Annotated in this window: 54 protein-coding genes; 22 read left to right on the top strand and 32 right to left on the bottom strand. The window is 63.6% G+C overall.

The window, feature by feature from the left end; genetic code table 11:
- Window positions 1–80: 80 nt before the first annotated feature.
- The 4 genes from CK498_RS15895 to CK498_RS15880 all read right to left on the bottom strand — a co-directional run bounded on the left by CK498_RS15895 (window position 81) and on the right by CK498_RS15880 (window position 3645).
- Window positions 81–1232 carry an IS91 family transposase gene (locus CK498_RS15895; protein ID WP_095621841.1) on the bottom strand — a complete coding sequence of 384 codons (1152 nt, stop codon included), beginning with the start codon at window positions 1230–1232 and terminating at the stop codon, window positions 81–83.
- Window positions 1225–2082, bottom strand: a complete 858-nt coding sequence (locus tag CK498_RS15890) for a tyrosine-type recombinase/integrase (RefSeq protein ID WP_095621840.1) — start codon at window positions 2080–2082, stop codon at window positions 1225–1227. Before CK498_RS15890 ends, CK498_RS15895 begins: the two co-directional genes overlap by 8 nt.
- Window positions 2083–2352: 270 nt before the next feature.
- A complete protein-coding gene (locus CK498_RS15885) occupies window positions 2353–2775 on the bottom strand; it encodes a fosfomycin resistance glutathione transferase (RefSeq protein ID WP_095621839.1) in 423 nt (140 codons plus the stop codon).
- Window positions 2776–3075: 300 nt separating this feature from the next.
- Window positions 3076–3645: a bactofilin family protein gene (locus CK498_RS15880; protein WP_095621838.1), complete on the bottom strand. Its 570-nt coding sequence runs from the start codon at window positions 3643–3645 to the stop codon at window positions 3076–3078.
- Window positions 3646–3821: 176 nt separating this feature from the next.
- On the opposite strand from CK498_RS15880, the gene CK498_RS15875 reads away from it, so the two are divergent.
- The gene (locus CK498_RS15875) at window positions 3822–4385 is read left to right on the top strand and encodes a bactofilin family protein (RefSeq protein WP_095621837.1); all 564 of its coding nucleotides are present in this window, start codon (window positions 3822–3824) and stop codon (window positions 4383–4385) included.
- Between the two features lie 73 nt (window positions 4386–4458).
- Here the strand turns inward: CK498_RS15875 and trpC are convergent, their stop codons facing one another.
- From trpC to CK498_RS15860, 3 genes are read right to left on the bottom strand one after another with little or no spacing between them, the layout of a single operon-like run.
- Entirely contained in the window at window positions 4459–5265 is an 807-nt protein-coding gene (trpC, locus tag CK498_RS15870; protein ID WP_095621836.1) for an indole-3-glycerol phosphate synthase TrpC, read from the bottom strand.
- Window positions 5266–5301: 36 nt separating this feature from the next.
- A complete protein-coding gene (gene trpD / locus CK498_RS15865) occupies window positions 5302–6321 on the bottom strand; it encodes an anthranilate phosphoribosyltransferase (protein ID WP_095621835.1) in 1020 nt (339 codons plus the stop codon).
- 13 nt (window positions 6322–6334) lie between these two features.
- On the bottom strand, window positions 6335–6928 hold the full coding sequence (locus tag CK498_RS15860) for an anthranilate synthase component II (protein ID WP_095621834.1): 594 nt from the start codon (window positions 6926–6928) through the stop codon (window positions 6335–6337).
- 401 nt (window positions 6929–7329) lie between these two features.
- Between CK498_RS15860 and CK498_RS15855 the strand changes: the two genes are divergently transcribed.
- Together CK498_RS15855 and CK498_RS15850 are read left to right on the top strand one after the other, a co-directional pair.
- Entirely contained in the window at window positions 7330–8088 is a 759-nt protein-coding gene (locus CK498_RS15855) for a type IV toxin-antitoxin system AbiEi family antitoxin domain-containing protein (protein WP_095621833.1), read from the top strand.
- Complete coding sequence (locus tag CK498_RS15850) at window positions 8081–9013, top strand: nucleotidyl transferase AbiEii/AbiGii toxin family protein (protein WP_095621832.1); 933 nt, start codon at window positions 8081–8083, stop codon at window positions 9011–9013. The genes CK498_RS15855 and CK498_RS15850 overlap by 8 nt, the downstream gene beginning before the upstream one ends.
- A gap of 43 nt (window positions 9014–9056) precedes the next feature.
- Here CK498_RS15850 and CK498_RS15845 read toward each other — a convergent pair whose 3' ends face one another.
- The 10 genes from CK498_RS15845 to CK498_RS15800 all read right to left on the bottom strand — a co-directional run bounded on the left by CK498_RS15845 (window position 9057) and on the right by CK498_RS15800 (window position 23617).
- On the bottom strand, window positions 9057–10124 hold the full coding sequence (locus CK498_RS15845; protein ID WP_095621831.1) for a hypothetical protein: 1068 nt from the start codon (window positions 10122–10124) through the stop codon (window positions 9057–9059).
- 123 nt (window positions 10125–10247) lie between these two features.
- The gene (locus tag CK498_RS15840) at window positions 10248–11240 is read right to left on the bottom strand and encodes a DUF6708 domain-containing protein (protein ID WP_095621830.1); all 993 of its coding nucleotides are present in this window, start codon (window positions 11238–11240) and stop codon (window positions 10248–10250) included.
- A gap of 168 nt (window positions 11241–11408) precedes the next feature.
- Complete coding sequence (locus tag CK498_RS15835) at window positions 11409–12404, bottom strand: hypothetical protein (RefSeq protein ID WP_095621829.1); 996 nt, start codon at window positions 12402–12404, stop codon at window positions 11409–11411.
- 248 nt (window positions 12405–12652) lie between these two features.
- A complete protein-coding gene (locus tag CK498_RS15830) occupies window positions 12653–13645 on the bottom strand; it encodes a hypothetical protein (RefSeq protein WP_095621828.1) in 993 nt (330 codons plus the stop codon).
- Window positions 13635–17180 (bottom strand): hypothetical protein, encoded by a 3546-nt coding sequence (locus CK498_RS26605; protein WP_229359109.1) that lies wholly within the window; start codon window positions 17178–17180, stop codon window positions 13635–13637. The genes CK498_RS15830 and CK498_RS26605 overlap by 11 nt, the downstream gene beginning before the upstream one ends.
- Window positions 17177–17983, bottom strand: a complete 807-nt coding sequence (locus tag CK498_RS15820) for a DUF4123 domain-containing protein (RefSeq protein WP_095621827.1) — start codon at window positions 17981–17983, stop codon at window positions 17177–17179. Before CK498_RS15820 ends, CK498_RS26605 begins: the two co-directional genes overlap by 4 nt.
- A complete protein-coding gene (locus tag CK498_RS15815) occupies window positions 17980–20124 on the bottom strand; it encodes a type VI secretion system Vgr family protein (protein WP_095621826.1) in 2145 nt (714 codons plus the stop codon). The genes CK498_RS15820 and CK498_RS15815 overlap by 4 nt, the downstream gene beginning before the upstream one ends.
- A gap of 229 nt (window positions 20125–20353) precedes the next feature.
- On the bottom strand, window positions 20354–20872 hold the full coding sequence (locus tag CK498_RS15810; protein ID WP_095621825.1) for an Hcp family type VI secretion system effector: 519 nt from the start codon (window positions 20870–20872) through the stop codon (window positions 20354–20356).
- A gap of 322 nt (window positions 20873–21194) precedes the next feature.
- On the bottom strand, window positions 21195–22691 hold the full coding sequence (gene trpE, locus CK498_RS15805) for an anthranilate synthase component I (RefSeq protein ID WP_176475828.1): 1497 nt from the start codon (window positions 22689–22691) through the stop codon (window positions 21195–21197).
- A 260-nt stretch (window positions 22692–22951) separates the two neighbouring features.
- Window positions 22952–23617: a phosphoglycolate phosphatase gene (locus CK498_RS15800; protein WP_095621823.1), complete on the bottom strand. Its 666-nt coding sequence runs from the start codon at window positions 23615–23617 to the stop codon at window positions 22952–22954.
- 236 nt (window positions 23618–23853) lie between these two features.
- Here CK498_RS15800 and CK498_RS15795 point away from each other — a divergent pair, with 236 nt between their 5' ends.
- Window positions 23854–25152, top strand: a complete 1299-nt coding sequence (locus CK498_RS15795) for an NAD(P)/FAD-dependent oxidoreductase (protein WP_095621822.1) — start codon at window positions 23854–23856, stop codon at window positions 25150–25152.
- A gap of 58 nt (window positions 25153–25210) precedes the next feature.
- Here CK498_RS15795 and CK498_RS15790 read toward each other — a convergent pair whose 3' ends face one another.
- The 3 genes from CK498_RS15790 to rpe are packed head-to-tail and all read right to left on the bottom strand — an operon-like array spanning window position 25211 to window position 27107.
- Complete coding sequence (locus tag CK498_RS15790; RefSeq protein ID WP_095621821.1) at window positions 25211–26068, bottom strand: mechanosensitive ion channel family protein; 858 nt, start codon at window positions 26066–26068, stop codon at window positions 25211–25213.
- Between the two features lie 33 nt (window positions 26069–26101).
- Window positions 26102–26419: a GIY-YIG nuclease family protein gene (locus tag CK498_RS15785; protein WP_229359108.1), complete on the bottom strand. Its 318-nt coding sequence runs from the start codon at window positions 26417–26419 to the stop codon at window positions 26102–26104.
- Window positions 26412–27107 carry a ribulose-phosphate 3-epimerase gene (gene rpe, locus CK498_RS15780; protein WP_095621819.1) on the bottom strand — a complete coding sequence of 232 codons (696 nt, stop codon included), beginning with the start codon at window positions 27105–27107 and terminating at the stop codon, window positions 26412–26414. The genes CK498_RS15785 and rpe overlap by 8 nt, the downstream gene beginning before the upstream one ends.
- Window positions 27108–27190: 83 nt before the next feature.
- Here rpe and CK498_RS15775 point away from each other — a divergent pair, with 83 nt between their 5' ends.
- The 11 genes from CK498_RS15775 to CK498_RS15725 all read left to right on the top strand — a co-directional run bounded on the left by CK498_RS15775 (window position 27191) and on the right by CK498_RS15725 (window position 37494).
- Window positions 27191–28393 (top strand): MFS transporter, encoded by a 1203-nt coding sequence (locus tag CK498_RS15775; protein ID WP_095621818.1) that lies wholly within the window; start codon window positions 27191–27193, stop codon window positions 28391–28393.
- A gap of 112 nt (window positions 28394–28505) precedes the next feature.
- Entirely contained in the window at window positions 28506–29528 is a 1023-nt protein-coding gene (cysP, locus tag CK498_RS15770; protein ID WP_095621817.1) for a thiosulfate ABC transporter substrate-binding protein CysP, read from the top strand.
- On the top strand, window positions 29525–30382 hold the full coding sequence (cysT, locus tag CK498_RS15765) for a sulfate ABC transporter permease subunit CysT (RefSeq protein WP_095621816.1): 858 nt from the start codon (window positions 29525–29527) through the stop codon (window positions 30380–30382). Before cysP ends, cysT begins: the two co-directional genes overlap by 4 nt.
- The gene (cysW, locus tag CK498_RS15760) at window positions 30382–31203 is read left to right on the top strand and encodes a sulfate ABC transporter permease subunit CysW (protein ID WP_095621815.1); all 822 of its coding nucleotides are present in this window, start codon (window positions 30382–30384) and stop codon (window positions 31201–31203) included. The genes cysT and cysW overlap by 1 nt, the downstream gene beginning before the upstream one ends.
- 1 nt (window position 31204) lies before the next feature.
- Window positions 31205–32296 (top strand): sulfate/molybdate ABC transporter ATP-binding protein, encoded by a 1092-nt coding sequence (locus tag CK498_RS15755; protein ID WP_095621814.1) that lies wholly within the window; start codon window positions 31205–31207, stop codon window positions 32294–32296.
- A gap of 272 nt (window positions 32297–32568) precedes the next feature.
- Window positions 32569–32811 (top strand): hypothetical protein, encoded by a 243-nt coding sequence (locus CK498_RS15750; RefSeq protein WP_095621813.1) that lies wholly within the window; start codon window positions 32569–32571, stop codon window positions 32809–32811.
- 38 nt (window positions 32812–32849) lie between these two features.
- Window positions 32850–33551: a response regulator transcription factor gene (locus CK498_RS15745; protein ID WP_095621812.1), complete on the top strand. Its 702-nt coding sequence runs from the start codon at window positions 32850–32852 to the stop codon at window positions 33549–33551.
- 3 nt (window positions 33552–33554) lie between these two features.
- The gene (locus tag CK498_RS15740) at window positions 33555–35060 is read left to right on the top strand and encodes a HAMP domain-containing sensor histidine kinase (RefSeq protein ID WP_095621811.1); all 1506 of its coding nucleotides are present in this window, start codon (window positions 33555–33557) and stop codon (window positions 35058–35060) included.
- Window positions 35061–35165: 105 nt separating this feature from the next.
- Window positions 35166–36182: a protein-methionine-sulfoxide reductase catalytic subunit MsrP gene (gene msrP, locus CK498_RS15735; RefSeq protein WP_095621810.1), complete on the top strand. Its 1017-nt coding sequence runs from the start codon at window positions 35166–35168 to the stop codon at window positions 36180–36182.
- Entirely contained in the window at window positions 36182–36829 is a 648-nt protein-coding gene (gene msrQ / locus CK498_RS15730; RefSeq protein WP_095621809.1) for a protein-methionine-sulfoxide reductase heme-binding subunit MsrQ, read from the top strand. Before msrP ends, msrQ begins: the two co-directional genes overlap by 1 nt.
- 77 nt (window positions 36830–36906) lie before the next feature.
- Complete coding sequence (locus CK498_RS15725) at window positions 36907–37494, top strand: YajG family lipoprotein (protein ID WP_095621808.1); 588 nt, start codon at window positions 36907–36909, stop codon at window positions 37492–37494.
- Between the two features lie 341 nt (window positions 37495–37835).
- Here CK498_RS15725 and CK498_RS15720 read toward each other — a convergent pair whose 3' ends face one another.
- The 3 genes from CK498_RS15720 to CK498_RS15710 form a co-directional block, all read right to left on the bottom strand.
- A complete protein-coding gene (locus tag CK498_RS15720; RefSeq protein ID WP_229359107.1) occupies window positions 37836–38489 on the bottom strand; it encodes a thiopurine S-methyltransferase in 654 nt (217 codons plus the stop codon).
- Window positions 38490–38499: 10 nt separating this feature from the next.
- Window positions 38500–39123, bottom strand: coding sequence for a TIGR04211 family SH3 domain-containing protein (locus CK498_RS15715; protein WP_095621807.1), 624 nt, complete (start codon window positions 39121–39123; stop codon window positions 38500–38502).
- Between the two features lie 202 nt (window positions 39124–39325).
- The gene (locus tag CK498_RS15710; RefSeq protein ID WP_095621806.1) at window positions 39326–39655 is read right to left on the bottom strand and encodes a DUF1820 family protein; all 330 of its coding nucleotides are present in this window, start codon (window positions 39653–39655) and stop codon (window positions 39326–39328) included.
- Between the two features lie 229 nt (window positions 39656–39884).
- Between CK498_RS15710 and miaB the strand changes: the two genes are divergently transcribed.
- The 5 genes from miaB (at window position 39885) to lnt (ending at window position 45337) form a co-directional block, all read left to right on the top strand.
- On the top strand, window positions 39885–41231 hold the full coding sequence (gene miaB, locus CK498_RS15705; protein ID WP_095622210.1) for a tRNA (N6-isopentenyl adenosine(37)-C2)-methylthiotransferase MiaB: 1347 nt from the start codon (window positions 39885–39887) through the stop codon (window positions 41229–41231).
- A 113-nt stretch (window positions 41232–41344) separates the two neighbouring features.
- Window positions 41345–42427 (top strand): PhoH family protein, encoded by a 1083-nt coding sequence (locus tag CK498_RS15700; RefSeq protein ID WP_095621805.1) that lies wholly within the window; start codon window positions 41345–41347, stop codon window positions 42425–42427.
- Window positions 42424–42939, top strand: a complete 516-nt coding sequence (gene ybeY, locus CK498_RS15695) for an rRNA maturation RNase YbeY (protein WP_095621804.1) — start codon at window positions 42424–42426, stop codon at window positions 42937–42939. The genes CK498_RS15700 and ybeY overlap by 4 nt, the downstream gene beginning before the upstream one ends.
- A complete protein-coding gene (locus CK498_RS15690) occupies window positions 42936–43820 on the top strand; it encodes an HlyC/CorC family transporter (protein ID WP_095621803.1) in 885 nt (294 codons plus the stop codon). The genes ybeY and CK498_RS15690 overlap by 4 nt, the downstream gene beginning before the upstream one ends.
- Window positions 43821–43846: 26 nt before the next feature.
- Window positions 43847–45337 (top strand): apolipoprotein N-acyltransferase, encoded by a 1491-nt coding sequence (gene lnt / locus CK498_RS15685; RefSeq protein ID WP_095621802.1) that lies wholly within the window; start codon window positions 43847–43849, stop codon window positions 45335–45337.
- Window positions 45338–45413: 76 nt separating this feature from the next.
- On the opposite strand, the gene phaC is transcribed toward lnt, so the two are convergent.
- The 5 genes from phaC to prmB all read right to left on the bottom strand — a co-directional run bounded on the left by phaC (window position 45414) and on the right by prmB (window position 50457).
- The gene (gene phaC / locus CK498_RS15680) at window positions 45414–47252 is read right to left on the bottom strand and encodes a class I poly(R)-hydroxyalkanoic acid synthase (RefSeq protein WP_095621801.1); all 1839 of its coding nucleotides are present in this window, start codon (window positions 47250–47252) and stop codon (window positions 45414–45416) included.
- Window positions 47253–47343: 91 nt separating this feature from the next.
- A complete protein-coding gene (locus CK498_RS15675; protein ID WP_095622209.1) occupies window positions 47344–47760 on the bottom strand; it encodes a phasin family protein in 417 nt (138 codons plus the stop codon).
- Window positions 47761–47896: 136 nt separating this feature from the next.
- On the bottom strand, window positions 47897–48280 hold the full coding sequence (locus CK498_RS15670) for a hypothetical protein (RefSeq protein WP_095621800.1): 384 nt from the start codon (window positions 48278–48280) through the stop codon (window positions 47897–47899).
- 109 nt (window positions 48281–48389) lie between these two features.
- Window positions 48390–49475 carry a chorismate synthase gene (gene aroC / locus CK498_RS15665; RefSeq protein WP_095621799.1) on the bottom strand — a complete coding sequence of 362 codons (1086 nt, stop codon included), beginning with the start codon at window positions 49473–49475 and terminating at the stop codon, window positions 48390–48392.
- A 28-nt stretch (window positions 49476–49503) separates the two neighbouring features.
- Window positions 49504–50457 carry a 50S ribosomal protein L3 N(5)-glutamine methyltransferase gene (gene prmB / locus CK498_RS15660; protein ID WP_229359106.1) on the bottom strand — a complete coding sequence of 318 codons (954 nt, stop codon included), beginning with the start codon at window positions 50455–50457 and terminating at the stop codon, window positions 49504–49506.
- Window positions 50458–50611: 154 nt separating this feature from the next.
- On the opposite strand from prmB, the gene CK498_RS15655 reads away from it, so the two are divergent.
- Entirely contained in the window at window positions 50612–51205 is a 594-nt protein-coding gene (locus CK498_RS15655) for a Smr/MutS family protein (RefSeq protein ID WP_095621797.1), read from the top strand.
- A gap of 1 nt (window position 51206) precedes the next feature.
- On the opposite strand, the gene CK498_RS15650 is transcribed toward CK498_RS15655, so the two are convergent.
- The 3 genes from CK498_RS15650 to CK498_RS15640 are packed head-to-tail and all read right to left on the bottom strand — an operon-like array spanning window position 51207 to window position 53977.
- Complete coding sequence (locus CK498_RS15650) at window positions 51207–52268, bottom strand: patatin-like phospholipase family protein (protein ID WP_095621796.1); 1062 nt, start codon at window positions 52266–52268, stop codon at window positions 51207–51209.
- A 16-nt stretch (window positions 52269–52284) separates the two neighbouring features.
- Window positions 52285–53163: an alpha/beta fold hydrolase gene (locus CK498_RS15645; RefSeq protein WP_095621795.1), complete on the bottom strand. Its 879-nt coding sequence runs from the start codon at window positions 53161–53163 to the stop codon at window positions 52285–52287.
- Window positions 53156–53977, bottom strand: a complete 822-nt coding sequence (locus CK498_RS15640; RefSeq protein ID WP_095621794.1) for an alpha/beta fold hydrolase — start codon at window positions 53975–53977, stop codon at window positions 53156–53158. The genes CK498_RS15645 and CK498_RS15640 overlap by 8 nt, the downstream gene beginning before the upstream one ends.
- Before the next feature lie 248 nt (window positions 53978–54225).
- Here CK498_RS15640 and CK498_RS15635 point away from each other — a divergent pair, with 248 nt between their 5' ends.
- Window positions 54226–55173, top strand: a complete 948-nt coding sequence (locus tag CK498_RS15635) for an AEC family transporter (RefSeq protein ID WP_095621793.1) — start codon at window positions 54226–54228, stop codon at window positions 55171–55173.
- 102 nt (window positions 55174–55275) lie between these two features.
- On the opposite strand, the gene CK498_RS15630 is transcribed toward CK498_RS15635, so the two are convergent.
- Window positions 55276–56222 (bottom strand): aldehyde dehydrogenase family protein (locus CK498_RS15630; RefSeq protein ID WP_141246962.1); only part of this gene is annotated, 947 nt, incomplete at its 5' end.

The following is a 56222-nucleotide window of genomic DNA, read 5'->3' as shown; positions in this document are numbered from 1 at the left end:
GAGTGCCGCCACGGCCCACTAGCGGGCCGGATCGTCGAGTCCATTGTCTGGCCCGACGCCGTGGTGTGTCTGGCGTTATCTCATGCTCGATAGCGTTGCCCCCTGTGGTTGGGTGGTCGACCGAGGGGCGGCCGCTGAGGCGTAAGGGCCCCGGTGACGCGCAGTGTCGGTCGCCGGCAGTGCGGGCAGGTGTAGGCTGAATCCTTGTCGTTGGCGGCCATGTCGGTATCCGGTGCCGTCTCCGCCACCATCAGCGCTTGGCGGATCTGGGCCAGGCGTCGTCGCCGGCAGCGATTGGCCAGAAAGCCGTAGTGACGGACCCGCATCAGCCCCTTGGGCAGGACGTGGAGCAGGAAGCGGCGCACGAACTCTTCGCCATCGAGGACGAGCCGTTTGTGTCGGTCACGGTCGCGGTAGTCCTTGTAGCGTAGGGTGACCTGGTGGTCGTTCACGGCGAGGATGCGGGCGTTGCTGATGGCGATCTGGCGCGTGTAGCGCGCCAGGTAGCGGACCACGGCGTGGGTGTGCTCGAGACAATCCTTGCTGTAGACCACCCATTCGGTGGCCATCAAGGTATTGAGCTGTTGATCAACGTCACCGGGTCGGGTGACTCGGTGGAGCTCGCCAGCAGTGGCCGCCCGGCGCAGGGCGCTAACCATGTGACCACGAAAGTGGCGCGACAGCGCCCTCACTGGGAACAGGTAGTGGCTACGCGCACCATGCCAGCGGCCATCGTCGCCCAACGCACCGCCGGGAACCAGGCAGTGCAGGTGCACATGCTGGCTCAGATTCTGGCCCCAGGTGTGGAGCACGGCGCTCATGCCCATCTCGCCGCCAAGGCGTTTGGGATCGCGACCGAAGGTGCGCAGCGTCTGCCAGGCGCTCTGGAACAGCAGCCGGTGGATCACCTCGGGATGCAGCTGAACCCAGCCGTTGAGGCTGTGGGGCAGCGTGAACACGACATGGTAATAGCGCACCGGCAGGATATTCGCTTGCTGACGCTCGGCCCACTGGTGCATGGCACGGCCCTGGCACTGCGGGCAGTGGCGATCGCGACAGCCGAAGTAGTGCGGCTGGGTGTGGTCGCAATCCGTACATTGCAGGATCATGCCGCCCATCGCCTCGGTACGACAGGCCAGCAGGTGGTGGCATACCCGGCGGCGCTGACGATCGAGGCCGGCCAGGTCAAGAAAGCGCGACAGGGCCTGTTGGAGGGTGGCGGTCTTAGCCATGGCCCACCTCCAGGGACGCGACCAGGTCGATAGGCGCATGACCAGCCCCCTGCTGGCCCGGCAGCCAGTGCATGTAGCGCATCGTCGACTGGACGCTGCGATGGCCTAGCAGCCGCTGCAGCTGATGCACCGGCAGCCCCTGTTCCAGCACATGCGTGGCGTAGGCATGGCGCAGGCTGTGGATGCCTCCAATGCGCTCGACACCGGCCAGCCGCTTGGCCTTGCTAAAGGCTCTCTGTGGCGCACTCAAATGCAGCGCACGATCCGGGAACAGGGCACTCGGAAACAACCAGGTCCGCGGTCGATAGACTCGCCAGTAATCGCGCAAGCGATCGATCAGGGTCGCCGTGAGCAGCACCATGCGGTCCTTCGCGCCTTTGCCCTGCGCGACACGCAGCTGGCCGCGCTGGCTGTCGATGTCGCTGACCCGCAGGTGGCAGACCTCGCTCACGCGCAGTCCGCAGCCATAGCACAGTTCGAGCATCATGCGATGCTTGGGGTTGTGGCACGCGGCCAGGATCCGCCTCACCTCGTCGCGCGTCAGCAGTTCTGGAATCCGCTGCGGTGTCTTCGGCACCACCAGCGATACCTCCACCGACGGCCAGTGCAACACGTGCAGGTACAGGAAACGCACGCCGTATAGGTAGACGCGGCAGCTGGCGGCGGACAAACCGCGCTCCTGAACCAGGTGGTGGAAGAAGTGCTGCAAGTCATCGGTGCTCAACGTGTCAGGCGAGCGATGGAAGTAGCACGCCAGGTCGGTGATCACCATCAGGTAGGTCGTGTGGGTACGTTGTGCAAAGCCACGCTGACGCATGGCCTCGATCATCTTCTGTCGTAAGGCAGTCATCGTCATCACTCCTGTTCTCTGACCCACGTGGGTCAAGGAACAGTGTGGTGCGATGGGGCGAAAGACAGGATGCGACGACAGCTACCGCGAAGCGGTTTAGTTCAACAGGTATTGGATAGCACGCTCGTTCATTATCTTGAACGAGCTGGCGCGTTCAACAATCTTATCTAGCCTACCGCGTTTCCCCTAACCCATTGATATCTCATGAGGCTAAGAATAATTAGGCGATCTATGCAGAATTCGCGAGCGCGCTGCATTTGCCGGTTTCAATCATCCTTGCTGTTGAACAAACCACTCCAGCCCGTCGTAGGGACGTTCCCTGAGTGCCGCCAGGCGGCTATTAAGGTCGCCGGAGTGGATTTCCAGCTTGTGCCCATCTGGGTCGAGGAAGTAGAGGGAGTCCCCTTCGCTGCTGTTGTGCTTCCAGATAGTGGCGTTGCTGGCACGGATGGCGTCTGCTGTGTCGTTGAAGGCTTGGCTTGGTACGGAAAAGGCCAGGTGGGTGTAATCGGGATGGGGAGCGTTGCGTGCGTCGGCATCCAGCGATAGGCAGATCCAGTCGTCGCCGGCTTGTAGATAGGCGCCGCGCTGCCATTTCGCCAGGGGGGTGAGGCCAAGCACCTCGGTATAGAAGGCGAATGAGCGCTCAAGGTCGCTGACGGCCAAGGTGACGTGGTTAATGCCGGTGATCAATGCCATCTCCCTAGCGGTGGTTAATCGTTAGCCACGCTACCGCCCCGAGACTGCATATCATGTTGATGCGGTAGTCCCGTGCGTACTGCTTGTTTTATCCAGCCGTCTTAGCGACCTTAGGTTTTCATACTAGGCGGGATGCTCCTTGCCAGCAAAACGGATCAGGCGCCACTTATCAACGCAGTTCGTGGCTTTGCATTGGGTTAGTGATGAGTAAGTAATGGCTTACTTGCACGGAAACGGGCAGCCTAGGCTGCCCGTTGTCGGTGGTGATAGTGGCGATGTAGCCGTTTGGTTGGCTCAGGTATTCTCTTCGCGCTGCGTTTCCGCTTCGGCGGATTCGTCGGCGTCGTCATCGTCGATTGCGGGCTCGGCGTCGTGCTGGGCGTAAGGCTGGGGCGCCGGCGTGCTGACGCTGCCGCCGAAGGCGGAGCGCAGGACGTCGTTCTCGGCATCCATATCGATGTTGCCCTGGAAGACGGCGCCGTCCTCGAGCACCAGGCAGGGGGTGATGATGGTGCCGGAGATCTGCGCGGTGTGGTGAACGGTGATCTTGTGCGAGGCGATCAGGCGCCCTTCAACGCTGCCAGCCACGTGCAGCGTCTGTGCGACGATATCGCCCTCTACGCGGCCATCGTTGCCGATGCTGACGGTGTTGCGCTTGAACTCCACCGTGCCGACTACCTGGCCGTCGATGATCAGCTCCTCCTCGCCGACGACGCTGCCTTCGATGCTGGTATGGGCGCCGATGGTGGCCGGGCGCCCGTTACCGCTGCGCGGCTCGTCCCTGCTTGGGGCAGTGTATGACGAAGCGGGAGGCGACACCGTATGGTCGGCAGGAACACTGGTGGGCTTGTGCTTGCTGAACATAGGGAAAGGCTCCGGGTAGCGTAAGGGGGAACGGTGCGATACTAGGAGTATTGCCGCGTCGGAGTAAGATCAAAGGCAAGAGTAGCCAATGAAAACGGCCGTTAGTCGTGTTTTCTGCCTCTCGCGCGAGCCGCCTATACTGACGCTGGGCATCTCACTTCTATCAAGGGGCGGCTATGGGGGGCGGAGACGCGTTATTCATCGCGGGCGTAGTGGCGCTCATCCTGATCATGCTGGATGGCAAGCGACGTATGCGCAAGCGTGCCGTGGCCAACCAGGCCCCTGCCCTGCACGCTTCCCCCCAGCATCAACTCGCCTCGCCACGTGAGCCTGCCACGCCGTCGCTCCAGGCCGAGCAGCCTGCCAAGGTTAGCTTGCCGACGGTGCCCCTGGTGGCGCCCACCCAGCGCTTGTCGGCGCCCGACGGCAGCCTGATCGGCGAGACCCTACACATTGCAGGCAAGGTGCGCTCCCGGCAGCCGTTGGTGATCCACGGTACCATCGAAGGCGACGTCGAGGCGCCGGATCAGCCTGTCACCATCACCGAGACGGGGGGCGTCTCCCGCCGCATCGAGGCACGGCTGATCAGCGTTGCCGGTCGCGTCGAGGGCCTGCTGGTGGCTACCGATCAGGCCATCCTGCTCCCTAGTGCACGGGTCCGCGGCAGCATCGAGGCGAAGCGCATGAAATGCGCAGAAGGCGCCTGGCTAACGGCCAAGGTTCGCGTAACGTCGCGCTAGGCGCGCCTTCCTCCCAAACGCACAACGGGCAGCCCAGGCTGCCCGTTGTTGTTGCTGCTGATTGGCTTCCGGTTTAGAAAAACAGCCGCCGCAGGGCTTCGCCGGGGTCCTCTTCACGCATGAAGGCTTCACCGACCAGGAAGCCGTGCACGTCGTGCTCGCGCATGCGCAGTACGTCGTCGTGGGTGTGGATACCGGACTCGGTGACCACGGTAACCCCCTCGGGGATGTGGCTGAGCAGCTCGAAGGTGGTTTCCAGGCGGGTGTCGAAGGTGTGCAGGTCGCGGTTGTTGATGCCCACCAGCGAGAGCTCAAGGCGCAGGGCGCGCTCGAGTTCGCGCTGGTCGTGCACTTCCACCAGGACGTCCATGCCCAGCCCTTCGGCCTGCTGGTAGAGGTCGAGCATGCGCGCGTCGTCCAGCGCGGCGACGATCAGCAGGATGCAGTCGGCGCCGATGGCGCGGGCTTCGCTGACCTGGTAGCCGTGGGTGATGAAGTCCTTGCGGATCACCGGCAGGTCGCAGGCTTCGCGGGCTTCGATCAGGAAGTCTTCGTGGCCCTGGAAGAAGTCGGCGTCGGTGAGCACCGAGAGGCAGGCGGCGCCGCCGGCCTGGTAGCTCGTAGCGATCTCGCCGGGGCGGAAGTCTTCACGCATCACACCCTTGGAGGGCGAGGCCTTCTTGATCTCGGCGATCACCGCCGGGTCGCCAGCCTCGATGCGTTCGTCCAGCGCTTTCACGAAGCCGCGCGGCGCGCTCTGCTGGCGCGCCAGGGCCAGCAGGTCGGTCTCGGTCACCGCCAGGCTGCGCTCGTGTACCTCTTCGTCCTTGCGCGCCAGTATCTGCGCCAGGATGGTGGGCATTCCCTGTGTGCTTGTCATCTTGCTGTATCCCCGTGGCAGCGGTTCGAGGTGCCGTCAGTCGGCAAACACCCGGGTGAAGTCGGCCAGTTCTTTCATCTTTTCCCGCGGCAGCCCGGAGGCCTGGGCGTCCTGGGCCATGGCTACCCCTTCCTTGAGGGTATCGGCAATCCCGGAAACGTAAAGGGCGGCGCCGGCATTGAGGGCGACGATATCCGCTGCGGGGCCGTCGCCGGCCAGGGCCTCGTGCACCAGCCGCAGGCTGTCTTCGGCGGTAACCACCTTGAGCGGCGTCAGCGCCTGGCGCTCGATGCCGAAGTCTTCGGGGGCGATGGTGTACTCGACGATCTCGCCCTCCTTAAGCTCGGCGACCCGGGTCGGCGCGGCCAGCGAGATCTCGTCGAGGCCATCCTCGGCGTGGACCACCATCACATGGCGGCTGCCCAGGCGCTTGAGCACCTCGGCCATCAGCCGCACCAGGCTGGGGTCGTAGACGCCGAGCAGCTGGTTGGGGGCACCGGCCGGGTTGGTCAGCGGGCCGAGGATGTTGAACAGGGTACGCACGCCCATCTCGCGGCGCGGGCCGATGGCGTGGCGCATGGCCTGGTGGTGCATCGGCGCGAACATAAAGCCGACCCCGACCTGGTCGATGCAGCGCGCCACCTGCTCGGCGTCGAGCTCGATCTTGATGCCGGCCACGGCGAACAGGTCGGCGCTGCCGGAGGAGGAGGAAACGCTGCGGTTGCCGTGCTTGGCGACGTGGGCGCCGCCCGCCGCCGCGACGAAACTCGACGCAGTGGAGACGTTGAACAGGTTGGCGCCGTCGCCGCCGGTGCCGACGATGTCGACGACGTTCTCGCCGTGCACGCTCACCGGGGTCATCAGCTCGCGCATCACCTGGGCGGCGGCGCTGATCTCTTCGGCGCTCTCGCCCTTCATCGAGAGCGCGATCAGGAAGCCGCCGATCTGGGCGTCGGTGGCCTCGCCGGTCATGATGGTGCGCATTACCGCGTGGGTCTGGTCGAACGTCAGGCTCTGGCCGCGCATCACGGCGTCGATGGCCTCTCGCATCTGCATGGGGCGGTCTCCGTTAGGCGCGACGTGAAAGAAAGTTCTGCAGGAGCTCGTGCCCCTGGCGCGTCAGGATCGACTCGGGGTGGAACTGCACCCCTTCGATGTCCAGTGTCTTGTGGCGCAGGCCCATGATCAAGCCGGGGGTGACGTCGCTGTCATCCACCCAGGCGGTCACTTCGAGGCACTCGGGCAGGGTCTCGGCGGCCACTACCAGGGAATGATAGCGGGTTACCTCCAGCGGGTCCTCGAGGCCGGCGAATACGCCATGGCCGCCGTGGCGCACCCTGGAGGTCTTGCCGTGCATCACCTGGGGCGCGCGCACTACCTCGCCGCCGTAGACCTGGCCGATGGCCTGGTGGCCCAGGCAGATGCCGAGGATCGGCAGCTTGCCGGCGAAGTGCTCGATGGCGGCCATCGAGATGCCCGCCTCGTTGGGCGTGCAGGGGCCGGGAGAGACCACCAGGTGGCTCGGCGCCAGCGCCTCGATCTCCTCGAGGGTGATGGCGTCGTTGCGGTAGGTGTGCACCTCGGCCCCCAGCTCGGCCAGGTACTGCACGACGTTGTAGGTGAAGCTGTCGTAATTATCGATCATTAGCACGGACGTGGCCATGACTCTGTATTCCCTATGGTGTGTACTGTCGCTAATCGGCGCCGTTACCCAGTGCTCTCAGGGACTGCGCCAGCCGTGCAGGGAGTCAGCAGACACAAAAATGCCGCCCTGACGGCGGCATTTTTCACTCGTCAGCGTGCCGCCCCTGATCAGGAGCGCCACCACTGGCGAATACGGCGTGTCGGTTGAAATCGGATCATCACAGAATCATGCCGCCGAGGGGCGCCGGGTGTCAATGCTGGGGGGCGTGGCCAGTAATCTGGCATGTCTTGCTGGGCAAAGCCGGCCTTCGGGACCGCGCTTGATTAGATTTGCACACCAAATTCAATCATAAGGCTAATTTCCATGCATTTCTCTGTCTCTGCGTAGCGCATGATTAGTTTCTGCACTATATTTAAACCATGAGTGGAAATACTAGACATCAGGTAATCAAGCGCTTGTTGACGGAGCTCCCCCGTGGGGCGCCGTTCGACCTCGCCATGCTCGAATCCTTCGGCGTGTCGCCCCAGTTGGCCGCCCGCTACGCGGAGAGCGGCTGGCTGGTGCGCCTCGCGCATGGCATCTATGCCTTCCCGAATGACGACTTCGACGTCAGCGGGGCCCTGCAATTCCTGCAGGAGAGGGTCGCCGGCCTGCATGTGGGGGGCAAGAGCGCTTTGGCGATGCAGGGGGTGCGACACAACCTGGCCTCCCGGGAGACCCTGGTGCTCTGGGGTGACGCCCGCTTTACACTGCCTGCCTGGTTCACCAAGCGATTCCCGGCACGGTACGTCAACGCCAGGCTGTTCGATTGGCCCGATGACGCGCTCGCCGACAAGACCCTGCACACACCCCCGGGACAGGCGGACGGACTACAGGTAGCCGTACCAGAGCGTGCCGTTCTGGAACTGCTCTACGAGACTGGCACCCGGGAAAGCCTCGAAGAGGCCCGCAACTTGTTCGACGGCCTGCGATCACCGCGCAAGGATGTACTCGGGCGTCTGCTGGCCTGCTGTACCAGCGTCAAAGCCGTGCGCCTGTTCCTGACTTGGGCACGGGAGACTGGTGTGGCCGACGTCGATGCGCTACTGGAGCAGTACTCGGTACGCACCGGCAGCAACAAGCGCTGGATGAGTCGCCTGGATGACGGCACCTTACTGAGTCTGAAACCTCATGGATAAACATTACGCCGACACCGTTCGCCTGCTGTTGAGCATCGCTCCCGACGTGTTCGACAACAACATCTTCGCCATGAAGGGCGGCACCGCCATCAACCTGTTTCTGCAGGATATGCCCCGCCTGTCAGTGGACATCGACGTAGTCTACCTCCCGTGGCAGACGCCGCGAGACGCGGCGTTGCAGGCCATCAACGAGGAACTGGCCGCCATCGCGCAGCGCGTCGGACGTCTCGGCGTGCAAACCCGCCTGATCCGCAGCAAGGATCTCGGAGACACCAAGCTGATCGCGGAGAACGAGACCAGCCAGGTGAAAGTCGAGGTCAATGTGGTGTTTCGCGGCACCGTGCTGCCCGTCGAACGCAGTACCTTGAGCGCCCGAACCAGTGATCTGTTCGGCGTCGAGTTCGAAGTGCCGACGCTGGCCACGGACGAGCTCTATGCCAGCAAGCTGGTCGCCGCCATGGATCGCCAGCATCCTCGGGATCTGTTCGACGTCCTGCAGGTGTTCGAGACAGGCAGCCTCACCGACGCGATGGTCGAGTGCTTCGTGGTCTATCTGGCCGGGCACAACCGCCCGACCCATGAAGTGCTGTTCGGTAACGACAAGGACATCGCCAACGAGTACGAGCGCGCCTTCGTCGGCATGACCGAGGTGGATTGTTCGCTGGAAGCCCTGCTTGATACCCGTGCCCGGCTGCGACGTGAACTGGCGCGACGGCTGAGTGATGCCCACCGGCAGTTCCTGAGCGGGCTGACCCGGGCGCAACCCGACTGGTCACTGCTGCAATGTCCGCATGCCGAGCAGTTGCCGGCCCTGCGCTGGAAACTCGCCAACCTGAACACCTTTCAGAAACGTCGTCCGAAAGACTTTATCGCGCACGCTGATGCTCTTGATGCAGGGCTGGCCGTCTCCGCCTCCAGGCACTAAGGCAGGTGCTTGGCGATGCCTTCAGTATTGGGCCTGGAAGTGTCTATGAAACCCGGGGCGATCCAGCTTGGTAGGCTGCCATGTCGATCTGTCCAAGCTTGGGTGTGAGCCGGCAACGCTGTTGATGCCAAGGGTAGTCGACCTGGGCCTGCCGCTTTGCACCCCCTTCGTTTTCCTTCCACTCCTCCAGATCAAGATCACGCCAGTAGCGAGGGTCGCGCCCTGTCTCCTGATCATGCTGAGCAGTGGTAGGGTCAAGGTGACGAAACGGCTCAAGCCTCGGCACATCAGGCAACGGTTGGCTGACGTCCATGTAGCGTTGCAGCATATCCCAAGTGGCTCTTACCTCATGCTGATGGTCGACGATAGGACTCAGCGAGGTTTGGTTAAACTGTTTTCCTGTGTAGCGATGGACAAACATCAAGCGGTAGAAAACACCGCCACGCTGCACCACTCGCTCAACATAGCCATCAAATTCAATAAAGGGAGCGACAAGCGGGGGAGTCTTTTTTCCCTGAGCAAAGCTAACCATTCCTGTTTGACGATTCAGTTCGCTCCGGCGATTATCCATATAATTATCTCCATGATTGGAAAACCACCCACGAAGAGGGCTCATCACGTGAGCCCCCCCTCTAATAATAGCCCCCATGACGGTTTGGCAGGTATATGCACCTATCACTCCCGCCCCCAGACCCCCTCCCCCTAATATCACGAGCATAGCAAGCATCCCAACAAAACCATTGTATTCAAAAAAATAGCCCAAAAAACTAACAGAAACCCAATATGGAAAAGCTAAAAGCAATAAAAAGTACAACACTGGAAACGCCATCAATAGTATAGAAAGTCCCAGCTTGCTTTTGATAAAACGAATCCTTTTGTTATCCCACCACCAATCTTCCGAATCGTAGAATGAAGTATTTTCTCTTTCCATATTCTGCACCAGCTCGGCATCGGCACACACCTGCTGATAGGGATCGATATACGCATAATCTCCAAAGGGTAAAAGGTCCTCCCCCACACGCCCTCTTTTCCTCGGGGCTTCAGGCAATGAAGGAATATCTTCTGCCCTATAGGCACTAGGGCTATAGAGTGCAGGGAAAATCTCTTTCATACGCGAAATTCCTTGATACTGCCCCCTCTGGAAATCCAGTCTATTTAGTCATCCATATCCCGCCAGTAGCGTGGTGGCGGAAAACACCTTTATAACAGTCAGCCCCCTTCTTATAACACCTTGTCACTTCTTGCTAAAGATACTATTATCAACGGAAATATGCTGATGTAATCCCTCGGCAACCTCCAAGTCATAGAGCCTGGTGCTTGGGCCGTCCGCGCGGCAACGCTCCTTGACTAAAGGATGCCATTGATTACGGGCGGCACGCTGACAAGAATATTTAACGACTTTGTCACGTAAGAAAAATAGCGGGAGCATGAAAATCTCGAAAATAGTTGTTGCCCACAAACGTCCTCTTGACATAACCCCATCTCTAACTAAATCACGATTTAGTTGAAGATGGATTTTTGCCGACCGGTGCTTCTGACTGTGTTTATCCAACACTTCTTCCCTTCTGGGAGTGGGTATAGTATTACCTTGATTATCGAACCAAGGACCCTTCTCCATATAGCAGCGTAGGTACTCCCACAACATGCCCTGAGTTTCCGCAGTTCGTCCCATGGGCAGGTTGAGGCAAAGTGCGATCACCTCCTCCGGATACCCATAGCGCTGTAGCAACAGCTGTAACGGGGTTTCTGTCATTGCTCCGGTATATTGGGTCACGGTGCGGCTCTCCTGCATCCAGGCCACCGCTTCATCCCAAGGGACATGGTAGAGCTTGTCCTTGTCCTGGAAATAGACTTCCCTAGTTCGGCGATTAAAGCGAATGGGAGAGGAAGACGGCCAAAAAACCTCAATCAAAAAGACGGCTGTAGTAATACCAAACATTACGGCCATCGTTGTAAATACAAAGACAACACCTTCCCAATCCTGAAAAACAATGGGGAATAGTATTAGGGACATATAAACTGCCCCTAACCCCCACACTCCTGTGAATACCCCCTTCCCCTCTTCCGCACCGCTAGATAGATCCAGATAGTGCTCGGTCTGATCCTGCACCTCACCCAACTGCATGGGCTGCTGAGCAGCCCGACGCTTGGGAGATAGCACAATCAACTCGTCGGCTAGGCCTAGCCGTTGAGAGAGGTTGGCGAAATACGTCTTGATGCTTTGCATAGACTACCCGATCTCAATTTTGATGGGGGCTAAATCGCATAAGAGTCCCCCACGCTACCGCCAGGGTAGGCGCACTGCGCCTACCCCAATGCCCAGCATTGCCCTATCAGCCAATGGAAGAACGCGGCCCCCCTGGAGAGGCCCATTGATTGACTCGCCTTCGTTGGCCTAGCGCAGGCGGATATTCTTGCGGTACTTCTCTTCCTGGATCTTCTTTACGCTGGCCTCGTCCATGTCCCGCCAGTAGCGTGGATTGCGACCTTTGCGCTGATCGGCTGCTGCCGTGGTGGGGTCCTTATGGCGGTGAATCTCAAGACCTGGCACATCCGGTAACGGCTGGGAGACGTCCATATAGCGCTGCAGGTACTGCCAGGCCGCGACCAGTTCGCCTGGCATCTTGGTCGGCGGAAACTGGGCGTCCAGCTTCTGGCGGACCCGCTTGAAGGGGTGGTAGAGAATCAGCGAGTAGGTAGCACTGCCCTGGGTATCGGGGGAACTCTGCAGAAAGGCGTCATACTCCCAGAAAGGGGCTTCCAGGCGTTGCTCCCAGGCTTTTTTGGGGTCGTAAATGGTGAACAAACCCGTCTTACGGTTGGATTGCCAGAGAGGTTTTTTTCGCATTCCAAAGAAAACATCCGGATAGTTTTTTTCTACATATTTACCTCCCTTCCAAAGCATCAAACAAGGCAGTATTAATGGAAGAAGATAATAGAGTCCGTCACGAGACATTCCATAAAAATAGCCAAAATCCTCACCTCCAAAAACCCAAAATAGAAAGGCTCCAAATAAAATTAAGCACAATACGAATGAAAACAAACAAAAAAAGCCAATCGAAAATGCCATGACAATATGAAGGTATTTAGCCAGAGACGTATAGTTTGGTGGCATAATGCTCTGGTAATCATAACGCACCTTCATCTCTTTGAAGATATCGTCACCTTCTAGCTTTTTTTCAACACGCTGGCTTTCCCAGTTTTGGGAAATAGCGATATTATTATAACCATACTCTTCGTTCGTTCCATTATCCTGCGTACGGCGATTCCAGGATAGTCGCGAGCCTATGATGGTATCCCGCTCTGGGTTCGCCTCTTCCCACTGCTGGCGCTTGGTGGGGGTATAGGCCGTGTCGGCGTAGTAATCACCAAGGTTCTCTTTAGCGGACATTAAGCCTTTCCTTGATCCAGTAGTCATCAGCGGCTTCCTCAACGCTGAGGGCAGCCGACATATCCTCCGGCATCGCCGTCAGCGGTGCAGGCGCTGGGTAGATGCGTCGGCTGGGGCGCAGCGTCTCCCCACGCTACCGCCAGGGTAGACGACCTGCGCCTACCCCAATGCCCAGCATTGCCGTATCAGCCAATAGAAGAACGTGGACCTCCCTGGGGAGGCCCATTGATTGCCTCGCCTTTTGTGGCCTAGCGCAGGCGGATATTCTTGCGGTACTTCTCTTCCTGGATCTTCTTTACGCTGGCCTCGTCCATGTCCCGCCAGTAGCGCGGATTGCGGCCTTTGCGCTGATCGGCAGCCGCCGTGGTGGGGTCCTTGTGGCGGTGAATCTCAAGACCTGGCACATCCGGTAACGGCTGGGAGACGTCCATATAGCGCTGCAGGAACTGCCAGGCCGCGACCAGTTCGCCCGGCATCTTGGTCGGCGGAAACTGGGCGTCCAGCTTCTGGCGGATTCGCTTGAAGGGGTGGTAGAGAATCAGCGAGTAGGTAGCACTGCCCTGGGTGTCGGGAGAACTCTGCAGAAAGGCGTCATACTCCCAGAAAGGGGCTTCCAGGCGTTGCTCCCAGGCTTTTTTGGGGTCGTAAATGGTGAATAGACCTGTTTGGCGGTTAAGCCGCCAAAGGGGGGCTTTTCGCATGCCATAAAGAATAGACGGGTGTTTACCCTCCAAGTATCTCCCCCCTTTCCATAGGAATATCATAAGCAATCCAATAGGAAATAAAAGCTTGGCCATCATAAAAATCGCAGAGAATGACTCCTCAAACTCTCCATCAAAAATAGCCATTACCAACAATCCAAAAACAGCCACACTCAATATCCAGAGACTTAAAAAAAAACCTCCCTTCCCAACTGCCATTGCCATAAAAAAAAGCTTCGCACTTCCTTTGTAACATGGTGGCATAATACTCTGGTGATCATAACGCACCTTCATTACATTAAAAATGTCATCTCCTTCTAGGCTTTTATCAACACGCTGATCTTCCCAGTTCTGGGAGATGGCGATATTATTATGACCATACTCTTCGTTCGTTCCATTATCCTGGGTCCTGCGATTCCAGGGTAGTCGCGAGCCAATGATGGTATCCCGCTCAGGGTTCGCCTCTTCCCACTGCTGGCGCTTGGTGGGGGTATAGGCCGTGTCGGCGTAGTAATCACCAAGGTTCTCTTTAGCGGACATTAAGCCTTTCCTTGATCCAGTAGTCATCTGCGGCTTCCTCAACACTGAGGGCAGTCGACATATCTTCCGGCATCGCCGTCAACGGTGCAGGTGCGGGGTAGATGCGTCGGCTGGGGCGCAGCGGTATCTGCGTCGCTTCACGAAATTGTACCTGAACGTCCCAGCGGTATTCGGTCACGCTGCCGAAACCCCGCAGCGGCTCGTTGGCCGGGGAGTGCACATAGTAGGTGATATGTTGCGAGCCCAACTGCGTGAGTGCAGGCTGAATTCGCATCGAGGATGCTTCTTCCCAGTTGCTGCCGCCTGGCGAGCGATAGTAGTCACCTCGGACTAAACGCAGCACTGCCACATCCTTCAGCTCAATCCCCATTCCAGGCAGGGCGCTGCGCACCTCGATGGCGGTATTGATGACTTGGCGCGCATCGAAATGCTCCTGCCATTGACGCCCGATCGGCATGGCCGTATCGACAGGTGAAGTATGCGTCTGGCCAAGTCGTGCTAACAGCGCATCGCGCTCCACAGGGGGGACCCTGCGTAGTGAAACCTGGATATTGGCGAACAGGCTCTGCAGGCGATAGTAGGCTTCCTCCGGCTCTTCCAACCATGGGGCCTGACCACGCTGGTCGCCAAAGGGGCCATGCTTGATCCACTGCTCCAGCGGCCCATCGGTCAGCAGTACACCGGCTATACCACCACCAAGCAGTAGCGCCAGACCGACCCAGCCCACTGGACCGCTAAATAGCATTAACATCGTCGCACCAGCCGCTGCCACGCCGTAGGCCATGGCAGCATCGGTATCACCTTCGCGCACTCGCTCAATGGCTTCCCATGTCATGTAGACAGCCATCAATACTGCTGCCCCCTTGGTAACCATCCAGTTAACTCTAATCAAGCTAGGGAAAAGACGGCTAAAAATGTTGACCTGACTATTATTTATCACGACTGTCTGGCTGAATTGGCTAATGCTGACGACAGGCCGAAGCACTTGATTTCTTTGAGCAATGTAATCACTGAGGTTAAGAATAGCTAATAAGAAATCAGTAGAGGCAGCAGCAAATCCAGCGCCGGTTTTCATTTCAAGCTTGCGAATTGTTGAGAAACTCTGCCCCAAATTCACCGACTGAATTACCACCATAATATAGGGCAAGCGAGTGACATCGGTGGCACGCTCGACAAAGCCGATTCGACTCCGACCTCGGCGCACTAGACCAGCAGCCCGTGAGTCGGCGGGTGCAAAGACAAAGCGCACCTCGCGGGCCTCGCCTACCTCGCCCATGGAGCGCAGTCGCTGTTTACTGGTACCGCCCAGCAGCTCGCCGTTGGAGGTACGGTAAACTTCGCCATAGAACTGGCGATGGTTATTGCGAGCGATGTACTCCCTTTCGGCGGCATCGACACCGAACCGCATGCCCGTTTCCACGTCTTCCACACCAATCAGTATGTAGCGCCCTAGATCGACGTCCCCCATCGGCTGGAAAGTGAGGTCGCCGAGCAAGCTATGCAGAGCTCCGCGGGAGGCATTGAAGGCTGGCATGTATAGTCTACCCGCCACGGCCATGCGCTGACTTTCATCTGCCACTTGGGCCAGCAGGTTCCTACCGCTTTCAGCCATTCTCGCGAATACGGTTTCCAGGGCATCGGCCCAGCGCTTGAGCTCGCCTGGCGCGCTGGTACGCGCCATGGCGGCTAACAAGGATGCTTCAAAGGTCTGCAGATCATCCTTGTCCGGCACCTGGCTGCGCTCCCCCTCCTCGGCCAGTGCCTTGGCCCGGAAACGGCCACTGCCGTCATTGATCTCCTCCTCCGGCAGTACAAAGGGTTGCTCCGCGGGATGAGCATCACTGTCGGGGAAACACATGGCGTGCAATGGCTCACTGCTGCCCTCCTCCAGCAAGGTAAGCAGGGTGCGCTGAGCCCTACCGGCATTCGCGGTATGAAACAGGCTGGGGATATCTTCATCCACCAAGGTATCGACACGCTTTGGGTCGAGACTCAGTGCAGTGAAGCACTGCTCAGCAAAGCAGAAGCCGCTGACGTAGTCGCTGCCCTCGAGACTGAAGTAGTCGGCCAGCACCCGCTGGTAGCTTGCGCTAGCCAGCAAGTCGGCCAGGCGAGTCTGGTGAAACTCCCAAAGTCGATGCGCGATGTCGCGAGCCAGCGTGGCCACGCTGGTATGGAACTCCCCACCGAGATAGTTTAGCGCCGGCTCCGATGCGAAACGGCGCAATGGGTTGCTTTCACCGCCAATACGCTCGGGCATGACGCGCTTTTGAAGCAGCACCGCACTGCGATAATGCGGCCGCGAGGCACAGCGCTCGAGCAGCAGCGTCAGGTAGCTCTGAGCCAACTGTGCCTGACTGAGCGCATGACGTAGTTCGAACAGGGGGTCGTGGATGACAAGCCCTGGTATCTGACGTTCCCGTGCATCCGCGAGGATATCGTTACCTTCGGGAAGGTCTTCCCACACCGGCGGTTCGTCGTCCCCTTGCGCCGACGTGGTAGTGCGATTGGCCTGGCATACCACCTCCACGGCGGCTGTACGCAGGCCGACCTCCCGCTTCAGGGGGGAATCGTCGCGGTTGGCTTCGTTCCAGGCACCGTTCACCGCCTCCGACCCGCCGTCATCGAAGCGTTGTTGCTCACTCAAGGCTTGCTGATAGCGTGCAGATACGCGACTTCCCGAAAGGTCTTCGGTCCAGAGTGGCGGATGCACCAGTTGCGTCTCAAGGCTGGAACTGCGCTCCCGCTGTGGCACTAACTCGTCGGCCGCGAGCAGTTGGCCAGTTGCGGCACGTTCGGAGGTGTCGCGCAGGGAGACGGACAGGAAGCGCTGATTGATGGCCGAGGGATCGGCGTCCAGATGATTGAGCCTGGCCGCCGACCATTGCACGTCTGAAAACGCCACCTTGACCTCGCGGCCCATCCAGTTCATTTCGCGGCGTGCCGGCAACCAGAGCTCCGTCAATGGCTGGCCACTCGCGGGACGACGATCTTCCACATAGCCGTCGGCCTCGCTGCGATGCTGTACCAGATCGACATCCCGAAATTGCCACTCCCCTGACTCGGAGACACCCACTTCGATTTCCCGCCACACGGCTCCGCGATAGTGGATATACAGGTAGCCAGGGCGACACGGCAGCGCATGGGTGGCGTCATCTACCAATGACTTCCAAAAGGCAAGCGGTATAACAGGCTGCACGACATACTGCTGGAAAACCGTATCACGTTCATGCTCTTGCCAGGGGGTTTGGCCCACATCAGCAAACAGCGGTACACGTACTGGATCACCTTCTTCGCTGGCAATCTCTAACCAGACATTACGACGCGGCTCTCCTTCCCAGGACCAACCGTGAATACGGCTCAACGGCTCAGGCAGATCCTCTTCCTCGACCGCCTCGGCGAGAGCAGTCTGCTCCTGCTGGTCTTCCAGGTCGTAAAAGACGAAGCGATGCCCTTCCGGATGCGCTGTGCCCATGACCTGGATATAGAGCTTGGGCTCCTCGCACGCCTTGTGCTGGCTCAACTCTTGGCTCATGTGGCACTCCCTTGGCGTGTGGATGGCGTCGCGGCATCAGCAACCGTCGACGGCTTGTCTGTTGGTGCCAGCGCTTGCTGGAGTTGAGCGCTGGAGAGAAAGCGGCGATAGGCGTTCGGCTCCTCGAGGCGTTCGCTCGGCTGGCGAAACGCTTTCCAGGCTTTCATGACGCGCATATGGCGCTCCAGGGCTGCTTCCTGCCCTCGGGACAGTGCGAGACCGGGCGTCGCTTTTGCCTGGGCTCGTCCGGTGTGGTCTTGCGCTCGATCCCGCGCGGATGGGTCATCATCGGCATGCAGCGCAAGCCATGTTGAAGCGCCAGGCGTCCGTGGGTGAGCTTCGCCATGCCATATCCAGCGCTCGAGGGGGCCAAACCATGCCTGGCCGACATGCTCGGGAGCACCGAATAGCGCCGCCGCCATATCGGGATGGTAGTAACGCAGCATGCCTTTGCGATTGCCGTAGAATGTAACGTTCAAGCAGTGGCGTAGATGCGCTAGCACCTCCTCTTGCGAGGCTTGGCTCGCCACGACGATGCCTGGGGCAATTCCCTCTCTCGGGTCCTGTGAAAAGGCGTTGAGCACGTTGCTGATCGTCTCGTCTATGCGCAACACCACTGGACTCCTTTTCAGGAAGTCGGCATAGGGTGTTTCCAGGAACAACCAGGTGTATTCGAGTGCCGGTACCTGCTGGTAGAGCGATGACAGCGTCTCGCCAGTCTCTTCGAGTACCAGCCAGTGATGTAGGTGATGGCTCTGGTTTCCGAGCAGTGCGGACAGCGAATCGGCGCGTAGTACTTTCATGACAGGGACCGGTTCCCACAAGGGCAATCCGACAGCGGGCAGCTACCGTCGCGCTGCAGCTGGCAGAGTTCGATCATAGGAATGTCATCGGCCATGGCTTGATCGAGGCGCTTGCCAAAGATCGGCCCCAATGTCACATCTTCATGCGCCTCCGCCAGCGCTCTTCCCGGCAGCAGCGGTGCTTCGGCGGCTTGGCCGGAACCCGAGCCGGGGCTGCCGCCGGCGTTGATCTTGACGCTGGGGCCGCTGATGGTGACGCCGCCGCCGTCGAGCTTGAGGAAGCTGCCGCCGGCGTTGAGGGTGAGTTCGCTGCCGGCGTCGAGCACGACCTTGTGGCCGGCCTTGATGTGCAGTTCACGGCCACTCTCGGTGAGCCAGGCCTGGCCGGCCTTGACGTGCAGGGTGCCCTGGACGATCAGGTGCTGGCTGCCTTCGGTGTGCTCGTGGCGCTGGCCGTGGACAGTATGGTGGTCGTCGTTGTCGATCTCGCCGATGCGGTCGTTACGTACGCTGAGGGTGCTGTCGTTGCCGACAGCCTCGGTGCGGTCGTGGTTGGTGAGCAGCTCCAGGTCTTTCTGGGCGTGGAGCCAGATCTGCTCCTGGTCGGCCTGGTCCTCGAAGCGCAGCTCGTTGAAGCCGTCGCCCTGGTGGCTCTGGGTGCGGATCACGGTGCGCGTCTTGTGCTCGGGCAGCGTGTAGGGCGGGGTGTTGACCGCGTGGTAGGTGCGTCCGGTGATCAGCGGTTGATCCGGATCGCCTTCCAGGAATGAGACCACTATCTCATGGCCGATCCGCGGGATGGCGATGCTGCCGTAGCCGCCACCGGCCCAGCCCTGGGCGACGCGGATCCAGGCGCTCGCCGTCTCATTGGGTTCGGCGTAGCGATCCCAGGGGAACTGCACCTTGACCCGGCCGTGTTCGTCGCAGTGGATCTCTTCGCCCTCGGGGCCGACCACGAAGGCGACCTGGGGGCCGTCGACGCGGGGCTTGGGGTTTGGTTCGGGCCGCCAGGCGGCGTCGCCGGGGGTGAGGACGACGTCGTTGTGGTAGCGGGTCATGGCTTCCGAGCCTGCCCGCCCCCGCAGGCCAGCACTATCCGACTGGGTGACGCCATCCTCTTCCAGGGCCTGGGGCTGCTCGCCGCGGTGGATGACCCGTACCACCTGCCAGTCGCGGTTGAGGCTGTCGGCGTCGTGGTCGCTGAGGGTGAACTTGGCCCCGGGGGCGAGCTCGGGCAGGTCGCTCGCGGCTTCGGCGGTCAGGGCGTCGTGGCGCAGCGCCTCGAGGCGGATCCTGGTGAAGGGCTCGCCGGAGGCGTCGTGCTTGTAGCGCCCGGGGTAGTCGTAGTGTTCGTACTCTTTATTAACGACGCCACGTTGCGCATGTTCCTCGAGGCCCCCGGCCACGTGCTCGTGGAGCTGTGAATAGGCCGGCTGCTTGAAGGAGTAGTCCTTGAGGGTGGCGCTGGCCGGGGCGACCCGGGCGACCTGCTTGAGCTTGCGCACATGGCGGGTCGGGGCGCTGCCGCCGGCGCGGCTGTGGTAGCTGCGCTCGCCCAATTGGGTCAGCAGCTGCGGGTCGTCGGCGAACACCAGGCGGTGGGCGCCGCCGACCTGGTCTTCGAATTCATGGAAGTAGAACAGCCCCTCTTCGGCGGCCAGGCGCTGGATAAAGGCCAGGTCGGTCTCGCGGTACTGCACGCAGTACTCGCGTTCTTCGGGCTCGCGGGTGACGGCGAAGGCAACGTCGGTGATGCCGCGCTCCTCGCACAGGGTATTGATGATGGTCAGCGGCGAGACCTGCTGGAAGATCCGCGAGTTGTGGCGCAGCGAGAGGCGCCACAGCGCCGGGCGGATCACCACCGTGTAGAAGGTGCGGCGATGGCCACGATCGCCGTGGCTGAACTCGGCGGCGATGCCGTGCACGCGGCGCAGTGGCTCGCCGTCCTGCCAGATCGTCAGGGTCAACTCGCGGTCGAGGAAGCCCGCGGGGCTGAGGTCGGGGTCGCGGCTGGCGAACTCGACTGCGAGGCGGAACGGCGCCGAGAGCGACTCCTCGAGGGTGAAGTCGATCACCGCCAGGTCGAGGGCGTCGTCACTGGCCAGGGCCAGGGTGAATTGCAGTCCGGTGGCGTGGGCCATGGGTCCCTCCAGGCAAGTGATAAGCAGCGCCACCCGGGAGGGTACCGCTCAGCGGGCAACACGCAAGCGGTATGGCGTCACTGTGGTGGATCGCTGACACGAGGTATGGGCAATCGCTTACATGCGCTGATGCCAGGACTCTAAGCGAGCCCTGGCATCAGCACATCGATAAGGCATGGCGGGGCCCGGGTTGCGAGCCATCGGGTGAGCCCCGCCATACCCTCGAGGCTTACGACTCGAGCGGGGCGCGCCAGTCGTCGGATCCTGAGGTGCCAGCCACGGTGTGCTCCCAGTCGATCTTGCGGTAGGAGAGCGAGACGTCCATCAGCTGGGTGAACTCGGCGCTGTTGGTGTCCTGGGCGTGGGGCATGCGCAGGTTGATGTCGACGATGGTGGCGTCGGTCAGGCTGGTGGTGAAGAAGTGCTCTTGCTTGCCTTCCACCGAGGTGCGGTACCACTTCAGCTCGACCTTGGGCAGCATTTCACCGGAGGCCAGGGCGTTGTACATCAGCGGCACGGCCTTGTTGAGGGCCACGGTGAAGATGAACGGCTTGTGGGCACGCTGGCCGGAGGGCTGGCCGGACTGCGGGTCAGTGGGCACGGTCACGACGTGCTTGAATTCCTGGACCAGCATCTCGTCTTCGTGGCCTTCGACGTAGATGTTACCCACGGAGTCGGGGGTGAAGGCGCCAGCGGTGATGTTGCCCTGGGTCTGGCCTTCGATGCTGATGTAACAAGGTGTAGGCATGAGTCTGCTCCTGTTGGTTGAAAACGTCCGACGGACACCTCTTATAGGGCAGCCTTTATGCCAAAAAACTGATAAGCCTATATATTCAAATATTTATGGATTTTTGTCGCGCCGAAGCTAAGTAAAATTAGGCAAGATCTTGCCCAGGGCGAGCAAGATCTTGCCCGCCGGGCAAGAAGTTGCCTAAATTCACTTCGGCAAGAAAAGATTATGTTAAACACTTGCCGGCAGTGGCATGCAACATGACGCCGCACGCTGAGCGGAAATGACAAGGCCGAGGCATACGCCTCGGCCTTGAAGTCAGCTTGCTGGAAGAGTGCCGCTATTCGAGGTTGTCGAGGCCGCGCTCAGCCATGGCCACGGCGCGGAACAGCGCGCGCCCCTTGTTGAGGGTCTCCTGCCACTCCATCTCGGGGACCGAGTCGGCGACCACACCGGCGCCGGCCTGGACGTGCAGCTCGCCGTCCTTGATCACCGCGGTGCGGATGGCAATCGCGGTGTCGAGGTTGCCGTGCCAGGAGAGGTAGCCCACCGCGCCGGAGTAGATGCCGCGCTTGACCGGCTCGAGTTCGTCGATGATCTCCATGGCGCGGATCTTCGGCGCGCCGGAGAGCGTGCCGGCCGGGAAGGTGGCGCGCAGCGCGTCCATCGCGGTGAGGCCCGGCTTCAGCTTGCCGGTGACGTTGGAGACGATGTGCATCACGTGCGAGTAGCGCTCCACCGCCATCTGGTCGGTGACCACCACCGAGCCGGTCTCGCTGATGCGGCCCACGTCGTTGCGGCCCAGGTCGATCAGCATCAGGTGCTCGGCGATCTCCTTGGGGTCGGCCAGCAGGTCGGCCTCCAGCGCCTGGTCTTCTTCTTCGGTCTTGCCGCGCACCCGGGTGCCGGCAATCGGGCGCACCGTGACTTCGCCCTCCTCCAGCCGGGTGAGGATCTCCGGCGAGGAGCCCACCACATGGTGGTCGTCGAGGTTGAAGAAGAACATATAGGGCGAGGGGTTGAGGCTGCGCAGCGCGCGGTAAAGGTCCAGCGGTGGCGCCTGGTAGGGGATCGACATGCGCTGGGAGGGCACGCACTGCATCACGTCGCCGGCCAGCACGTAGCCCTTGATCTTATCCACCGCGGCCTTGAAGCCCTCCTCGGTGAAGCCGGAGGTGAAGTGCCCCTCCTCCACCGCGCTGCGGCCGGTGCCGGGGCTGACGGTGTTGAGGGTGGCACTGCGCAGCTGCACTTCGAGCCGCTCGAGGCGCCCGCGGGCACGCTGGTAGGCCTCGGCCTCGGCGGGGTCGGCGTGAGTCCACAGCGTGAGGCGACCGGAGAGGTTGTCAAACACCACCAGCTCATCGCACACCATCAGCAGGATGTCGGGCACGCCGAGCGGGTCGGGTTTGTTGGCGGCGGCTGCGCTGCGCAACCGCGGCTCGACATAGCGAATGGTGTCATAGCCGAAGTAGCCGACCAGGCCGCCGTCGAAGCGCGGCTGGTCGTCGAGGCGTGGCACCTTGAAGCGCGCCTGGAAGTCCTCGATCCAGGCCAGTGGGTCCTCGACCTCGTGGCGTTCCACCTCGGCGCCGTCGATGAGGTGGCGCACCGTGAAGCCGCGCACCTCGATGCGCTCCTGGCATGGCAGGCCGATGATCGAGTAGCGGCCCCACTTCTCGCCGCCCTGCACGGACTCGAGCAGGAAGGTCCAGGGCGCGTTGGCCAGCTTGAGGTAGGTGGAAAGCGGCGTATCCAGGTCGGCGAGCACCTCGCGGGTCACCGGAATGCGGTTGTAGCCGGCCTCGGCCAGCTCATTGAAGCGCGCGGAAGTCATCATGCCCGGCGTGTCCTCACTGTGTTCGTCAATGCGGGGCCTGGGGTGGCCCGATTCGAGAGCGATTCGGAAGGTCGGGCCCGCTTAGCGAGCCCGCGCGGCACTCACCATCGCCAGCGCTTGACGTCGCGCATCAATTCCCCGCCGCCGAGAGAGGCGACCGGTTGCTGCACGTAAGAGAGGCGGGATTCCAGCGTCATGGTGCGTCCATGGTGTGGGGTATCGGCCGTGGAGCGGCGCGATCTTGTTGATTCGAGACCCTAAACGAGTTCGGCAAGCGATTCAACCAGGGCATCCGGGCGGCTCGCGGCCACCGGCTCGCCGTGGTTGTAGCCGTAGGGCACCGCCAGGGTACGAAAGCCGGCACGACGGCCGGCCTCGATGTCGTGGCGCGAGTCGCCAACCATCAGGCAGTCGCCGGGGGCGACCCCGAAGTGCCGCGCCAGGTGCAGCAGCGGCGCCGGGTCGGGCTTCTTCTGAGGCAGGGCGTCGCCGCCCAGGCACAGCCCGAAGTGGCCGGCCAGGCCAAAGCCCTCGAGAATCGGCGCAATAAAGGCCTGCGGCTTGTTGGTCACCAGCCCCAGCGGCATGCCGGCCGTGTGCAGGCCGTCGAGGGCCTCGCGCACCCCGGGGTAGAGCCGGGTGCGGGCATTGGGCGCCAGCCCGTAGTGGTGCAGGAAGCGCTCATGTACCGCGGCCAACCGCTCTGGCCCCGGGGCCTCGCCCAGGGCATCACCGAGGGCGCGCTCGATCAGCTTGAGTGAGCCGTTGCCCACCCAGTCACGAACCTTTGTTTCGCCGGCCGGCGGCAGGTCGAGTGCAACCAGGGCGGCGTCCACCGCAGCGGCCAGGTCGAGCACCGAGTCGACCAGGGTGCCGTCGAGGTCGAAGGCCACCAGTTTCACGCCTTGCAGCAGCGGATGCATTATTTCGTTTCCTTTCAGTGAGTTGTCCGGCGGTCCACGGCCAGCATCCCGTTCATGCATGTAATATTACGAAAAAACATGCCTAAAATCAGTGATCGCCCATAGGAAAACGCGCCGTACCGCCCTATGCTAGGCGCAGATATCGCCGTTACCGGGCAGCGTCCTCGCCCCGCGTGCCGTTGATCCGACCCAGGCGATGCATTTGCTGATCCTTTTCATCATTTCTGGAGTCTCTCATGCCTCTACCACGCATCGTGGTGGTCGGCGGCGGCGCAGGCGGACTCGAGCTGGTCACCCGGCTCGGACGCAAACTCGGCAAGCGCAAGCGTGCCGAGGTGGTGCTCGTCGACCGCAACCCCACCCATATCTGGAAACCGCTGCTTCACGAGGTCGCCACCGGCGTGCTCGACTCAGGCCTCGACGAGGTCTCCTATCAGGGCCACTCCAAGGCCCACGGCTACCAGTTCCAGCGCGGCACCCTCAGCGACCTGGATCGCGAGGCCCAGACCCTGACCCTGGCGCCGATCCTCGACGACGACGGCAGCGTGGTGCTGCCCTCACGCAACCTGCACTACGACTACCTGGTGCTGGCGCTGGGCAGCGTCTCCAACGACTTCGGCACCCCCGGGGTCGCCGAGCACTGCCACTTCCTCGACAGCCCCAAGCAGGCCGAGGCGTTCCGCCACGACATGCTCAACACCTTCCTGCGCTACAGCGATCCGGAGCGCCGCCTGCATCCCAAGCTGGCGGTGGGTATCGTCGGCGCCGGCGCCACCGGGGTAGAGCTTGCCGCCGAGCTCTACGATGCCTCGAAGATGCTGCACAGCTACGGCTTTACCAACATGGATAGCGGCCAGCTCGACGTGCACCTGATCGAGGCCGCGCCGAGCATCCTGCCAGCACTGCCGGAGCGCATCACCAAGGCGGTTCACCGTGAACTGGAGAAGCTCGGCGTCAATATCCACGTCGAGACCCGCGTCACCCAGGCCGACGGCGAGGGCTTCATCACCGCCGACGGCACGCGCATCGAGACCGATCTCAGCGTGTGGGCGGCGGGCATCAAGGCGCCGCCGTTTCTCTCCGAGCTGGGCCTGGCCACCGAGCGCAACCACCAGGTCAAGGTCAACCCCGAGCTGCAGAGCGTCGACGACCCGCGCATCTTCGCCTTCGGCGACTGCGCCAGCTGCCCTCAGGCGGACGGCAAGCCGGTGCCGCCGCGGGCCCAGGCCGCCCACCAGCAGGCCTCGCGGCTATACCGCAACCTACTGGCGACCCTCGACGACAAGCCGCTCAAGCCGTTCGTGTTCCGCGACCGCGGCTCGCTGATCTCACTGGCCCACTTCGATGCGGTGGGTAGCCTGATGCGCGGCGCCTCGGCGCGCAGCCTGTTCCTCGAGGGGCGTATCGCCAAGTTCTTCTACGCCTCGCTGTACCGCATGCATCAGTTCGCCATCCACGGCGCGGTGAAGACCGGCATGACCATCGTGGTCGATGGCATCAACCGCTTCCTCAAGCCCAAGATGAAGCTGCACTGATTACCGCGCATCCGTCGGCCTTGGGTCGGCGGATGCGCCTCCTTTGCTTCGCTTGGCTTTACTGCTGCTGGGCGTCGAGACCGCTTGCCTCGCCATCCTTGGCGCCGTGGTGATAGACGTGCACATCGCGCTGCGGGAAAGGAATGCTGATGCCCTCGCGGTCGAAGCGCCGTTTGATTTCCTCGGTAAGATCCCAGTAGACGTCCCAGTAGTCGACGGCCTTGACCCAGGGGCGCACGATCCAGTCAATGCTCGATTCGCCCATGGCGTTGATGCGGATGTTGGTCGCCGGTTCAGCGAGAACGCGGGCGTCAGCAGCCACCGTCTCGGTGAGAACGCGGCGTACGGTATCGATATCGTCGTCGTAGCCGGCGCTGACGACCAGGTCGACGCGCCGCGTGTCATGCGATGAGTAGTTGGTGATGGTGCCATTCATCATCTGGCCGTTGGGCACGATAATCTTGCGGTTGTCGCCGGTCTTGAGCTCAGTGGTGAAGATTTGCACGTCGACGACCACCCCGGCTACACCGCCACCCTCGACGAAATCGCCGATGCGATAGGGGCGAAAGACGATCAGCAACACCCCGGCCGCGAAGTTGGCCAGCGAGCCTTGCAATGCCAGACCGACGGCGAGGCCCGCGGCACCGATCACGGCGATTAGCGAGGTGGTCTGGATGCCGACCTGATTGATCGCCGCCAGGATCACGAACACCAGCAGCAGTGCATACAGAATATTGCCCAGAAACTTGGTCAGCAGCGGGTCGAACTTGCTGCGCTCCATGGCCTTGATGGCGACACGGTGGATGAGCTTGGCCACCCAGCGCCCGATCAAGAAGATCGCCAGGCCGGCGATCAGATTGATGACCAGATTGGTGCCCTGCACCTGCAGGAAGTTACCGATCCATGTGACGTCCATATTGTTCTCCTCGACGTTGCACCACGTTTTTCGTCATTTTTTTGCCTTGCCGGGCAATCGCTCGTCGACATTGCCTACCAAGCCTAGCGCATGCTTGGTAAGCCAGCGACGCTTGGCCGGAGCGGCCATACGCTTGATCTCGCGTTCCAGGCGCAGCGCCTCGGTGTGGCTGCCCACCGCCTGCTGGTGTACCAACGCCAAGGGGCCCTTGCCGCGCAGCGCCCGGGCGCCGCGTTTGCCGCTGCAGTGCTCGGCAAAGCGACGCGTCACGTCGGTACTGATGCCGGTATAAAGCGCCCCAGCCGCGGTCTCGACCACGTAGAGGTGCCACACCGGCCCCTGCTCAGACACTCGCCAGCTCGTCGCGCAGCGCCTTGAGCACGCCGTCGTAGCGGTGCGGCTCGTCGGCATTGCGCGCCTTGAAGATCGCCGAGCCGGCGACGAAGGTATCGGCCCCGGCGCGGGCGATCTCGGCGATATTGTCGACCTTTACCCCACCGTCGATCTCGAGGCGAATATCGCGCCCCGAGGCGTCGATGCGCGCCCGCGCCTCGCGCAGCTTATCCAAGGTGCCAGGGATGAACGCCTGGCCGCCGAAGCCGGGATTGACGCTCATCAACAAGATCATGTCGACCTTGTCCATCACGTAGTCGAGGTAGGAGAGCGGCGTGGCCGGGTTGAACACCAGCCCCGACTTGCAGCCGCCGTCGCGAATCAGCTGCAGCGAGCGGTCGACGTGCTCGGAGGCCTCGGGATGAAAGGTGATATAGCTGGCCCCGGCGTCGATGAAGTCGCCGATCAGCCGGTCCACCGGCTTGACCATCAGGTGGGCGTCGATAGGCGCGGTGACACCGTGCTTGCGCAGCGCCTCGCAGACCATCGGGCCGATGGTCAGATTGGGCACGTAGTGGTTGTCCATCACGTCGAAATGGACGATATCGGCCCCCGAGGCCAGCACGTCATCGACCTCCTCGCCCAGGCGGGCGAAGTTGGCGGAGAGTATGGAAGGAGCGATCTTGAAGTCGCGGGGACTGGCCATGTGGCGCTTTCCTCTGATGCGGGGTCGCGAAATTAGATAGTCTGGGCGCACAAGTCTACCAAAAACCGCGACACGGAACCGTCATGCCCACGCTCATTCTGGCCATCGCCGAGCTGTTCGGCACCGCCCTGTGGTTCACCCCCAACGCCGTGCTCGCCGACCTGCAGGCGCTGTGGCGGCTCAGCGACGCCGACCTCGGCTGGCTGACCGGCGCCGTACAGGGCGGCTTTCTGCTCGGCACCCTGCTGATCGGCCTGGCTGGGCTCGCCGACCGCCTCGACGCCAGCCGGCTGTTCGCCGCCTGCTGCCTGCTCGGTGCGCTCTCCAACGCCCTACTGCCTTGGGCCGGCGGGCTGTGGGGAGCGGTGGGGCTGCGCGTGATCACCGGCATGTGCCTGGCCGGCATCTACCCGGTGGGCATGAAGCTGATGGTCGGCTGGACGCCGGGCAAGAGCGGCCTGGGGCTGGCCTGGCTGGTGGGCATGCTGGTACTGGGCACCGCCCTGCCCCACGGGCTGCGCGGGCTGGGCGAACTGAGCGCCGGCATCCCCTGGCAAGGCGGCATCTGGGGTGCCTCGCTGCTGGCGGTGGCCGGCGGCGCCATGGTGTGGCGCCTCGGCGAGGCCCCCGCGGTGCGCCAGGCCAAGCATAGCGCCGGCGGCCCGGGCGCCCGCCTGGCGGGGCTCGAGGCGTTCTCCATCGACGCTTTCCGGCGTGCCGCCAGCGCCTACTTCGGGCATATGTGGGAGCTATATACGCTCTGGGCGCTGCTGCCGCTGATGTTGCTGGCCGCCGCCCCGGGGCTGGAGACCGCGCACCTGGCACTGCTCGCTTTCGCGCTGATCGCCGTGGGCGGCCCGGCCTGCTGGCTGGGCGGCGCCCTCAGCCAGCGCCTCGGCAGCCGTCGGGTGGCTCAGTTGGGCCTGTCCGGCTCGGCGCTGTGCTGCCTCGCCTACCCACTGCTCGGCCCAATGCTGGCACCGGCGTCAGCAGGCGGGTCGCTGCTGCCAGTGGCGCTGTTCCTGGCGCTATGGAGCGCGCTGGCGGTGGTCGACTCGCCGCAGTTCTCGGCACTCTCGGCGGCGGCCTGCCCGGCGCGCATCGTCGGCAGCGCCCTGACCTTGCAGAATGCCATCGGCTTCGCCATCTCGATGCTATCGCTGATCGTGCTGATTCCGCTGTGGCAGGCGTTGGGGCCGTGGCTGGCCTGGCTGCTGCTACCCGGCCCAGTGGTGGGGCTATGGTGCCTGCGCCGCCCTGCCGAAGCGGCAGGGCCACCCAGATAGCGCAAGGCGATTGGCCATATTGCAAAATTGAATAACAAACAGGATTGTCATTCCTTAATCGTTGGTTTAGCCTTCGCTCCAATCACACACTTTTGTGCTGGAGCCGAATCTGATGTCAGCCACTTCCCTGTTTCGCCGCGGCGCCCTCGGCGCCTCACTGACCGCCGCACTGGTTGCCGGTATCGCCACGCCAAGCGTGGCCGCCGAGCGCGAGCTGCTCAACTCCTCCTACGATATCGCCCGCGAGTTGTTCTCGGCGATCAACCCCGAGTTCATCGCCCATTGGCAGGAGGAGCACGGCGAGGAGATCGACGTGCAGCAGTCCCACGGCGGCTCTTCGGCCCAGGCCCGCGCCATCCTGCAGGGCCTGCGCGCCGACGTGGTGACCTACAACCAGGTCACCGATGTCCAGGCGCTGGCCGACGGCGGCCTGGTGGCCGAAGACTGGCAGGACGCCTTCGACAACAACGCCTCGCCCTACTACTCCACCACCGCCTTCCTGGTGCGTAAGGACAACCCCCAGGGCATCGAGAGCTGGGACGACCTGGTCCGCGAAGATATCGAGATCGTGTTCCCCAATCCCAAGACATCGGGCAACGGCCGCTATACCTACCTGGCCGCCTGGGGCTTCGCCGATGACCAGTTCGACGGCGACGAGGAGCAGATCCACGACTTCATGCGCACTTTCCTGCGCAACGTGGCGGTGTTCGACACCGGCGGCCGCGGCGCTACCACTAGCTTTATCGAGCGCGGTATCGGCGATGTGCTGATCAGCTTCGAGTCAGAGGTCAACAACATCCGCGGCGAATACGGTAGCGAAGACTACGAGGTGATCGTGCCGCCGGTCAGCATCCTGGCCGAGTTCCCGGTGGCGGTGGTCGGCCCCAACGCCGAGCGTAACGGCAACCTCGACCTGGCCGAGGCCTACATCGACTACCTCTACAGCGAAGACGCTCAGCGCCAGTTGGCCGGTTTCAACTACCGCGTCAACAACGAAACGGTCGCCGAGGAGTTCTCCGACCAGTTCCCGGAGACCGAGCTGCTGCGCGTCGAGGACGTGTTCGGTAGCTGGGACGAGGCGATGGAGAATCACTTCGCCAACGGCGCCCTGCTGGACCAGCTGCAGCGCAGATGATTACGCTCGCCAACATCACCGGCAGCACGCCCAAGCGGGTGCTGCCGGGTTTCGGTTTATCGCTGGGCATCAGCCTGACCTTCGTCTCGCTGATGCTGCTGCTGCCCATGACCAGCCTGTTCGGGCAGCTCTCGGGCATCAGCCTGGCGGAATACTGGCGGATCATCAGCGACGGGCGGGTGGTGGCCAGCTATACGGTGACCATCGGTGCCGCGGCGGTGGCCGCGCTGGTCAATGCTGCCTTCGGGCTGCTGCTGGCCTGGGTGCTGGTGCGCTACGACTTCCCCGGCAAGCGCCTGCTCGACGCGCTGATGGACCTACCCTTCGCGCTGCCCACCGCAGTGGCCGGCATTACCCTGGCCACGCTCTACTCGAGCAACGGCTGGATGGGCCGGCTGCTCGACCCGCTGGGCATCCAGGTCGCCTATACCTGGGTGGGTATCGCGCTGGCCATGGCCTTTACCAGCATTCCGTTCGTGGTGCGCACCGTGCAGCCGGTGCTCGAGGACCTGCCCAACGAGGTCGACGAGGCCGCGCTGACGCTGGGCGCCAGTGACGCCACGGCGTTTCGCCGGGTGATCCTGCCGCACCTGTGGCCGGCGCTAGTGACCGGCACCGGCCTGGCCTTCGTGCGCTCGCTGGGTGAGTTCGGGGCGATCATCTTCATCGCCGGCAACGCGCCCTATGAGACCGAGATCACCGCGCTGATGATCTTCGTGCGCCTGCAGGAGTACGACTACGTCGGCGCGTCGGCCATCGCCTCGGTGGTGCTGGCTGTGTCGCTGGCGCTGCTGCTGGCGATCAATATCTGGCAGGGGCGCTTCATCAAGCGCCTGCATGGAGGAGGCGGCTGATGCAACGGATCGGTGACGCGCCGCGAGTGCGGCGCATCCTGGTGATCAGTGCCGTGCTGCTGTCGGCGCTGTTCCTGCTGCTGCCGCTGGTGGCGATCTTCGCCCAGGCCTTCGCCCAGGGCGTGGCGGTGTTCTGGAGCAACGTCAGCGACCACTACACGCTGCGCGCCATCGGCCTGACGCTGTTCATCACCGTGCTGACCATCCCGGTGTGCTTGGTGTTCGGCGTGGCGCTGGCGTGGCTGGTGACCCGCTTCAGCTTCCCCGGCCGGCGCCTGCTGCAGACCCTGATCGACATCCCCTTCGCGGTGTCGCCGGTGGTCGCCGGCCTGGTCTACCTGCTGCTCTACGGCCGTAACGGCTGGATCGGCAGCTGGCTCGACGGCTACGACATCCAGCTGATGTTCGCCTGGCCGGGCATCCTGATGGTGACCATCTTCGTCACCTGCCCCTTCGTGGCCCGCGAACTGATTCCGCTGATGCAGGCCCAGGGCTCGCGGGACGAAGAGGCAGCAGTGACCCTCGGTGCCTCGGGCTGGACGCTGTTCCGCCGCGTGACCCTGCCCAACATCCGCTGGGCGCTGCTCTACGGGGTGATCCTCACCAACGCCCGTGCGGTGGGTGAATTCGGCGCCGTGTCGGTGGTCTCCGGGGCCATCCGCGGCCAGACCAACACCCTGCCGCTGCACCTCGAGCAGCTCTACCAGGACTACAACACCGTGGGCGCCTTCGCCAGCGCCGCGCTGCTGGCCCTGATCGCTTTGCTGACGCTGGCCGCCAAGGCCGGCCTGGAATGGCGCGCCGCGCGCCAGGAGGCTTGATATGAGCATCCGTCTGACCAATATCGCCAAGACCTTCGGCCGCACCCAGGCCCTGGAACCGATCGACCTCGACATCCACGATGGCGAGCTGGTCGGCCTGCTCGGCCCCTCGGGTTCGGGCAAGACCACCCTGCTGCGCATCATTGCCGGGCTCGAGCTGGCCGACGCCAAGCCTGCCGGACGCATTCAGTTCGGCGATCGCGACGTCACCCAGGTCCACGTGCGCGACCGGCGCATCGGCTTCGTGTTCCAGCACTATGCGCTGTTCCGCCACATGTCGGTGTTCGACAACGTCGCCTTCGGCCTCACCGTGATGCCGCGCAAGCAGCGCCCCAGCAGCGGCGAGATCCGTGCCCGGGTCCACCGTCTGCTGGAGATGGTGCAGCTCGAGGACTTCGCCAAGCGCTACCCGGCGCAGCTCTCCGGCGGCCAGCAGCAGCGTGTCTCGCTGGCCCGGGCCCTGGCGCTGCGCCCCGATGTGCTGCTGCTCGACGAGCCGTTCGGTGCGCTGGACGCCAAGGTGCGCCAGGACCTGCGCCGCTGGCTGCGTCACCTGCACGACGAGCTCAACTTCACCAGCGTGTTCGTCACCCACGACCAGGAGGAGGCACTGGAGCTCTCCGACCGGGTAGTGGTGATGAGTAACGGCCGCATCGAGCAGATCGATACCCCCGAGGCGCTCTACCGAGCCCCGGCCAACCGCTTCGTGTTCGAGTTCCTCGGCGACGTCAACCGCCTCGAGGGCGACGTGCGCGACGGCGTGCTGACCTGCGGCGACGCCCAGCTGGCGGTGAGCGAGCTCGACGACGGCCGCGAGGAGCTGCTGCTGCGCCCCCACGAGCTCAAGCTGGCCGATGCCCCCAGCGACACTGCACGGCTGCCGGTGACGGTGACCGCGATCTCGCCGGTGGGCGCCGAAGTGCGCGTCGAGCTGGAAGCCGACTGGCTGCCGGCGCCGTGGCTGGCCACGGTGCGCCATGCCGACTTCGAGCGCCTGGCAATCAGCCGCGGCCAGCGGCTGTACGCAATCCCGCGCCGCTGGCGCCGCTTCGACGATGAAGTGGTCAAGCGCCGCCAGCCGACTGTGGCCTGAGCCAGCGCACTCCCCCGCCCCCGTGTGCGCCGCAGGCAACATCAGCAATGGGACTGACGACTTGGGCAGCTCCGCTGCCCGACGTCCGAGTGACAGGGATGTCGCCAGCCCCCTTTAACTCTTCCAAACGGTCACGCCGATCACCTGTGACACTTTTGTGAGATTTTCGCGATACACTCTTTAATACCTCGTGACTCTGCTGTGATGGTGAGCGCCGAGTATAGGTGGTGAACCTGCCAGCCCGGCGGGCGTGAGACTCAAGGAGACACACCATGAGCAAGTTCACTACTATCGCAGCCATCTGCCTCTTCAGCCTGATGGCAACGGCCAGCCACGCAGACGACATGATGTCCGACGAAGGCATGATGGAAGACGACATGCATGAGTCAATGGATGATGGTGACATGATGACGGAGGATATGTCCGACTCCATGGAAGGCGATGATATGGACATGGAAGGCGATATGGATATGGAAGGCGATATGGATGAGGAGATGGAAAGCGACGGCATGTAAGCCCCAGCGACTCGCGAGTATGTAAAAGCCAGGAACCTATGACACGAAACGTACTGATTGTTGAGGACAACCCGGGTATCGGTGAGCTCGTCCGCATGCATGTGGCCGAACTTGGCATGCATCCCGTTCTGTGCGATCGGGGAGATACCGGCCTTGGGCGCTTTCGTGAAGGTGGGATCGACCTGGTGATTCTCGACCTGATGTTGCCCGGCATCGATGGGCTATCAGTATGTCGCGAAATCCGCTCCGGCCCAGGCTACGTTCCAATACTGATGCTGACAGCCAAAAGCACTGAATTGGATCGGGTTCTGGGCCTGGAAATGGGGGCGGATGATTACCTCACCAAACCGTTCAGCGTGGCCGAACTGTCGGCCAGGGTGAAGGCCTTGTTCCGACGCGTGGATGCCATGGCATCCGCGGCAAGCGTGGCAACCTGCGATAACGAGCTAACCGCTGATGGACTGCGTATTGATCCTATTCGTCGGCGGGTGTTTATTAGAGAGCAGGCCGTCGAACTTACCGCACGGGAATTCGATCTGCTTTGGCACTTTGCCAGCCATCCGGGCCGCGTATTCAGCCGTGTCCAGCTGCTCGATAGCGTATGGGGCTATAGCCACGAAGGTTACGAGCACACCGTCAATACCCACATCAACCGCCTGCGGAGCAAGATCGAAACGGATCCAACTCATCCGGAGTTCATCCAGACGGTTTGGGGGGTGGGCTATCGCTTCCGCGAATGAGTCATGCTGAAAACACTCTACACTCGGCTGGCCCTGGGGCTGTTTCTGCTGCTGCTTGCCATTGGCCTGCTATATACCTTTATCAGCCTCTATTCACTGCGTGAGTATAGCGCTTCGGTCAACCAGGCACTGCATCAGGATCTGGCCAAGAACCTGGTGTCAGACAGGAATCTGGTCAGCGACGGTGAGCTTGACCGTAGCGCTCTGGAAGAACTCTTCGCCCTGTACATGGCGATTAACCCCAGCATCGAGATCTACCTGCTAGACCTGGATGGCACCATTCTCTCCTATTCCGCGGATCCAGCGAGGATAAAACGCAACCAGGTCTCCCTGGACCCCATACGCAGGCTAATGGATGACATGAGCCTTTACCCACTACTCGGTGACGACCCCCGCAGCCACGACCGCCAGAAAGTCTTCTCCGTCACTCCGGTGCCCTCCGCAGATAACCCAGAAGGGTATCTTTATGTGGTGTTGCGGGGCGAAGAGTACGACGCTGCCGAAACCATGGCGCGTGGCGGCAAAGTGCTGGAGATGAGCGCCTGGGCACTGCTGGTTAGCCTGATAGTGGCAATGGTCGCAGGGCTGGCAATCTTCCATCTGCTGACCCGCCGCCTGAGGTCGTTGACGCGGCTAGTGGCTGACTTCAAGAACAATGATATGAGCCAGACCCCATCCAGCACTTGGCACAGCAATAGATGGCGCGACAAACGGCCCGTGGTACGTGACGAGATCGACTACCTGGGCGTCACCTTTGATGAAATGGCCCAGCGGATTGCCTGCCAGATAGAGCAACTGACAGATAAAGATGCTCAGCGCCGGCGTCTGGTCGCCCAGGTGTCCCATGATCTGCGCACGCCCCTGGCGTCGATGCAGGGCTATATCGAAAGCTTGAAACTACGGCGTGACCGTCTCAGCCCACAGGAGCAGGATCGCTTTCTCGACATCGCGCTCAAGGAAGGCCGGCGTTTGAGCCGTCTGGTGGATGAGCTCTTCGAACTTGCCGCACTCGAGGCAAGAGAGAAACAGCCGGTGCCGGAGCCCTTTCCGCTGGCCGAGCTGGTGCACGATGTGGTGCAGAAACACGGCCAGGCAGCGAGGGAAAACCGGCTGACGCTATGCCTAAGAGGCGATCCAGCGTTGCCAACCGCCTACGCCGACCTTGCCATGACCGAACGTGTGCTGGACAACCTGATCAGCAACGCCATTGCCTACAGCCCCGCTGGCGGCCATATAGACGTCGTGGTCGGCCAGGCGGACGGCGAACCGAAGGTCTGCGTGCGGGATAGCGGCCCTGGGATTTCGGAACAGGATCTGCCGCATATCTTCGATCCTTTCTATCGCGGCGAAGCCTCTGGTGGCGCTGGCCATGCCGGGCTAGGGCTGGCGATTGCCCGCAGAATCATGACACTGCAGGGTGGCGATATTCGCGTTGAGAACGCTGCGTCTGGCGGGGCCTCCTTCTGCATACGGCTACCGGCACACGCCCCCTCACGTCCGACGTTATGAATTCGTAATAACCTGGGGAGTTGGCTGTGATACATCTCATGCAAACTGACCTGAGTGGCTACCACGCATGCTTTCCACAGGCTTACCCTCACCAGGAGATGCCAGATGCTGATCAAGATTGCCAAACCCAGTGACTTGCACGAATCCGATGTCACGCCCGAGTCCATCTATCTGTCACGTCGCCGCTTTATGGGAGGTATGGTGGGCTTGGGCGCGGGGCTAGCCCTCTCCGGCAACGTGCACGCCAATGCCGACTACTCGGATGTTCCAGAAGGCAGCCCACCGGCATGGCTAAAGGAAAAAATCAGCGACACCCAGTGGCGGGCCATCACCCCAAGCGACCCTGAAAAAGACCGAATCGCTCCTTTTGATGACGCCAGTGGCTACAACAACTTTTTCGAGTTTGGCACAGACAAGCGCGATCCCGCCCGCCATGCAGGCAGCCTGCAAACCCAGCCCTGGAGTGTGGTGGTGGATGGTGAAGTCAATAACGGTGGGCGTTTTGCCCTGGAGGACGTCGCCAAGCCCGCGCAGTTTGAAGAACGCATCTACCGCCTGCGCTGCGTAGAAGCGTGGTCGATGGTGATCCCCTGGCTAGGCGTCCCCCTCGCCGAGGTGATCAAGCGCGCCGAGCCCACCAGCAAAGCCAAGTACGTGCGCTTTGAAACCCTGGTGGATCCTGAGCAAATGCGCGGTCAACGCTCCTCGTTCTCGATAATCGACTGGCCCTACGTGGAAGGCTTGCGCCTGGATGAAGCCATGCATCCACTGACACTGCTCGCGCTGGGCATGTATGGCCGGGAGTTGCCCAACCAGAACGGCGCCCCCTTGCGGCTGGTGGTGCCCTGGAAATATGGCTTCAAGAGCATCAAGTCGATTGTACGTATCTCGCTGGTGGAAGAGCAGCCACTCAACTCCTGGCAGCAAATCGCCGCCAATGAGTATGGCTTCTACGCCAACGTCAACCCCGAGGTCGATCACCCACGCTGGAGCCAGGCCACCGAGCGCCGCTTACCCAATACCCTGTTCAACACCAATACCATCGATACCCTGATGTTCAACGGCTACGCCGACGATGTCGCCGAGCTGTATGCTGGCATGGATCTAAGGAAGCACTACTGATGGCAGCCCAACGCTTTTGGCTACTGTGGCGCGTGGGCGTGTTCCTGGCGGCGCTAGCGCCACTGCTGTTGTGGAGTTGGCAGGTGGCGATCAACGCCGCTGGCCCCGAGCCGGGGAATTACCTGCTGCTGAATATCGGCATCGGTGGACTCTGGATGCTGCTTCTCACCCTGAGCCTTACGCCGTTGACCAAGCTCACCCGCTGGAAAGGCTTTGCGCTGATCCGCCGGCAACTGGGCCTGTGGACACTCGCCTATGCCACCTTGCACATGCTCTGCTACGCACTATTCATCCTGGGGCTTGATTGGGCCCTGCTCGGTAGCGAGCTGGTAAAACGGCCCTATATCATCGTTGGCATGATCGCGCTGATCGGCCTTGCTGTGCTCGGCGCCACCTCCAACCGCTGGGCAATGCGCCGTTTAGGCAAGCGCTGGAAGCCGCTGCACAAATTTTCCTACGCTATCTTGGGCCTGGTACTGCTGCACTTCTTCTGGGTAGTGCGCGCCGACATGCAAGAGTGGGCGATGTACGCCGCTATTGCCACGTTAGTAATGGCAACCCGCCTGCCGCCAGTGGCCCGCACGCTGCCTAAACTACGCGACCGATTGAGTCGTCTACTTAGGCGGCGCAGCGCAGAGACGTGCTAGCTGAGTGGTAGAAGCTTATACTCGCCGTAGATGCCATTGCATCGTCTTTTGCCTGTCGATCACTCAGGAGTTGTCGCATGCTGTCTCGCGTTGGGTTTCGCTCATTGTTCGCCGCCGCCGCTCTGGCCCTGGCCGGCTGCACCAGCCCCCACTATCTGCAGGTCGACCCGCAGATCACCGCCGATATCCCCCAGGCGGGTGGCGGCCAGGAGGTCACCGTCAACGTGGTCGATGAACGCCAATCCGAGGTACTCGGCACGCGCAGCGGCTCGGCAATGTCGGCAGCCGAGATCACCGTCAACTCCCACGACATCGTGCCCAAGCTGCAGGAGCAGGCCGAAGCCGCGGTACGCCGCATGGGCTTCAATCCGACCACCCAGCCCAGCGACGGGCGCCCCTCGCTGACCCTGACCCTGACGCGGCTCGACTACGCCCGCGGCGACGGCGTGCCGGTGCTCGGTGAAGCGGTGCTCGAGGCGGTGTTCCGCGCCGAGGCGGTCAACCAGCGCAACACCTATACCGGCACCTACACCTCGCGCCGCACCCAGAGCTACGCCGTGCGCCCGGACCAGGAGACCAACACGCGGATGGTCAACGACCTGCTCAGCGATGGCCTCAACCGCACCTTCCGCGACCCGGAGTTAGGCCAGCTTTTGGCCCGCTAAGCCAGGCTATGCCTGAAAACTGGCTGCGCTCGGCCATACGGCGTTAAAAATCGGCTCAAAGTACTCATTTACACCGCGTAAACTCTGCTTTGGACTCGCGACATCCTTGTCGCTCGCTCTTCGAGCAGCAAAGCTGTCCAAATCGTCAATCCTGACGATTTGTCGCCGATTTTTGCTTTGCGACCCACATGGATGTGGGGAGTGCGTTGGCCCGTCGGGAACGGGCCTAGCCCTGACCTTCACGCCGCCGACTTTTCAGACACAGCCTACAGCACCCTGCCCAGCACGCACTGAGCCCCGCCAATGGCGGGGCTCAGTGGTTTAGGCAGGCAGCCAGGCGCTCAGGCCATGGGGCCGCGCCGCTTGAGCGCCCAGACGCTCTCGCGAAAACCGTTCGCCTCGGGCTCGCCGTCGGCCAGGTGAGTCAGCTCGAAGTTGGGCTCGAACAGCACGCGCACCTCCTCGGCGGGAACGCTATATGGCGGCCCGGCATTGACGTCACCGCCGCGGGTCAGGCTGATCAGCAACCCCCTGGCGCCCGGCGGCAGCAGCTGAGCGAGGTGGAAGGCGTAGCGCTGGCGGGTCGCCTCGGGCAGCGCGATCAGTGCGGCGCGATCATAGAAGGCGCCAATCTCGGCGGCCTGCTTGATGTGGAAGTGGAAGAAGTCGCCGCCCCACAACTCGACGCTGCCCTGGCGGCAGATATCGAAGTCGCCGGCGCGGTAGCGCGATACCTCGCCGTCGCCCTCGGCCAGAAACTGCTCGATGGCATCAGTCGCCAGCTCGATACCCAGTACCGGGTGGCCCTGCTCGGCCAGCCAGCGCATGTCGAGGCTCTTGCCGCACAGCGGCACCAGCACCTTGGCCCCCGACGGCGCGCCGAGCGTCGGCCAGAAGCGCGCCAGCGCCGGATGCACCGCATCGCGATGAAAACCGATGCGCCCCTCACGCCAGCGCGACAACCACTCGTTCTCTTCACTCACCTGCATGCTCATGCGTCTCCGCTTAGAACCAGCGATCGCGCTTCTTGCGCCGCCGCGGCAGGTGCGGAACGATCAGCCCGACCAGCAGGCCGGCGCCGGCCACCCCACCGCCGTACATGAAGTAGCGCAGCAGCAGGTCTTCCTCCTGGGTATCCAGGCGCGCCTGGAGCCCACGCACCTGGCGCAGCGCCTCATCGGCCTCGCCGTCGAGCTCGCGGTTGCGAGCCTCGAGCTCGGCGATACGCTGCTGGCGCTGCTCGAGGGTCTCGGTCATGGTCGCCACGCGGGTCTCCCACTCCTCGTTGATCCCTTCGAGTTCGCTGCTCAGGCTGGCGACTTGAGCCTCCAGCTCGGGCACCCTGACGCCGGCACTCGGGGCATCCTGCAGCTCGTCGCTGAGGATCCACACCGCATCACCGTCGGCATCCTGAACCCGCGTGTAGCTACCGCTGGTCTCGAGCACCGTGACCGGCTCGCCGGCGGTAAGGGTGCCGACGATACGATAGCCGTCGGTCGGCCCACTCCTGACGAAGGTCGTCAGGCCGTCGGAAACCCAGGCCTGGTTGTCGTCTGCTTCCTGGGCCTGCGCCCCGAGGGCCATGGCCCCCAGCGTTACGCCCAGCATCAATGTTTTGAATGTACGCATATGTCTGCCGTGTTCGTGGCTCGAGTCGGGCGAGTCGCGCCCCTCCACGCTTGATGGCGCCGCCCGGGCATCCTGTCGCGGGCGGCGCGATGAGACCGCGTCCCATCCACAGCTTCTGTGGATAAGTCTTGGGAAAACCCCACTGCAAGTCAGTGTCGGCCAGCGAGATGCCTGGCACCCTCTCAGATCGTTTATTTTTTGATCAGCCATCGTCCCGCGGCGGCCAGCTCATCGGCCGCGGAAATTCCGTCACCTTGCCCTCGGCCTTGACCGCCTTGGGCGTGCCCTCGCGCTCGACTTCGTCGATGCGTACGATGGCATTGAGCGGAATATAGCTACGGCTGACGCCCTCGAAGATGCGCCGCAGCTTGTCGCTGGAGGGGTCCACCACCAGCTTGTTGGCGTCCTCGAAGACGAAGGCCTCGACCTCGATGAAGCCCCACAGGTCGCTCTGGAAGATCTCGCGAGCGTAGAGCTCCCAGATTTCGCCCTGATTATGGAATACCACCCGGTAAATTGGCTTGGCCGCCATACTGCCTCTGTATTCATACCGCTGAACGACGCCGTCATCGCCATGATGCCGGCCCCAAGGGGCGAAGAATATCACAGCCGCGGCCAATTCGAGCCCCTGCGACTGGCCCCGCTGGCAGGCTATCCGTATAATCGCCGGCATACGTCTGAAACGGCCTGCGGGCCGCCTTAGTGAATCCCCTGAACCGGTAACGGCTATGCCGGGCGCCTGGCGCCACGGCTCTATTCTTATGGCGAAGAAACTCTTCATCAAGACCCACGGCTGCCAGATGAACGAGTACGATTCGGCCCGCATGGCGGATCTGCTCGGCGAGTCCCACCAGCTCGAGCTCACCGATAATGAAGGTGAGGCGGACGTGATCCTGCTCAACACCTGCTCGATCCGTGAGAAGGCCCAGGAGAAGGTGTTCCACCAGCTGGGCCGCTGGAAGAAACTCAAGGAGGCCAATCCCGACCTGGTGATCGGCGTCGGCGGCTGCGTGGCCAGCCAGGAGGGCGAGGCGCTGCGCAAGCGTGCGCCCCACGTCGACATGGTGTTCGGTCCTCAGACCCTGCACCGGGTGCCGGCGATGCTCGATTCGCGTCGCGGCCTCGAGCAGATCTCGACGGTCGATGTCACCTTCCCCGAGATCGAGAAGTTCGACCACCTGCCCAAGCCCAGCGCCGACGGCGCCACCGCCTTTGTCTCGGTAATGGAGGGCTGCTCCAAGTACTGCACCTTCTGCGTGGTGCCCTACACCCGCGGCGAGGAGGTCTCGCGACCCTTCGAGGCGGTGATGGATGAGGTGATCCACCTTGCCGAACAGGGCGTGCGCGAGATCAACCTGCTGGGCCAGAACGTCAACGCCTACCGCGGCCAGAACCAGCTCGGCGACGAGATCGACCTGGCCGAACTGATCAGCTGCGTGGCGGCGGTGGACGGCATCGACCGCATCCGCTTCACCACCTCGCACCCGGTGGAGTTCTCCGACAGCCTGATCGAGGCCTACGCCGATATCCCCGAGCTGGTCAGCCATTTGCACCTGCCGGTACAGGCCGGCTCCGACCGCATCCTGGCGGCGATGAAGCGCGGCCATACGGTGGAGGAGTACGTCGAGAAGATGGAACGCATCCGCGAGCTGCGCCCCGATATCAGCTTTTCCTCGGACTTTATCATCGGCTTCCCCGGCGAGACCGAGGACGACTTCGAAGCGACCATGAACCTGATCCACCGCATCGGCTTCGATCACTCGTTCAGCTTCGTCTACTCGGCGCGCCCCGGCACGCCGGCAGCGAGCCTCCCCGACGACACCCCGGAGGCGGTCAAGAAGCAGCGCCTGGCGATCCTTCAGGAGCGTATCACCCAGCAGTCGATGCAGATCAGCCGACGCATGGTGGGCACTACCCAGCGCATCCTGGTCACCGGTTTCTCGCCCAAGGACCCCGGCCAGCTCTCGGGGCGCACCGAGAACAACCGGGTGGTCAACTTTCGCGCCGCCAATCCCACCGAGATGATCGGCCACTTCGTCGACGTCGAGATCTCCGAGGCGCTACCCAACTCGCTGCGCGGCGAACTCGCGTCACCGGCGCTATATTGACACCAGCCGCTATACTCAAGGCTGGACGCCAACTTGACCCATGACATTGCCCCGGGCCTGCCCGGGGCAGTAAGCTCGTCGAACCTACTTCGCAACGCACGGATCCCTTGCTCTTGAGCCAACAAAGTTCTCAGGCCAACCGCATCATCACACTGACTCTCGAACCCAACGACCCGCGTCGTCTGGCCAACTTGTGCGGCCAGCGCGACGAGCACCTCAAGCTGGTCGAAGAGCGCCTGGGTATCACCCTGCGCAACCGCGGCAACACCTTCCAGCTGGCCGGTCCCAGCCCCCGGGTCAAGGCGGCAGCCAACGTGGTCGAGCACCTCTACCGCGAGACCGAGGCCAGCGACCTGTCGCCGGATACCGTGCACCTGTTCCTTCAGGAGTCCGGCCTCGAGGCCCTCGAGGAGGAGGAAGGCGTGACCGAAGGCGAGGTGCTGCTGCGCACGCCGCGGGCGCTGATCAAGCCGCGCGGCTTCAACCAGCAGGGCTATGTGCAGAGCATCCGCGAGCACGACATCAACTTCGGCATCGGCCCGGCGGGCACCGGCAAGACCTACCTGGCGGTGGCCGCGGCGGTGGAGGCGCTCAATCAGCAGGAGGTGCGCCGCATCCTGCTGGTGCGCCCGGCGGTAGAAGCCGGCGAGAAGCTGGGTTTCCTGCCCGGCGACCTGGCCCAGAAGATCGATCCCTACCTGCGCCCGCTCTACGACGCGCTGTACGAGATGATCGGCTTCGAGCAGGTTGGCAAGCTGATCGAGCGCCAGATCATCGAGATCGCGCCGCTGGCCTATATGCGCGGCCGCACCCTCAACAACTCCTTCATCATTCTCGACGAGAGCCAGAACACCACCCGCGAGCAGATGAAGATGTTCCTGACCCGCATCGGCTTCGGCTCCACCGCGGTGATCACCGGCGACGTGACCCAGGTCGACCTGCCACGGGGCCAGAGCTCGGGGCTGATCCAGGTGCTCGACGTGCTCAAGGGCACCCCGGGCATCGGCGTGACCCATTTCGCCGCCAAGGACGTGGTGCGCCACCCGCTGGTGCAGCGCATCATCGAGGCCTACGACCTGTTCGAGGCCGAGCAGGAAGCCGCCGAGCGTCAGCGCAAGCAGGAACGCGACCAGGAGCGAGCCGCCGAGCGCCAGCGCCGGCTGGACCGCGACCTGCGCCAGGATCCGCCGTCGTGACCCCCACGCCTGCCGTGGAGCGTCAGGTCGCGCTGACCGAGGATGCGGCACTGCCCGACCAGGCCAGCCTCGAGCGCTGGGTCGGAGCGACCCTCGCCCACGCCGGCGAGCGTGACCGCGACGAGCTCAGCGTACGCTTCGTCGACGCCGGCGAAAGCCAGACCCTCAACCGCGACTACCGCGGCAAGGATGCGCCCACCAATGTGCTCTCCTTCGGCGTCGAGCTACCGCCGGGGGTAGACTTGCCGCTGCTTGGCGACCTGGTGATCTGCCACCCGGTGGTGGTTCGCGAGGCCGACGAGCAAGGCAAGCCGCTGGGCGACCACTACGCGCATATGGTGGTGCACGGCACCTTGCACCTGCTCGGCTTCGACCATATCGATGACGCCGAGGCCGAGCACATGGAACAGCTCGAGCGTGAGATCCTCGCCGCGCTGGGGATCGCCGATCCCTACCGCTGCGAGCTTGACGCCCCTTCCGCCGCACCAGAGGACGAGAGACCCGACGCATGAGTGAAGACCGATCGAGTAGCCAGAACAACAAATCCTGGCTCGAGAAGTTTTTCAGCGCCTTCTCATCCGACAGCGACGAGCCCAGCTCCCGCGACGAGCTGCTGGCCTTCCTGCGTGAGGCGGGCAGCCGGCTGCGCCTCGACCAGGATGCCCTGACCATCATCGAGGGCGCCCTGCAGATCAGCGACCAGCAGGTTCGCGAAGTGCTGATCCCGCGCTCCCAGGTCAACGTGATCGGCATCGAGCAGCCGCCGGAAGAGTATCTGCCGGTGATTCTCGAGACCGGCCACTCGCGCTACCCGGTGGTCGGCGAGAACCTCGACGAGGTCCACGGTATCCTGCTGGTCAAGGACCTGCTGCCGCTGCTCTCCCGAAGCCAGGACGAGCGCCGCCACTTCGCCCTCGACAGCGTGCTGCGCCCGGCCATGTTCGTGCCCGAGTCGAAGCGCCTCAACAGCCTGCTCAAGGAGTTCCGCGACACCCACAACCATATGGCGGTGGTGGTCGACGAGTACGGCGGTACCGCGGGTATCGTCACCATCGAGGATATCCTCGAGCAGATCGTCGGTGACATCGAGGACGAGCATGACACCGACGAGGAAGACGATATTCGCGAACTGGGCGAGGGGCGCTATGCGATTCGCGCCCTGACCCCGATCGAGGATTTCAACGAGCGCTTCGAGACACGCTTCTCCGACGAGGAGTTCGATACCGTCGGCGGGCTGGTGATGCAGCGCTTCGGCCATCTGCCCAGGCGCGGTGAGCACGCCGAACTGGGCGGCTGGCGCTTCACCGTACTCAACGCCGACAATCGCCGCATCCGCCTGCTGCAAGCCGAGTATGACGGCGAGCCGGGCAGCGGCAACGAGGACGACGGCTAGTTACCCTGTAAGGATACGATGATCCCATGTCTACCACGCCTGCACTCCCCCCCAGCCGTAACCAACGTGCCCTGGGCTATGCCATCGCACTGATCGCCGGCCTGCTCACCACCCTCACCGCCTCGCCGTTCGAGCTGTGGTGGCTGGGTCCGGTGGCGGTGGCGCTGATGTATCTCGGCATCCACACGCTCACCCCCGGCCAGGCGGCGCTCAAGGGCTGGTGGTACGGCGTCGGGCTGTTCGGCAGCGGCGCCTCCTGGGTCTACGTCTCGATACACGACTACGGCTACACCGGCATGCCGCTGGCGCTGTTTCTCACCGCGCTGTTCGTCACCGCCATGGCGCTGTTCTTCGCCGTGTGGCTGTGGCTCTACGCCCGGCTGTGCGGACCGCGCCTGGCGGCGCTGAGCTTCGCCGGGGCCTGGGTGCTGGGCGAGGTGCTGCGCACCTACGCCTTTACCGGCTTCCCGTGGCTGCTGCTGGGTAGTGCCCACGTCGACTCGCCGCTGGCCGCCTGGGCGCCGCTGGGCGGCGTCTACCTGCTGTCGTTGATCACCGCGCTCTCCGGCACCCTGCTGGTGGAGCTGCTGCAACGCCGCTGGCTGGCGGCGGCGCCCATCCTGCTGATGTGGTTGGCGCCGCTGCTGCTGCCGGCGCAGTGGACCAGCCCCGCCGGCGAACCGCGCCGGGTCGCCCTGCTGCAGGGCAATCTGCCCCAGGAGATCAAGTGGACGCCGGAGGGCCAGCGGGTCGCGGCCAATACCTACAGCAACCTGACCCGCGAGCAGGATGACGATATCGATCTGATCGTCTGGCCCGAGGCGGCGCTGCCGATGTTCGAGGACGAAGCGCGTCCCATGCTGGAGCGTGTCCAGGCCAACCTGGCCCCGCACACCGCGCTGCTCACCGGCATCCTGCAGCGCGACGGCGACGGGCTGTTCTACAACGCCGTGATCGGCGTGGGCGATACCGAGGGCGAGTACCGCAAGGAGCACCTGGTGCCGTTCGGCGAGTATCTGCCGTTCGATAACCTGCTGCGCGGCGCCATCGCCTTCTTCGACCTGCCGATGCCGGCCATGACCCCCGGCCCGGCCCGCCAGGCGCCGATGAAGGCCGCCGGCCTGACCATCGGCAATGCGATCTGCTACGAGATCATCTACCCCAACCTGGTCGCCCAGCGCGCCCGCCATGCCGATGTGCTGCTGACGGTCTCCAACGACACCTGGTTCGGCGCCTCGATCGGCCCCCACCAGCATATGCAGATGGCACGGCTACGAGCGCTGGAAAACGGCCGCTACGTAGCCCGTGCCACCAGCAACGGCGTGACCGCGTTCATCGACCCGCGGGGCCAGGTGACCGCGCAGCTGCCGCAGTTCGAGACCGCCAGCCTGACCGGCGAGGTCACGCCGATGCAGGGCCTGACGCCCTTCACCCGCAGCGGCAGCTGGCCGGCCTGGCTGCTGGCGACACTGCTGATGGCGGCGGGACTGCGGCTAGGACGCAAGCCTCAAGCCTAGCCCGGAGCTTAGAGTGGCTCACCAAGCATGAAAAACCCCGCCGTGGCGGGGTTTTTCATGGCTTACGACACCGGGCTTAGGTTTGCGTCGAAGCCGGGATTTCCCCTAGCACCTCGGGGATCGTCATACGCACATAGCGTCCCGGTGCCGGTTCCAGCAAGGCCAGTTCGCCTTCGCCGGGCACCCGCGCCGGCACCAGCTTCTTGGGGTCGGCATCGGCGTAGCAGTTGTCGGTCATCCAGGCTTGCCAGTGCGGCCACCACGAGCCTTCGTTGAAGGTTGCGCCCTCCAGCCATTCGTCGGGACTCTCGGGCAGCGCGTCGTTGGTCCAGTAGCCATACTTGTTCTTGGCCGGTGGATTGACGATCCCGGCGATATGGCCCGAGCCGCCGAGCACGAAGGTAACCGGTCCCTTGGGCAGCTGGGTGCCGCCGTAGGTGCTATTCCACTTGGCGATGTGGTCCTCCTTGGCGGAGACGAAGTAGCTCGGCGCAGAGATCTTGCGCAGGTCGATCTTGACCCCGTCGAGCTCGATGCCGCCGGGCTCGACCAGGCGATTCTCCAGGTACATATGGCGCAGGTACCAGGCGTGGGTACCGGCCGGCAGGTTGGTGCCGTCGGTGTTCCAGTACAACAGGTCGAAGGCCGCCGGCTGCTCGCCCTTGAGATAGTTGCTGATATAGAACGACCAGAACAGATCGTTCTCACGCAGCAGGTTGAACGAGAACGCCATTACTCGGCCGTCGAGGTAGCCGTCGGCCTCGAGCTGCCGCTCCAGCCCTTGAAGCACCGGCTCGCTGAGGAAGACGCCGATCTCGCCGGGGTCGCTGAAGTCCTGCAGGGTGGCCATGTAGGTCACCGACTTGATCTTGCGCCCGCGCCGGGTGCTGGTCAGGTAGGCCACGGTGGAGGCCGCCAGGGTGCCGCCGACGCAGTAGCTGAGCAGGTTGACCGACTTCTCGCCGCAGGCCTGCTCGATGGCGCCCATGGCGTCGATGGGGCCCATCTGCATGTAGTCGGCCCAGGTCAGGTCGCGCTGCTCGGGGCCGGGGTTGCGCCATGAGATGAGGAACACGCTGTGGCCCTGGTCGACCAGCCACTTGACCAGCGAGTTGTCCTCGCGCAGGTCGAGGATGTAGTACTTGTTGATCCACGGCGGCACGATCAGCAGCGGCGTCTTGAACACCTTCTCGGTGGTCGGGTGGTACTGAATCAGCTGGATCAGCTCGTTCTCGTAGATCACCTCACCGGGAGTGACGGCGACGTTCTCGCCGATCTTGAACGCCGAGCGGTCGGTCATGGTGACGTTGATGCCTTCGGCGGAGTTGGCGAGGTCCTCGCGCAGCCGCGCCATGCCGTCGATCAGGTTCTGGCCCTTGGTCTCCAGGGTGCGGCGCATCACTTCGGGGTTGGTGGTGACGAAGTTCGCCGGCGACATGGCACTGACGCACTGGCGGGCATAGAACGCCAGGCTGCGCTGCTTATCCTCGGGCAGGCCGTCGAGGTTCGCTATCAGCTCTTCGACCATCCGCGAGAACAGCAGGTACTGCTGCAGAATCGCCTGGTAGAACGGCTCCTCCTGCCAGGCGGGATCCTTGAAACGCCGGTCGTGCGGTGCCGGCTCCACCAGCGGCGGCGGGGACTGACCGGCCAGCGTCTGCATGCCGTGCTGCCACAGCTGCCACTGCTCCTGCATCAGCCGCCACTGGGCGGCTTGCATCGCCTGTGGGTCGCTGGCCAGGGCTTCGAGACCGGCAGTCAGGCTGTCACGCATGTCGTTGTAGACGGACTGGCCCGCCTCGCTGGGCTCTATCCGTGCGACGAGATCCCCCAGCATCTGCTGGTACTGCTGACCGATGGCGGTAAGCTGCTCACGCCACGCCTCGATGTCCGCCTGCTGATATCCTGGCTGCATTGCACACTCCGACTAGGCTAACCGATGACCGAAAACACCATCGCCCGCCTCACCCGCTGAACGGGTAAGGCGGGCGCAATAGAGAGACAGCTCAGGAGCTTTTCTTGCTGGCCTGGCTGCTGGCCTTGGCCGGGGTCGAGGCTGCTTTGGTGGCTTCCTCGGCCTGGGCCGCGGCCTTCTCGGCAGCTTCGCCGAACAGCTGCTCCATCTCGCTCTTGAACTGCATGGAGAGCTCGGTCATGGCGCGGGCGTCCTCGAGCATCTGTCGCGACAGCTCGTTCATGATCTCGGCCTGGCGGGTGCCGAAGTCACGCATGTCCTCGGCGTCCTTGATCTCGCCGGCGTCACGCAGTCGCTCGGTGCCCAACTGGCTATAGCGCTTCATCGACTCCAGCTGGTACTGGGTCATCTTTTCCATGTTGTCGAGCATCAGCGAGTTGAGTTTGCGCATCGGCTCGAAAAAACCACGGGTCTGCTCGTTGAAGGCGGTGAACATCTTGTCTTGCATGGCGATTTCCTCCTGGATAATCGGCATAGGGGATCAAGCAATTTGCTGCAGTGCACAAAGCGTAGTTCGTCCCCGTCCGGGTTGCAATACGCCAATGGCCACTTGCTTGACCGGGATCAAGCTCGCTGCGTCGCGCTCACTTGCGCTTGGCACGCGAATTCGCCGAGGCCTTGCCGCGCGGCGACGGCTCGTCGCCCTCCTCGGCCGGAGCCTCCTGCGTTTTGCGCCCACTGCTGCCAGCCTGGCGCAGCATATCCAGCATCATCTGCTGGTAGCTGCCAAAGCTGGCCAGGCTCTGGGCCATGCTGTCCTTCATGAACGGTTGCTGCATGCCCTCCTTGAAGAACGGCTGCTGCAGAAACGGCTGCATCAGGCTCATCGGGTCGTAGCCCTCCACGCCCGCCTCCATCTGCTGCTGGATGCGGGCCATCAGGTCGTTCTGAAAGGCCTCGACGTCCGGCAGCCCCATGGCCTGGCGGAACTCCTGGGGGGTGAGATCGAACTCGACGTTGATTTTCATAGCTAGCATGACTCGACTGGCGGACTTGCCACCAGTCTAGCAGTCTTGGGGAAAAGACCTGCACCGCGGCACCAACGCTTGCCGGTGCCGCGGTGGGTTCAAGGTGGGTTCAACTCAGGCGGGGGGTATCGACGCGCACATCGAGGTTCTGGGCACGGTGGCGCAGCAGGTGGTCGATCAGCGTCAGCGCCATCATCGCCTCGGCGATGGGCGTGGCGCGGATCCCCACGCAGGGGTCGTGGCGGCCCTTGGTGACCACCTCCACCGGGTTGCCGTGGATGTCGATGGAGCGCCCCGGTGTGGTGATGCTGGAGGTCGGCTTGAGCGCCAGGTGGGCGATCAGCGGCTGGCCCGAGGAGATGCCACCGAGCACGCCACCGGCGTGGTTGGAGAGAAAGCCCTCGGGGGTCATCTCGTCGCGGTGCTCGCTGCCGCGCTGGGCCACGCAGGCGAAGCCGGCACCGATCTCGACGCCCTTGACCGCGTTGATGCTCATCAGGCCGTGGGCCAGATCGGCATCGAGGCGGTCGAAGACCGGCTCGCCGAGGCCCGGCGGCAGGCCCTCGGCGACCACCGAGATTTTCGCCCCCACCGAGTCCTGGTCGCGGCGCAGCTGGTCCATGTAGGCCTCGAGCTCCGGCACCTTGTCGGGGTCGGGGCAGAAGAAGGCGTTCTCGCCCACCGCCTGCCACTCTTTGAACGCGATCTCGATGGGGCCGAGCTGGCTCATGTAGCCGCGCACCTGGATGCCCATGGTGGCCAGGTACTTCTTGGCGATGGCACCGGCGGCGACGCGCATGGCGGTTTCGCGGGCACTGGAGCGCCCGCCGCCGCGATAGTCGCGCACGCCGTACTTGTGATGGTAGGTGTAGTCGGCGTGGGCCGGGCGGAACTGGTCCTTGATCTTGGAGTAGTCCTTGGAGCGCTGGTCGGTATTCTCGATCAGCAGGCCGATCGAGGTGCCGGTGGTGACGCCCTCGAACACCCCGGAGAGGATGCGCACCTGGTCGGGCTCGCGGCGCTGGGTGGTATGCCGCGAGGTGCCTGGCCGGCGTCGGTCGAGATCGCCCTGCAGGTCGGCTTCGCTGAGCGCGAGCCCCGGCGGGCAGCCGTCGACGATGGCACCCAGCGCCGGGCCGTGGCTTTCGCCGAAGGTGGTGACGGTGAACAGCTTGCCGAAGGTGTTGCCGGACATGGGCGTTCCTCGCAGGTGGAGTCAGGGATCAGGCGAAGGCCGAGGCGTAGGCGTCGAGTTCGTCGGCGGTGAGCACGAATACGCCCTGGCCGCCACGCTCGAACTCCAGCCACAGGAACGGCACCTTGGGGAAGGCCGCCTCGAGGTGGCGGTCGGAATTGCCGACCTCGACGATCAACACGCCATCGTCGCTAAGATGCGCCCGGGCGTCGCGCAGGATGCGGCGCACGATGTCCAGGCCGTCGTCGCCGGCGCCCAACGCCAGCGCCGGCTCGTGCTGGAACTCGGCGGGCATGGTGGCCAGGTCGCGGGCATCGACATAGGGCGGATTGGCGACGATCAGGTCGTAGCGCTGGCCGGCCACGCCAGCGAACACGTCGGAGTGCACCGCACGTACTCGGGCACCGACATCGTGACGACTGATATTGGCCTTGGCCACCTCCAGCGCCGCGACGCTGATCTCGGCCAGGTCGACCTCGCAGGTCGGCAGGGTCAGTGCGGTGGCGATGCCGATGCAGCCCGAACCGCTGCACAGGTCGAGCACCCGCGCCGGTGGCTGGCCGGGGAACCAGGCGGCGAAACCGTCTTCGATCAGCTCGGCGATCGGCGAGCGCGGGATCAGCACCCGTTCGTCGACGTGGAAGGGGTAGCCGGCATAGAAGCACTCGCCGAGCAGGTAGGGCAGCGGCCGGCGGGTCTCGATGCGCCCCCGGGTCAAGGCCACGATACGCGCGCGCTCCATGGGCAGCAGCCGCGCCTCGAGCACCGCCGGGTCGACGTCCCAGGGCAGGTGCAGCGCGCCCAGGGTCAGCGCCACGGCTTCATCCCACGGCGAGGCAGTGCCGTGGCCGTAGAACAGGCCGTGGGCATGAAACTCGCTGGTCGCCCAGCGCAGACAGTCGCGCAGGGTGATGAGGCCCTCGGCAAGCTCGGCGTCGGCGAGCGTCAGGGTCGATACGGCTGCTGGAGAAGAGTCGGCCACGCGGCATCCTGTCAGTTGGCTGGTGCAGGTCAGGGTGCATGATTGTACCCGCAGCGCGCCACGGTTCACAGTCACTCGCCAGCCGGTATACTGGCGCTGAATCGTGCCGCGGCCAGCCCCGGTACGCGATGCCGCACGCCACGAGAGAGATTGCATGAGCCGACGCCCGGATCCACCGGATGACGACGAGATCAACCTGTTCCGTCAGGCCCTCAGCGAGGCCGGCGTGCGTCGCCTGGACAGCAATCGCGCCGACCCCGGCAAACCCGCCCAGCGGCGCCGTGCGGCGGCACTCGCCGAACGCCGCGCAGCCGCCACCGCGGCGGACACTCAGCAGACCAGCAGCCGCACCAGCGACGGCCGGGTCGAGCCGGTGCGGCCCTCGGAGTTTCTCGACTTTGCGGTGGCCGACCTGCCCTACCGCACCCATGCCCAGCTCAAGCGCGGCGGCATCAGCTGGGAAGCGGGCCTCGACCTGCATGGCTATAGCGTCGACGAGGCGCGCGGCGAGCTCGAGAGCTTCCTTGCCGAGGCGCGTAGCCGACGCATGCGCTGCGTACTGATCGTCCATGGCAAGTCCCGCGCCAGCGTACACACCGGCGCCAGCGACTTCCCGGTGATCAAGAGCCACGTCAATGCCTGGCTGCGCGAGTGGCCGAGCGTGCTGGCGTTCTGCTCGGCCCGCGAGCTGGACGGCGGCACCGGCGCGGTGTATGTGCTGCTACGCCGGCGCGGCGAGGCGATGTGACTCACTCAACGCCGGGAGTGGCCTGGCGTGGGGTCTGCGGCGGCTCGACGATGGTCGCCTCGGCCTCGTAGCCCTTGGCGCGATGACGGCCTTCGTAGCGATCCAGCGCCTGCACGGCGAGATGCCGACCAAGCTGGATCAGCGCCTCGGCGCGGTGGAACTCGTAGGCACCGCACACCGACTTGGGTACCTCGATCAGCACGTCCGGTGGGTAGCCGGCGATCTTGTAGCGGGCCAGCGCCGCCTGGGTGATATCGAAGGATTCGAGCATCATGTCGAGCTTGCTCCAGGCGCGCCGCGTAGCCATCTGCTCGCTATCGACGTCGTCGGCATCGTCATCGCTGCGGCTGGCGAACATGCGCTGGGCCTGGTCGCGCACCCCGGCCATCCAGGCGCTGAAGCCACGCCCCTCGGCTTCCCGCGCCTCTTCGCGGGCCTGCTCCTCGGCCGCTTCATCGGCGGGTAGCAGCGCTTCCAGCGACACCGGATAGGGGCTCTGGGCGGTGACATTGACCGCCAGCACCATGTCGGCGTGGGCGGAAAGCGTGGGCATGATCGGCAGAGGGTTGAGCAGGCCGCCATCGACCAGCACCTGACCGCCGATATGCACCGGGGTGATAATGCCGGGCACGGCGATCGAGGCACGGATCGCCTGCAGCAGCGGACCGCTCTGGAACCACACCTCGCGCTGGCGAATCAGATCGGTGGCCACGGTGGTCACCGGGATCGCCAGGTCCTCGATCTGGGTCTCGCCGATCAGGCTCTCGAGCTTGCTCATCACCTTGCTGGCACGCATCGCGCCCATCGGGCTCCAGGTTACGTCGACCAGCTTGAGCACATCGAAGTAGTCCAGCGCGCAAACCCATTCACGGTAGCCGTCGAGTTGGCCTGCGGCGTGAATGCCGCCTACCAGCGCACCCATCGAGCAGCCCGAGATGGCGATGATCCGGTAGCCGCGTGCCGCGAGTTCGTCGATCACGCCGATATGCGCGTAGCCCCGTGCTCCGCCGCTGCCCAGTACCAGCGCCACGCACTTTCCGGCCTGCGTCTTGTTGCTGCTCATATGGCCTCCTTCCCCATCATGCCAACGCGGTCTGCTCCTGATACCAGGCGATGATCGCCTCGGCCACCGCCGCCACCGTGCGCGGGTCGAGATGCAGATGGTGCCCGCCCGGCAGCACGCGGCGATGCAGCTGTGCGACAGCGGCCCGCGCCCGCTCGATCCCCTCGCGGCTGGGCAGCACGCCGGTCTCGCCCTCGACCAGCATCACCGGCGCCTGGATGGCGGCCAGATTGGCCAGCACCTGCTGCGGCGTGAAACGCACCAGCGAGGGGCGCATCAAGCGTGGGTCGGTGCGCAGCTGAACCCCGCCATCGGCCAGCGGCGCGGCGTTGCGCGTTACCAGCGGGCGCACGGTATCGGCGTCCAGCGGCATCACGCCGCCCTTGCCGCGTGCCGCCACGGCACTCTCGATATCAGCATAGCGCGGCGGTGCAGAAAGGCGACGGCGGTGCCCCAGAATACCCTTGCGCAGCTGCTCCGGCATCTGCTCGGCGGGGGTCGAGAGCGTGCCCAGGCTGTCGATCAGCATCAGCCGTTCGACGCGCTCGGGAAAAGCCGCCGCCAGCAGGCAGCTGACCCCGGCGCCCATCGAGTGGGCCAGCAGCGTGGCCGGTTTGAGGTCGAGTTCCTCCAGGGCATCCAAGGCGTCGTGCAGGTAATCCCAGATCGCGTAGTCGACACCCTCGGGGTGCGGCCGCGACTGGCCGTGGCCGGCAAAATCGATGGCCACGATGCGCACCCCGAGAGCCTCCACCAGCAGCGGCGCCAGGCGCGTGAAGGTGGCGGCATTGTCCAGCCAGCCGTGCAGCCCCAGCCAAGTGGGCGCGTCGGCATCGCCCCAGCTGAGGCCAGCCAGGCGGCCGTCAGCCAGGGTCAGGGGGGTAGGCTCAGCCATCGGCGGACTCCAGCAGCGAATCGATGGTGGCGAGCAGCACGCGCCGCGCCTCGCGGGGCTGCTCCATGGGAAACATGTGCCCGCCTGGGGCGGTCTCGACGCGCACGCCGTAGCGCCTCAGGCGCCGCCGCCGGGCCGGGGTCAGCAAGTCGGACTGGTCGCCGGCGATCAGCGCCAGCGGTACCTCGAGCCGCCCCGGCAGGCCGTGGAGATGATCCGGCAGGTGGCGAAAGATCTCGACCTCGATGGCCGGGTCGAACACCAGTTGGGCGGCGCCGTCCTCGAGCAGCCGTGTGCCGCCCTCGACGTAGTCGTTGAGCGCCTCGTCGGTGAAGCGCTTGAACAGCCCACGGCTGCGCAGGTAGTGGGCCATGGCGTCGCGGTTCGACCAGCGTGCACGCCGGCCCTGGCTCTTGCCCGCCGGCGTCACCCGGTCGACCATGCCGACGCGCTTGGCGACCTTCATCGCCAGGGCATCGAGCCCCAGCATCAGCGGCGGGTCGAGCACCACCACGCAGCGAAAGCGCTGCGGCGCCTGCTCGGCGGCCATGGCCATCAACACACCGCCCATGGAGTGGCCGACGCCGATCACCGGTGTCTCGTGGTGGGCCAGTTGCTCGAGCAGCTCGTCGCGCAGCGCCAGCCAGTTATTGCCCACCGGGTAGTCGGGATGATGCGCCAGGCGATCCAGCGGATGCAGGTCGAAGCGCTCGCCCAGCGGCGCCAGGAAGCTGCGGTAGCTGCCACCGGTGAAGCCGTTGGCATGAGCAAATACCAGGCGGTCGCGGGAGGGCGCGGGTCGTGAGTGAGACATATGCGGGTCCTGAGCGTAGGCGTCACGGCCGTCGATAGCCATAGCAGGCTAACGAGCTTACCATTGACGCTTACGCTAATACTTTTTTCGATGCGTTAAAACATTTGTTTCAATCTTGCCAGCGGCCAGCAGGGAGCTCAGCGTGCCTACCCCCCGTGACACTCGTCTACGTAATCGCCTGTTTTTCGCCACCGTGGTTGCCGCGATTATCGTCGGCCTATGGCTAGCCCGCTAAGGCCCCTACCAGGATGAACCTCCTCGACGTCTTTCTCGCTACCCTAAACGTCAGCCTGCCGGTGTTCGCCATGGTGCTGGTGGGCCTGGTGCTCAAGCGCATCGGCTGGATCGACCAGGCCTTCATCGCCACCGCCTCGGCGCTGGTGTTCAAGGCCACCATGCCGACGCTGCTGTTTCTGAGCATCATCCAGGCTGACCTGGAGACGGCCTTTCAGCCCGACCTGATCGCCTACTTCCTGGGTATCACCCTAATCAGCTTCATGCTTGCCTGGGGTTGGGCAGTACTGCGCTATCCACATATCGACCGCGGCATCTTCGTCCAGGGCGCCTTTCGCAGCAACTGCGGCGTGGTCGGGCTGGCCTTGGCGGCCAGCATGTACGGCGGCTATGGCCTGTCGCTGGGCGGCATCCTGGCCGGCAGTGTGATCGTGCTCTACAACGTGCTGTCGGCCGTCATTCTCTCGCTCTACAGTCCTACGGCGCGCTCGGACATTTCCACTCTGCTGGCCGACATCATCCGCAATCCGCTGATCCTCAGCGTCCTGGCAGCGCTGCCGGTCGCGTCTCTCGGCCTCAGCTTGCCAGAGTGGCTGCTGACCTCTGGCGAGTACTTCGGCTCGCTATCGTTGCCATTGGCGCTGATCTGCATCGGCGGCACCCTCAGCGTCCGCTCTGTACGCAGCGGCAGCTGGTTGGTTACCAGCGCCTGCCTGTGGAAACTGTTGTGGGTGCCCTTGCTGGGCACCCTGGGGGCCATCCTGCTCGGCTACCGCGGCCAGGCCCTCGGCGTGCTGTTCCTGTTTTTCGCCAGTCCCACCGCCGCGGTGGCCTTCGTGATGGCCAAGGCCGCCGGCGCCAACGAGCGCCTGACCGCCGACATGATCGTGCTCTCGACCATGGCATCGATGCTGACCGTGAGCCTGGGGATTTTCGTGCTGCAGTGGTTGGAGTTGATCTAAACGTCGGCCCCCACAAAAAAGCGGCCCGCAGGCCGCTATAAAGGTCTCACTTGCTTGCCACATACCGGGCGGCATCGCCCGGATCCTTTACCGTTTCTTTCATCACGCCTCGCGCTTGCCATCCACCAGCCGCGACACGCCCAACGGGTTGCCGTCCTTGAGCGCCTCGGGCAGCAGGCCTTGCGGCAGCGCCTGGTAACACACCGGGCGCAGGAAGCGCTGGATGGCGGCACTGCCCACCGAGGTGGTGCGGCTATCCGAGGTCGCCGGGTAGGGGCCGCCGTGGACCATGGCGTGGCATACCTCGACCCCGGTGGGCCAGCCGTTGGCGAGTATCCGCCCGGCCTTGCGCTCGAGGACCGGCAGCAGCGCCTTGGCCGCGTCCAGGTCGCCGTCGTCCATCTGCAGGGTGACGGTAAGCTGGCCTTCCAGCCCCTTGGCCACGCGCTGCATCTCGGCCAGGTCGGCGCACTCGATCACCAGCGAGGTGGCGCCGAAGACTTCGGCCTGCAGCGCCTCATCGGCGAGGAAGTCCGCCGCACTGGCGACGAACAGGCCGGTCTGGCACTGGTGCGGGCCGTCACCGCTCTGGCCGCGGGCGATCTCGCGGACCTTGGGATGGCTTGCCAGGGCACCCAGGCCGTCGGCATAGGCGCCGTGGATGCCGGGGGTGAGCATGGTCTGGGCAGCGCTGGCGGTGACCGCCTCGCCGGCTGCCTTGACGAAGGCGTCCAGTGCCTCGCCCTTGACGCCCAGCACCAGGCCGGGGTTGGTGCAGAACTGGCCGGCGCCCATGTTCAAGGACCCCACGAAGCCTTCGGCGATCTTGTCAGCGCGGGCCTTGAGCGCTTCCGGCAGCAGGAACACCGGGTTGATCGAGCTCATCTCGGCGTAGACCGGGATCGGCTGCGAGCGGGCCTGGGCGGTCTTCATCAGGGCGGTACCGCCGCTGCGCGAGCCGGTGAAACCCACCGCCTGGATGCGTGGGTCGCTGACCAGCGCCTGGCCGATCTCGTTGCCGGCACCGAACAGCAGCGAGAAGGTGCCCT

This window comes from Halomonas salipaludis, assembly GCF_002286975.1.
GTDB lineage: Bacteria > Pseudomonadota > Gammaproteobacteria > Pseudomonadales > Halomonadaceae > Franzmannia > Franzmannia salipaludis.
This window is presented reverse-complemented; position numbering and strand designations above follow the sequence as displayed.

Coding starts and splice junctions, on each gene's coding strand:
- aroC (WP_095621799.1), bottom strand. CDS start 49,475: ATGTCCGGCAACACCTTCGGCAAGCTGTTCACCGTCACCACCTTCGGC.
- CK498_RS15790 (WP_095621821.1), bottom strand. CDS start 26,068: ATGGACGTCACATGGATCGGTAACTTCCTGCAGGTGCAGGGCACCAAT.
- CK498_RS15820 (WP_095621827.1), bottom strand. CDS start 17,983: ATGAAAGTACTACGCGCCGATTCGCTGTCCGCACTGCTCGGAAACCAG.
- CK498_RS15670 (WP_095621800.1), bottom strand. CDS start 48,280: ATGAAAATCAACGTCGAGTTCGATCTCACCCCCCAGGAGTTCCGCCAG.
- CK498_RS15715 (WP_095621807.1), bottom strand. CDS start 39,123: ATGCGTACATTCAAAACATTGATGCTGGGCGTAACGCTGGGGGCCATG.
- CK498_RS15810 (WP_095621825.1), bottom strand. CDS start 20,872: ATGCCTACACCTTGTTACATCAGCATCGAAGGCCAGACCCAGGGCAAC.
- cysW (WP_095621815.1), top strand. CDS start 30,382: ATGCAACGGATCGGTGACGCGCCGCGAGTGCGGCGCATCCTGGTGATC.
- CK498_RS15650 (WP_095621796.1), bottom strand. CDS start 52,268: ATGAGCAGCAACAAGACGCAGGCCGGAAAGTGCGTGGCGCTGGTACTG.
- cysP (WP_095621817.1), top strand. CDS start 28,506: ATGTCAGCCACTTCCCTGTTTCGCCGCGGCGCCCTCGGCGCCTCACTG.
- CK498_RS15875 (WP_095621837.1), top strand. CDS start 3,822: ATGGGGGGCGGAGACGCGTTATTCATCGCGGGCGTAGTGGCGCTCATC.
- CK498_RS15830 (WP_095621828.1), bottom strand. CDS start 13,645: ATGTCCGCTAAAGAGAACCTTGGTGATTACTACGCCGACACGGCCTAT.
- CK498_RS15845 (WP_095621831.1), bottom strand. CDS start 10,124: ATGAAAGAGATTTTCCCTGCACTCTATAGCCCTAGTGCCTATAGGGCA.
- miaB (WP_095622210.1), top strand. CDS start 39,885: ATGGCGAAGAAACTCTTCATCAAGACCCACGGCTGCCAGATGAACGAG.
- phaC (WP_095621801.1), bottom strand. CDS start 47,252: ATGCAGCCAGGATATCAGCAGGCGGACATCGAGGCGTGGCGTGAGCAG.
- CK498_RS15895 (WP_095621841.1), bottom strand. CDS start 1,232: ATGGCTAAGACCGCCACCCTCCAACAGGCCCTGTCGCGCTTTCTTGAC.
- CK498_RS15725 (WP_095621808.1), top strand. CDS start 36,907: ATGCTGTCTCGCGTTGGGTTTCGCTCATTGTTCGCCGCCGCCGCTCTG.
- msrP (WP_095621810.1), top strand. CDS start 35,166: ATGCTGATCAAGATTGCCAAACCCAGTGACTTGCACGAATCCGATGTC.
- CK498_RS26605 (WP_229359109.1), bottom strand. CDS start 17,180: ATGAGCCAAGAGTTGAGCCAGCACAAGGCGTGCGAGGAGCCCAAGCTC.
- cysT (WP_095621816.1), top strand. CDS start 29,525: ATGATTACGCTCGCCAACATCACCGGCAGCACGCCCAAGCGGGTGCTG.
- CK498_RS15655 (WP_095621797.1), top strand. CDS start 50,612: ATGAGCCGACGCCCGGATCCACCGGATGACGACGAGATCAACCTGTTC.
- CK498_RS15800 (WP_095621823.1), bottom strand. CDS start 23,617: ATGCATCCGCTGCTGCAAGGCGTGAAACTGGTGGCCTTCGACCTCGAC.
- msrQ (WP_095621809.1), top strand. CDS start 36,182: ATGGCAGCCCAACGCTTTTGGCTACTGTGGCGCGTGGGCGTGTTCCTG.
- CK498_RS15840 (WP_095621830.1), bottom strand. CDS start 11,240: ATGCAAAGCATCAAGACGTATTTCGCCAACCTCTCTCAACGGCTAGGC.
- CK498_RS15720 (WP_229359107.1), bottom strand. CDS start 38,489: ATGAGCATGCAGGTGAGTGAAGAGAACGAGTGGTTGTCGCGCTGGCGT.
- CK498_RS15775 (WP_095621818.1), top strand. CDS start 27,191: ATGCCCACGCTCATTCTGGCCATCGCCGAGCTGTTCGGCACCGCCCTG.
- CK498_RS15855 (WP_095621833.1), top strand. CDS start 7,330: ATGAGTGGAAATACTAGACATCAGGTAATCAAGCGCTTGTTGACGGAG.
- CK498_RS15740 (WP_095621811.1), top strand. CDS start 33,555: ATGCTGAAAACACTCTACACTCGGCTGGCCCTGGGGCTGTTTCTGCTG.
- CK498_RS15860 (WP_095621834.1), bottom strand. CDS start 6,928: ATGGCCACGTCCGTGCTAATGATCGATAATTACGACAGCTTCACCTAC.
- CK498_RS15815 (WP_095621826.1), bottom strand. CDS start 20,124: ATGGCCCACGCCACCGGACTGCAATTCACCCTGGCCCTGGCCAGTGAC.
- CK498_RS15635 (WP_095621793.1), top strand. CDS start 54,226: ATGAACCTCCTCGACGTCTTTCTCGCTACCCTAAACGTCAGCCTGCCG.
- lnt (WP_095621802.1), top strand. CDS start 43,847: ATGTCTACCACGCCTGCACTCCCCCCCAGCCGTAACCAACGTGCCCTG.
- CK498_RS15750 (WP_095621813.1), top strand. CDS start 32,569: ATGAGCAAGTTCACTACTATCGCAGCCATCTGCCTCTTCAGCCTGATG.
- CK498_RS15745 (WP_095621812.1), top strand. CDS start 32,850: ATGACACGAAACGTACTGATTGTTGAGGACAACCCGGGTATCGGTGAG.
- CK498_RS15690 (WP_095621803.1), top strand. CDS start 42,936: ATGAGTGAAGACCGATCGAGTAGCCAGAACAACAAATCCTGGCTCGAG.
- trpE (WP_176475828.1), bottom strand. CDS start 22,691: ATGACTTCCGCGCGCTTCAATGAGCTGGCCGAGGCCGGCTACAACCGC.
- CK498_RS15795 (WP_095621822.1), top strand. CDS start 23,854: ATGCCTCTACCACGCATCGTGGTGGTCGGCGGCGGCGCAGGCGGACTC.
- CK498_RS15755 (WP_095621814.1), top strand. CDS start 31,205: ATGAGCATCCGTCTGACCAATATCGCCAAGACCTTCGGCCGCACCCAG.
- CK498_RS15890 (WP_095621840.1), bottom strand. CDS start 2,082: ATGACTGCCTTACGACAGAAGATGATCGAGGCCATGCGTCAGCGTGGC.
- CK498_RS15640 (WP_095621794.1), bottom strand. CDS start 53,977: ATGTCTCACTCACGACCCGCGCCCTCCCGCGACCGCCTGGTATTTGCT.
- CK498_RS15835 (WP_095621829.1), bottom strand. CDS start 12,404: ATGTCCGCTAAAGAGAACCTTGGTGATTACTACGCCGACACGGCCTAT.
- trpD (WP_095621835.1), bottom strand. CDS start 6,321: ATGCAGATGCGAGAGGCCATCGACGCCGTGATGCGCGGCCAGAGCCTG.
- CK498_RS15645 (WP_095621795.1), bottom strand. CDS start 53,163: ATGGCTGAGCCTACCCCCCTGACCCTGGCTGACGGCCGCCTGGCTGGC.
- CK498_RS15880 (WP_095621838.1), bottom strand. CDS start 3,645: ATGTTCAGCAAGCACAAGCCCACCAGTGTTCCTGCCGACCATACGGTG.
- trpC (WP_095621836.1), bottom strand. CDS start 5,265: ATGACAAGCACACAGGGAATGCCCACCATCCTGGCGCAGATACTGGCG.
- CK498_RS15675 (WP_095622209.1), bottom strand. CDS start 47,760: ATGCAAGACAAGATGTTCACCGCCTTCAACGAGCAGACCCGTGGTTTT.
- rpe (WP_095621819.1), bottom strand. CDS start 27,107: ATGGCCAGTCCCCGCGACTTCAAGATCGCTCCTTCCATACTCTCCGCC.
- CK498_RS15850 (WP_095621832.1), top strand. CDS start 8,081: ATGGATAAACATTACGCCGACACCGTTCGCCTGCTGTTGAGCATCGCT.
- CK498_RS15710 (WP_095621806.1), bottom strand. CDS start 39,655: ATGGCGGCCAAGCCAATTTACCGGGTGGTATTCCATAATCAGGGCGAA.